This is a genomic window from Proteus columbae, from assembly GCF_009914335.1.
Lineage (GTDB): Bacteria > Pseudomonadota > Gammaproteobacteria > Enterobacterales > Enterobacteriaceae > Proteus.
On record NZ_CP043925.1, the window covers coordinates 2184345 to 2242015 of the forward strand.

A 57671-nucleotide genomic window follows, 5' to 3' on the forward strand; every position below is an offset into this window, starting at 1 on the left:
GAGAATTAAAAATCGAATAGCTTTAATTCCACCACACGTCGAACCAACACAACCACCAAAAAAACTAGAAAATAGTAAGAGAACAATAATATGTTGTGGCCATTGAGCATAATCTGCTGTTGCAAGCCCGTTGTCAGTGATCATCGAACTGGTTAGAAAAAAAGAATGAATAAAAGCATCCGGGAATGAATACATATTACTGCGCCATGTTTCAAATGTGATCAAACCGATAACTAGCAATGCCACTGTAATAAAAAAACGAAACTCTGGATTGGTTAATAATGGTCGTAAACTAAATTTAGCTAAGGATGCAAAATAGAGGGTAAAATTGACTGCTGAAAGGAGTGAAAATAGTCCTGCAACAAATTCAATTTTTACGCTATTAAAATAGCCAATGCTTTCGCTATATGTTGAAAATCCGCCTAAAGACACAGTCGATAAACCATGACAAAGCGCATCAAAAAAAGACATTCCTGCTATTTTAAACGCGATAATACATAAACTACCTAGCAGAATATAAGTAAACCATAAATTACGAGCTGTACTTGCTAAGCGAGGCGTTAACTTTTCTTCTTTAAATGGCCCAGGCATTTCAGATTGATATAATTTCATGCCCCCAATGCCTAATAAGGGAAGAACGGCAACAGCCAGTACAATAACACCTAATCCTCCAACAAAATTTAACTGTGCGCGATAGTAAAGAATAGATTTAGGTAAATCAGTCACATTGTGAAAAACAGAAGCGCCTGTGGTTGTTATCCCTGACACTCCTTCAAAAAGCGCATCAACAAAGCGCATATTAAGTTGCTCATTCAGCCATAAAGGTAATGTGCTAATTAAAGAAAATAACAACCAAAACAAGGCAATAATAATAAATCCATCTCGTGTTTTCAGCTGAATATCTTTTATTTTTGTTTTCAGCCAAATAAATAAACCTCCACAAAAAAAGATAAAAAAACACAATGCAAAAGAAAATAGACTTTGCTCTTTTTCATATAGTGCAACCAACATAGGCGGTATCATTGTTAAGCTATAAAGAACAATGAGAAAGCTACAAAGATGCACAATGATTTTAAAATGATTAGATACACGCATAAATGATGATGCCCAGTCCGCTACATTAAATGTTCAAAATTGACATAATTCAGTATGGCTTATCATTATCAATAATTTTTCTTTTTATTTTAAATTGATAACTGACAAGTTTACTCCCTACTCATTCTTTTTTTCAATGACAGAACTTTTCCCCCAACCCAAAAAGTGAATTTATAATCACAAATACAACATAATTATTTACTTCTATCTTTTTTTTAGTAATCTATAAGAACTAATAAAACATAGAATAATTTACTTGGGAAACATAACATGAATCGTCGGTCATTTTTAACTTCATCCAGCTTAGTGATTGGTGGTCTTTCATTAAGTTCATTTGTTAGCTCTGCTTATGCCAATGAAACACTAAAAAATAAATTGGTATTTAATGCAGAAAATCCGTTACTGCTAAATTTTAATGAAAATTCACTTGGTATGTCGCAAAAAGCGAAACAGGCTATTATTGATGCTTTACCTAATGCCTTTAGATATCCAGACGATGCGCGTAGCGCATTAATTAGCGAATTAGGGAAAGAATTTAAACTTTCAGATAAGCACATCACCTTGGGAAATGGCTCATCTGAGACAATTCAAGCAGCCGTACAATTTGTGGCAAATAAAGCACAAAAAGAAGGTAAAGCGGTTCAACTTATTGTTCCTGATCCAACATTTAACTATGCCGAACTTTATGCAGAACCTTTAGGCGTAAAAATCGTTAAAGTACCCGTTGATAAAACACTGGCGTTTGATTTAGCAACCATGCAGAAAAAAGCGCAAGAGTTTGATGGTATTAGCATGGTGTATTTATGCAATCCGAATAACCCAACAGCGATGTTAACGCCAACGGCTGCATTGACGAATTGGGTAAAATCAGCCAAAGAAAATGTCTTTTTTATTATTGATGAAGCTTATGCGGAATTTGCTTCAACGCCTGAATTTACCAGTGCGATTGCATTAGTTGAAGCGGGTTATAAAAACCTAATTGTTGCACGTACTTTCTCAAAAATTTACGCATTAGCAGGGCTTCGTGTGGGTTATGGTGTTGCTGTACCTGAGGTTATTGCCGATGTTGATGTGTTTGTTTCCATTGATAATACCAACACCGCGGGTGCTGTTGCTGCATTAGCCTCATTAAAAGATAAAGCTTATGTGGAATATAGCCGTAAATCGATTGATGTTTCTCGTCAAATGGTTGTTGATGTCTTAAAAGAGCTGGATATTGAATATGCACCTTCTTATGCGAACTTTATATTCCATAAAGTGAAAGGCGATGTAAAAACCTATCAAAACAGAATGAAAGAAGCGAATATTATGGTTGGTCGTGAGTTTCCACCTGCTTTGGGTTGGAGCCGTTTAACTTTAGGCACACCAGAAGAGATGAGCTATTTTGTTTCTACATTAAAAGCCTTTAGAACTAAAGGTTGGATTTAATCTGATTTGGTGATCTTTCGATCCATTAATAAATAGAATGCCCTTGAAAATAAAACTTCAAGGGCATTTTTTCTACTTTACTTAATCATTCAATCGCCTTAAAGCGGATCGACTTTTAAGCAAGAGACTGCATGGCGGAAGCTCCCTTCTAATAAAGGGCGTGTTTTGGCACATTCTTCATCTGCCATAGGGCAACGTGTACGGAATATACAACCTGATGGTGGATTAATCGGAGAAGGCAATTCCCCTTCCAATAAATCGATATGCTTATTGCGCTCTTTATCAGGATCAGGAATAGGCACCGCTGACATCAACGCTTTGGTATAAGGGTGTAATGGATGATGATAAACTTCATCATACGTTCCTAACTCCACTGCATGCCCTAAATACATCACCAATACACGATCTGAAATATGTTTTACCACCGCTAGATCATGGGCAATAAAGATTAAAGATAATCCCATCTCTTTTTGAATATCTTTCAGCAAGTTAACCACTTGAGCCTGAATTGATACGTCTAATGCTGAAACGGGTTCGTCACAAATCACTAATTTAGGTTCTAAAATTAACGCGCGAGCAATACCGATACGTTGGCATTGTCCACCTGAGAATTCATGTGGGTAACGGTTGATTAAGTTTGGCAATAATCCGACTCGCATCATCATTGCTTTCACTTTTTCAACAACTTCAGCCTGTTTCATTTTAGGGTGATAGGTTTTAAGCGGCTCCGCAATAATATCACCAATGGTCATTCTTGGGTTTAAGGAAGCCAGCGGATCTTGGAAAATCATCTGGATATCTTGGCGAATATCGCGCCATTGTTTATTTCCCATTCCCAATAAATTATTGCCTAACCAAGAGACTGTACCACCAGAGGCTTTAACTAAACCAATAATGGCGCGAGCAAAAGTCGATTTACCACAACCAGATTCACCAACAACCCCTAATGTTTCACCTTCATATAAGCGTAGTGTGACACCATCAACGGCTTTTAGGCTTTTTTTCGCTTTCCAAAACCACTGTTTATTATCTTGAACATCGAAATAAACTTTTAAGTCATTCACTTCAAGAATAACTTTTCTATCTTGTAACATGGCTTGAGTCATACCAATTCCTCCACCGCTTTAAAACAGGCACGTAGTCGGCCTTGTGCGAATTGCTCTAATTGAGGTTCACTCGTTAAGCATTGCTCTGTTGCATACTGGCAACGAGGTTGGAATGGGCAGCCTTTTGGTAAACGTAATAAATTAGGCGGATTTCCCGGAATGGTTGCTAGTCGTTCATCTTCACCGTCTAAGCGAGGAACAGCCTGTAACAATCCGATAGAATATGGATGTGATGGTTGATAGAAGATATCACGCGCTTTACCGTACTCCATGGTACGTCCTGCATACATCACCAATACTTTATCGCAGATACCCGCAACAACCCCCAAGTCATGAGTGATCATAATAATCGCGGTGTTTAAATCATTCTTAAGCTCATTGAGTAAGGTCATGATTTGCGCTTGAACCGTCACATCAAGTGCGGTTGTCGGTTCATCAGCAATTAAAAGTTTAGGCTTACACAGCAATGCCATTGCAATCATGACTCGTTGGCGCATACCGCCTGAAAACTCATGAGGATACATACTCATTCGTTTATGAGCTTCTGGCATTTTTACTGCATCTAACATGCGTACTGATTCCGCATAAGCATCATTTTTGCTCATGCCTTTATGCAACATTAATACTTCAATAAGCTGCGCACCGACTTTCATATACGGATTTAATGAAGTCATTGGATCTTGAAATATCATAGATATTTCTTCAGCGCGCATTTTATTTAATTCACTTTGGCGAAGGTTTAAGATCTCACGACCATTAAAGTTTGCGCTACCCGCTGTGCGACCATTTTTCGCTAATAATCCCATTAATGCGAATGCCGTTTGGGATTTACCTGAGCCAGATTCACCAACGATCCCGAGGGTTTCACCTGCGGATAATTCAAAGTTGAGCTTATTAACTGCGGTAACATCACCATCCGGTGTACCAAAAGTCACACAGAGATCTTTAACACTTAATAACGACTTGTTTGTTGTATTTGTCATTTTGTTCTCCTTAACGATCTTTCGGGTCTAATGCGTCACGTAAGCCATCACCGATAAAGTTAAAGCAAAACAGTGTGACAACTAAGAACGAAGCCGGGAAAAGTAACAACCAAGGAGAAACTTCCATTGAGTTTGCACCATCACTTAATAGTGCTCCCCAACTACTTAATGGTTCTTGTGTTCCTAAACCTAAGAAGCTTAAGAAGGATTCAAATAAAATCATACTAGGTACTAATAAAGAGGCATAAACCACGACCACACCCAGTACGTTAGGTACGATATGTCTTAACACAATATTGCGTGATGACACACCACAAACTAATGCGGCTTCAATAAACTCTTTACGTTTTAGACTTAAGGTTTGTCCTCTTACGATACGCGCCATATCAAGCCAAGATACCATCCCGATAGCAACGAAAATCAGTAAGATATTTTGACCAAAGAATGTCACCAATAAGATAACAAAGAACATAAATGGGAATGAGTTTAAGATTTCCAGTAAACGCATCATCACAGAGTCAACACGTCCACCTATATAGCCTGCCATTGCACCATATAGCGTACCGACAATAACGGCAACAAAAGCGGCTGCAATACCGACCATTAATGAAATACGTCCACCAATCGCAACACGGACTAATAAGTCACGCCCAGATGAATCAGTACCAAAATAGTGAGAAGAGGCAAAATCAGGTGCCATTGACATCATCTCCCAATCGGTATCGTCATAGACAAAAGGCGATAACATTGGGGCAAAAATGACAAATAATAAAATAAAGAAAAGTAATATAAGGCTCGTGATCGCCGCTTTATTGTGCATAAAACGACGACGAGCGTCTTGCCATAAACTACGGCCTTCAATATCTAGCTGCTCCGAGAAATTCCCCAGAGCTTCGCTGTTTTCCTTCAGTGATAACATAACGCGCTCCAGTATCTATTAGTAACGAATTTTCGGATCAATAACGGCATATAAAATATCGACAATCGCATTAAAGAAAATTGTTAATGCACCTACGATAATGGTTAAGCTTAATACCAATGAGTAATCTCGGTTTAAAGCACCATTAACGAATAATTGTCCGATACCCGGCAATCCAAAGATGGTTTCAATAACCATTGAGCCCGTAATAATACCGACGAATGCAGGCCCCATATAAGAGATAACAGGTAGCAACGCAGGTTTTAAAGCATGACGCAGCACAATTCTTTTCATCGGCAAGCCTTTCGCTTTTGCCGTTCTGATAAAGTTTGAGTGTAATACTTCAATCATTGAACTACGGGTAATACGCGAGATACTGGCAATATAAGAAAGCGACAGTGCAATCATTGGTAGCAACATATATTGCACCGCACCGCCATTCCAGCCACCAGCTGGTAGCCACCTTAAGGTAATGGCAAAAATAAGTACAAGCAGTGGTGCAACAACGAAACTCGGTATTACAACCCCCGTCATGGCAAAAGTCATGACGGTATAATCCCATTTGGTGTTTTGATTCAGTGCGGCTATCACGCCTGCCCCCACACCTAAAATCACGGCAAAAATAAATGCCGACAGCCCTAATTTAGCTGAAACAGGGAATGCTTTACCGACTAAGGTGTTTACACTGTAGTCTTTATATTTAAAAGAAGGCCCTAAATCCCCTTTCGACAATTGAATTAAATAATCGAAGTATTGTTTATAAATGGGATCATTTAAGTGATATTTCGCTTCAATATTTGCCATGACCTCTGGTGGAAGTTTCCTTTCCCCTGTAAAAGGGCTACCAGGTGCTAAGCGCATCATAAAAAACGAAATTGTTATTAGAATAAATAGAGTCGGTATCGCTTCTAAAAAGCGACGAAAAATAAATTTGAGCATTGCCCGTTCCTATAACACAAACCTATTCAGGCGTGACGATAAAAAGACCTTGCCTTAAAAAAGACAAGGTCTCGCCCGATTACTTAGCAATAATGTACAAATCTTTAGTATGTAAATTATCTAATGGATCTTTACCTGAATAACCACCCACATAAGGTTTAACTAAACGGGTGTTTACATAGTAGTAAAGTGGAACAATGGCCGAATCTTTATCTAATACGCCTTCAGCTTTTTGATAAATAGCGGCACGTTCGTCATCAGATTTCACACGTAAAGATTCTTTGATCAATGCGTCAAACTCTGTGTTTTTATAGTGAACAGTATTATTACTGCTGTAAGACAGCATCATGTTCAGGAATGAAGAAGGTTCGTTATAATCTGCACACCAGCCCGCACGCGCAACATCATAAGTTCCTTGGTGACGTGTATCTAAGAACGTTTTCCACTCTTGGTTTTCAAGAGACACATCTGCACCTAAGTTTTTCTTCCAAATTGAAGACGCAGCAATTGCCACTTTTTTATGAAGATCTGAAGTATTGTACAGAAGTTTAAATTTCAGTGGGTTCGCTTTGTTATAGCCCGCCTCTTCTAACAATTGACGTGCTTTCTCATTGCGCTGTTCTTGTGTCCAAGTTGCAAACCATTCTGGTTTACTCTCTTTAATTCCGTCTGTAAATGGCGGAGTAAAGCCGTAAGCAGGGATATCACCTTGGTTTTTCACTTTATAAGTAATGATATCTCTGTCCATTGACAGTTTCAGCGCTTCACGAACACGAGGATCATTAAACGGTGCTTTCTCATTATTAATTTCATAATAATAAGTACATAAATATGGGCTTATACGCAATTCATCTGGGATCTCTTTTTTCAGTTTTTGGAAAAGTTCGATCGGTAAATTGCTATATGTCATGTCGATTTCACCCGCACGATAACGGTTTACGTCAGTGACTTCTGATGAGATAGGTAAGAACGTAACTTTATCAATAACAGTATTTTTGTTATCCCAATAAGTTGGGCTACGTTCTAAAACAATACGTTCGTTGACGGTCCAGTCTTTTAAATTATAAGCGCCGTTACCGACGAAGTTAGCAGGTTGTGTCCATTTTTCACCAAATTTTTCAATCACTTTTTGGTTAACTGGCGACATGGAGGAGTGAGCTAATAATTTTGGTAAATAAGGCACTGCTTCAGATAAAGTGATTTCTAATGTGTTGTTATCTAATGCCTTAACACCTAATTCTGTGGCTTTTTTCTTACCTGCAATAATATCGTCAATATTCACGATATGCGCATATTGCAGATAGCTTTCATAAGGAGATGCAGTATTAGGATCTGCTAAACGTTGCCAGCTATAAACGAAATCTTGTGCTGTAACAGGTTCACCATTTGACCATTTAGCACCTTCACGAATTTTGAATGTCCAAACAGTAAAATCTTTATTTTCCCAGCTGGTTGCAGAGCCAGGTAAAATTTCCCCATTTGGACCAACAATAGTAACGCCTTCGAAAAGATCACGCGCTAATGCAGACTCAGGTACACCTTCGATTTTATGAGGATCAAGTGATTGTGGTTCAGAGCCGTTATTACGTACGAGTACTTGTTTTTCAGCTAATTTTACCCCGTCTGGAACAACAGCGGCATTAGCCGTTAGCGCTGACAATCCAAAGATTGCGCTTATTGCAATCGCCAACGCACTCTTTTTAGTTAAATTACTCATCTTATAAAATACTCCCAGTTAGTGAGCTGGTTGTTAGACAACCATTCTGTGATGTTCAGTTGTGTTTTAGAACGGTTTACACAACTTATTGTTTTTACAAAAAATAAATCAATCTTGCTTATTTGCTATCAGTGCTTAATTGCCTGATAGCATTATAATTTTTTTATGCCGCTATCTTTTTTGTGTAGCTTTTTATTAGTTAACTACTTTTTAAGTCACTTTTAATAATTCAAATCACACATAACTATAGAATATCGATAATTTACCAGTTTTAGTTATCTGCCTTTATAAAATAGCGCTTTAAGTCCGTATAATCAAAGGGGTCTTTGCCTGTAAATCCACCTACTTTTGGACTAACTAATCTAACACTGACACGATAATAGACAGGCACTATCGCCGAGTCCTTGTCTAGCAAGGCTTCAGCGCGCTGATAGAGTTGATGGCGAGCCCCTTTATCAACAGCAATTGAGGCATTATTTAATGTATCATCGTAATCATTATTTTCATAAAAGACGGTATTCAGACTACTGGTGGAAAGAAACGAGTTTAAAAACGAGGTAGGTTCATTGTAATCTGCACACCATGTTGCTCTCGCGACTTGGTAATTTCCTTGGTTACGGTTTTCTAATGCCGTTTTCCACTCTTGGTTTTGCAACGTCACATTGGCACCAATACTTTTTTTCCACATTGATGCTGCCGCTATTGCCTGCTGTTTATTTTGATCTGACGTATTGTAGAGCAAGGTAAAAGTCAGAGGATTTTGACCATCAAACCCCGCTTCTTTTAATAATTCACGCGCTCTTTCATTACGTTGCTGTTGTGTCCAATAAGCCCATTTAGGCGGTTTAAAATTACCATTGCCGATAAAAGAGGGAGTAAAAGAATAAGCTGGTATTTGTCCTTGTCCCATTATTTTTTCAGCAATGACTTCTCTATCAAGAGTCAATTTCACGGCTTCTCGAACACGAGGATCATCAAAAGGGGCTTTTTTATTATTTAATTCATAATAGAAAGTACATAAATATGGTGTGACATGTAAATTCTCTGGCTGCTCTTGCTTCATTTTTCTATAAAGAACAGGAGGAATAGCGCTATTAGTGATATCTATTTCACCGCTACGGTAGCGATTTATATCACTGGTTTCTGAACTAATTGGTAAAAATGTGGCTTGCTCAATAATGGTGTTTTTATTATCCCAATAAAGTGGATTTCGTTTTAAAGTCACCTTTTCATTCACCACCCAATTTTCAATAACATAAGCACCATTACCGACAAAATTTTCAGGACGAGTCCAATTCACGCCATATTTTTCAACAATCTCTTTTTTAACTGGCTTTAACGGAGTATGGCTGACCATATCGACTAAATAAGGGATTGGCTTGGTTAAATTGACTTGCAAAGTGTGAGCGTCTATCGCTTTCACACCTAATGTTTCAGGGGATTTTTTGCCACTAAGAATATCTGCAACATTTTCAACATAAGCATATTCGAGATAACTGGCATAAGGCGAGCCTGTTTTAGGATCTACCACTCGACGCCAGCTATAAACAAAGTCTTCAGCTGTAACTGGTGTGCCATCACTCCACTTTGCGTCTTCTCGCAAATAGAATGTCCACACCTTGTTATCATCAGTTTCCCAGCGTTGTGCAACACCAGGCATACTTTCACCATTAGGTCCAACGTAGGTCAGCCCCTCTAATAAATTTAAAATAATATTAGTTTCTGGTGCGCCTTCTACTTTGTGCGGATCAAGTGATGAAACTTCAGTACCGTTATTAATCACAATATTCTGTTGTTTTGCCAGAATAGTACCTTCAGGAAGAGTGACCGCATGAGAAAAAAAGGAGGTTAATACAAGTGACATAATACTGAGTGGAAACACTGTTTTTAACGTAACTTTATTTTTCATGGGTACCTCTCCTAATAAACAATAATTTATAGCGGGGTCGCTCAATTAACGATATGTATCGTTGTTAAATTTTGATTGTAATATTTGTGGCTCTCAAACGTTTAAAGATATTAATAAGATAAAAATGATACCAACACTCTTCTTTTTTACACTTATCGTAAATTTTGTCAATTAATGCGGTATTCTTATCACTTAACTTTATTGAGCCCTCTAGAGTTCTATCCTGAGAAAATAAAAAATATATATCGAGAGAAGCAAAACAACAAATAAACATTAAATTAACATCATGCAAGTTTTATAGATAGAAAACCTACTTAGCTCACAAAATTAATATAATTAGGATGGGTTTTATCCGACTTGCAGAACTTTATGATGCTTTATTTGTAAAGAGTTTCTCTTTGAAATTAATTAAAAATAACAATAAATTCATCTTTAGACTGAATAACGATTCTAGTCTAAAAATATTTATAGATTATTAAATATTCAATTTTATTATTTGTTTTTAAATTTTAATCTAAATGTTTAATTGAAATGTAATTAAACAATTTTTCATTTATATTTCTATGTGTTAGATAAAAAAACCTCTTTAATATACATATCGAATATTAAAAAGGTTTTTAATTTAAAAATGATATCATCAATTCTTTTCAGCTATTTAGCCGATTTGGATTGAAACCATTGTAGCTTCTCATTCAGAGTGACAACCTCTCCCACAATAATCAGTGCAGGGCTTTCCATTGTTTCTGCCATCTCTGCCAGTTGGCGTAATTGACCAACAATCACTTTTTGTGTGGTTAAAGTGCCCTTTTCAATAATCGCAATCGGCATGGTTGTACGCATATTTTGGCTAAGTAGCATTTGCTGAATATAACGGGCTTTACTTAATCCCATATAAAAGACTAACGTTTGGTTTTCTTGTGCAATACATTGCCATTCAGCCTCGTTTAATCCTTTGCCATGCCCAGTAATAAAGCGGACACTTTGTGCATAATCTCGATGCGTTAAAGGAATACCCGCATATGTTGTGCAGCCTGAAGCAGCGGTAATACCGGGGATCACTGAAAAGGGAATATGATGTTCAATCAAGGCTTCTAGCTCTTCGCTACCTCGACCAAAAATAAAGGGATCGCCCCCTTTTAATCTCACCACCCGTTTTCCTGCTGCGGCTTCTTTGATTAAAATTTGATTGATTTCATCTTGAGGAACACAATGAAAACCCGCTTGCTTACCAACATAAATACGCTGTGCATCTCTGCGGACTAATGCCATTACCTCATCAGATACTAATCTATCGTAAACCACCACATCAGCTTGCTGGCACTGCTGTAACCCTTTAATAGTCATTAGCCCAGCATCACCCGTCCCTGCTCCGACTAAAACAACACTGCCTTGAGATTGCTGATTTTCAGATAATAGCGCGCTAATACGTTGCTCAATACCACCGTCTCTTTGTGCTTCTATTTCAGCTTGTAATGATTTATCTGCAAAAAATTGCTCCCAGAAATAACGTCTTGCACTTATGGATGAAAAACGTTGTTTTACTTCTTCTCTTAATTTTCCAGCAAGTTTCGCTAATGTACCGAGATAATTTGGGAGTAGTTGCTCAATTTTTTCTCGCAAAATACGTGCTAGCACAGGGGCTTTTCCGCCCGATGAAATAGCCACCACAATAGGAGAACGATCGATAACAGAAGGCATAATAAAGCTGGCTTGTTCTGGTGAATCTACCACATTACAAAATATCTGTTTCTCTGTCGCGGATTGAAAAACCTGTTGATTCACTTGCTCACTATCTGTTGCCGCAATAACAAGCCACTTACTTGATAGATGATCCTCAGTAAATACACCAGTGATGCAGTTTAGTTTTTGCTCAGAATGCCACTGCATAAACTGCTCTGTAAACGAAGGTGCGATAACAGAAATAATAGCACCCGCCTCCATAAGCAATCGGGCTTTACGTTCAGCAATCTCACCCCCTCCCACTAATAAACAAGGTTTATCTTTGAGCTGACAGAATATTGGAAAGTAATCCATATTCATTCCCCTGTTTATTGAGATGATTCATTACGGCCGCGTACGCTGACAGTATTGCCTTCAACCTTGACGTCAAAATGGGTGATCGAGAAACGCTCATCTTCAAGGCAAAAACCATCCGTTAAACGAAAATGCTGTTTTTTCAGCGGACTGACGATATACAACTCATTTTCATGTTCAGCGATCAGCCCTCGAGATAAAACACTCGAATGTGCAAAGGGATCTATATTGCTTAACGCATATAAACGTGCATCAGAATAAGGACGAAATATGGCAACGTGATCTTGTTCCACCAGCGCACAAACACCTGTTCCTGGCGTAATGTCATCTAATTGGCAAACAGCTATCCATTGGCTCATGATTGCGCCTCCTCAGTGACCATTTTGATATCAATACGTTCATGTAAACGTGCGGGACGGTGTTGAAAACGTTCTTTTACCGTTTGCACAGTCGGATCAGGCATTGGATTATTAATAAAGTGGGCAAAACGTTTTAATGCTTTTGGAGAATCAACTGTTTCTTTCCATTCACAAGCGACACGTTCTTGTAAGGCTTTCAGTTCTTTTTCTAACTGTGCATTTAAGCCTAATTTGTCGTTAATAATGACATCACGTAAATATTCAATACCGCCTTCTAAATTATCTAACCACACTGAAGTGCGTTGCAGTTTATCGGCGGTACGAATATAAAACATCATAAAGCGGTCGATATAATGTACTAAAGTTTCTTCATCGAGATCAGATGCAAAGAGATCACCATGACGTGGCTTCATACCGCCATTTCCACCAAAATAGAGGTTCCAACCTTTATCTGTGGCGATAATACCAACGTCTTTTCCTTGCGCTTCAGAACATTCACGGGTGCAACCTGAGACACCAAATTTCATCTTATGAGGTGTTCTAATACCTTTATAACGATGTTCTAACGCGACACCCAAACCGACACTATCACCAACGCCAAAACGACACCAACTGCTGCCCACACACGTTTTTACCATGCGCAGTGCTTTCGCATAGGCATGACCTGTTTCAAAACCCGCAGCAATCAGTTTTTCCCAAATAGCGGGTAAATCCTGTTTATGCGCACCGAACATCGCCATGCGTTGCGAGCCAGTAATTTTGGTATATAGATTATATTCTTGAGCAATTTGCCCAATAGCAATAATGCCTGCGGGTGTAATTTCACCACCTGGAGAGCGAGGAATAATGGAATAAGTCCCATCTTTTTGCATATTCGCGAGGAAGTTATCATTAGTATCTTGCAGAGAAACTAAATCATCACGCAAGATATAATCATTCCAACATGAAGCAAGTAATGAACCCACTGTAGGTTTACATATTTCACAGCCATAACCTTGACCATGTTTTTTCAATAGTTCATCAAAACTTTTCAGGCCTTCTACGCGAATAAGATGATAAAGCTCTTGGCGAGAATAGTGAAAATGCTCACAAAGATGGTGATTAACTTCGATACCTTGTTTTGCTAATTCTGCATTTAAAACTTGAGTCACCAATGGAATACAACCGCCACATCCCGTACCCGCTTTGGTTTCTGCCTTAATAGCAGCGACTGTATGACATCCTCGTTCAATTGCTTGAATAATGTCGCCTTTTGTCACATCAAAACAAGAGCAGATTTGTGCAGTTTCAGGCAAGGAATCTACACCTATTGCAGGCTTACTTCCTGCATGTGCAGGTAAAATTAAGGAGTCTGGATGCTCGGGTAATTCAATGGTGTTCAGTGATAGTTGTAAAAGATTGCCATAATCTTCGGTATCGCCTACTAATACTGCGCCTAGTAGGTATTTGTTATCTTCACTGACAATCAGGCGTTTATAAATTTCTTTGCCTTCATCGAGATAAATATAACTACGACACCCTTCTTGACGACCGTGAGCATCACCGATACCGCCCACATCAACACCAAGAAGTTTTAATTTTGCGCTTAAATCGGCGCCTTGGAATACAGAGTGATGACCTAATAAATTATCAACCGCTACTTGCGCCATTTTGTAGCCCGGTGCAACTAAGCCGAACGTTTTATTTTGCCAAGATGCACATTCACCAATAGCGTAAATATCAGGATCGGTTGTTTGGCAATAATCATTAATAACAATGCCGCCTCTTGGCGCGATATCTAAATCACATTGGCGAGCTAATTTATCTTTTGGGCGAATACCTGTGGAGAACACAATAAAGTCAACTTCAAGAGAAGTACCATCTGCAAATTGCAGTGTCTTACGTGCGCTTTCTCCCGTCGATAATATTTCTTGTGTATTTTTAGACGTATGCACTTTTACACCCATACGCTCTATTTTTCGCTTAAGCTGCTCTCCTCCTAATGAATCAAGCTGTTCTGCCATTAATGTTGGTGCAAACTCGATAACGTGAGTTTCAATACCCAAACTTTTTAGCGCACCAGCGGCTTCTAAACCTAAAAGCCCTCCACCAATCACCGCCCCTTTACGACTAATACGTGCACAAGATTCGATTGCATTTAAATCTTCAATAGTCCGATAGACAAAGCAATCTGATGAGTTATTTCCCTTAATTGGAGGAACCCATGGATAAGAGCCCGTTGCCATCACTAACTTATCGTAACTAACACAACGCCCTGTATTAGTGTGAACCACTTTTTCATCACGATTAATGGTAATAACACGCTCACCAATTAATACTTCTATTTGGTGTTTTTCGTAATAGCTTTGTTTAACTAAAGAGAGTTCTTCTGCGGTGTGATGGGAGAAATAAGAGGAGAGATGGACTCTATCATATGCAACGCGAGGTTCTTCACAAAAGACGACAATATTAAATTCTTCATTGCCACCTTTATCAATCAACTCTTCGATATAACGGTGCCCCACCATACCATTACCGATGATTGCGAGTGTTTTCTTGCTCATTTTTGCCTCAGATTTAAAGATTTCTAAGGCTAAAATACGAAACTACTCATAAGGGATATTGATGAATATCAAATACAGCTTAATCAATTCAGCTACTACAACTTAATAGTCAATGGGTTACTACTAAAGGAGTATTTCATCATCCTATTCTTGCGGTTAATTATTCTTCTACCATAATTAATTTTAGCCACTTATAACGAAGAGTTATATGTAAGCGTAATTAAAACTTTGCGCATTGGTCACGTTTTGCCTAAGTTAATTTCACAAAGTAATAACTAATAAGTTATTGACATAACGACTTTAGCTACACCGTTTCAGGGAGCGTCTCATGAAAGCAAAATTATTATCATTATTCGTTGTGGGTGCCCTTTCCGTACCGGCATTTGCAGCAACACCTGCTAATACCTTAATTGTGGTACAAGGGCTTGATGATATTGTCAGCCTTGATCCTGCTGAAAGTAATGAGTTATCGAGTATTCAGACTGTACCGAGTTTATACCAACGTATTGTTCAACCTAATCGTGATAATCCAGAAATTAATGAACCCATTTTAGTTGAAAGTTGGCAAGCAAATCCTGAACAAAAAACAATCGTATTTAAAATTAAACCCAACGCAAAATTTGCATCGGGCAACGCTGTGCGTCCTGAAGATATTATCTTCTCTTATCAGCGTGCGATCACCATGAATAAATCACCTGCCTTTATTCTAAATGTCTTGGGTTGGAAAACAGATAACATCAATTCGTTACTAAAAAAAATCAGTGATAACGAATTGGAAGTACGTTGGACTGCCGATGTCAGCCCTGATGTTGTACTAAATATCCTTTCAACCCCGATTGCTTCTATTGTTGATGAAAAGCTGGTTTCTGCTCATGTTAAAAATAATGACTTTGGTAATAGCTGGCTAAAAATGAATTCAGCAGGAAGTGGTGCTTACAAAATGCGCGCTTATCAACCGCGTCAAGCCATTGTGTTAGAAGCTAACCCACTTTCACCAACTGGCGCGCCTAAAATGGCAAATATTATTATTAAAAACGTGCCTGATCCCACATCTCGTCGCTTACTAATTGAAAAAGGCGATGCAGATATTGCACGCGAATTAGGCACAGACCAGACTGCTGCATTAGCAGGAAAAGCAGGGATCAAAATTTTAGATATCCCTTCTGCTGAACAAGTGTATATGGCGTTTAATACTGCCAGTGGAAATCCTGCACTGAGTAACCCTGCTTTTTGGGAAGCTTCGCGCTATTTAATTGACTACAAAGGTATTACTGAAGACTTAATGCGTGGTCAGTATTTTATTCACCAAAGTTTTTTACCTGTGGGTTTACCGGGCGCATTAAAAGATAATCCATTTACGTTTGATCCAGAAAAAGCCAAAGCAATTTTAGCTAAGGCAGGCATCACCAATGCACGCTTTACGTTAGATGTAGAAAATAAAGTCCCTTACATTACTGTGGCACAATCCATTCAAGCCAGTTTTGCTCAAGCAGGTGTACAAGTTGATTTATTACCTGCTGCGGGTAGCCAAGTGTATAGTCGTGTGCGCGCTAAACAACACCAAGCAGCGATCCGCTTTTGGATCCCTGATTATTTTGATGCTCACTCAAATGCCAGTGCCTTTGCTTATAATGACGGGCAATCCAACACTGTTGCTTGGTTAAATGGCTGGAAAATTCCTGAATTAAGTCAGCAAACATTGGCAGCACTTAATGAAGCGGATAAAACAAAACGTCAATCGCTCTATACTGAAATGCAAAAAGAGTTACAACGTAGCTCACCTTATGTGTTTATCGATCAAGGTAAAAACCAAATCGTCATGCGCGATAACGTCAAAGGTTATGCGCAAGGTCTAAACGCAGATATGGTCTATTATGACAAAGTAACTAAGTAATATTTTTTCTGAAACCATCCACAGTCATGTTACTGTGGATGGTCTATTTTTTGTCATTTCACTAGGCTATTGCTGTATGAATACTGCTATGACGTTACCTTTTCGTCTAAAAGGTCAGTTAATTACCTTTGCTCAAGGAATATTGACACTGGTGCTGACTCTTTTAGGGCTTCTTGTCATCACTTTTACGCTTTCTGCACTTTCCCCCGTCGATCCTGTTTTACAAATTGTTGGTGATCACGCAAGCCTCGAAACCTACAACCAAGTAAAACATGAGTTAGGGCTGGATTTACCTATCTACATGCAGTTTTTTCACTATGTGGAAGCACTGCTGCAAGGACATTTAGGTACCGCGACATCAACAGGCCAGCCTGTTCTTGATGATTTGTTAGCGACGTTCCCCGCGACATTGGAATTAGCAACTGTTGCATTACTGATTGGCGCCAGTCTCGGTATTTTATTCGGCGTTTTATGTGCGCGATTTGTGGGAACTCCCCTCGATTTTATTTTACGAATTCTGACGTTATTAGGTAGTTCAGTCCCTATTTTCTGGCTAGGTTTGATTTTGTTATTGATCTTCTATGCCACATTACAATGGACTGCTGGCCCCGGGCGACTAGACGATATCTATCAATTCACCATTGAAGCCATAACGGGTTTTGCATTAATTGATACATTATTAGCTGGCGATAAAGATGCTTTTTTTAATGCGTTATCACACCTGATTTTACCCGTTTCTCTATTAGCGTATTTTGCCCTTGCTTCTATCACTCGCTTAACTCGCTCAGCCTGCTTAAACGAGATGAATAAAGAGTATGTCACGTTAGCAAGAGCAAAAGGCATTGGCGAGTTGCGTATTCTTTTTTATCACGTACTGCCTAATATTCGTGGTGTTTTAATGACTATTATCGCCCTGTCTTACACTGGCATGTTAGAAGGTGCCGTATTGACAGAAACGGTCTTTTCTTGGCCAGGAATTGGGCGATATCTCACAACAGCGCTTTTCGCGGGTGATACCACAGCCATTATGGGCGGTACTTTAATTATCGGTTTATGCTTTGTCTTTATTAATAATGTGACCGATATCGTTATTCGTTTGACTGATCCGAGGCTCCGCTAATGTCATCCTCATTTTTAAGAAAAATAGCGCGTTCGCCTTCCGCATTTATCGGTTTATCGTTGCTTATTTTACTGTTAATTATTGCTATTTTTGCACCTTGGTTAGCCCCTTATGATCCAAATTGGCAACATGCAGCCCAACGTTTATTAGCGCCCAATGCTGAACATTGGCTAGGCACAGATAATTATGGGCGCGATATTCTTTCTCGCCTTATCTATGGTACTCGCCCCATGCTAGGTTTAGTGGGGCTGGTGGCACTAATTACGTTACCTTTAGGATTATTGATTGGGATTTTATCTGGATATTACGGTGGTTGGACTGAACGTATTTTAATGCGCTTCACCGATATTGTGATGTCAATGCCTTCTCTTATTCTCGCTTTCGCTTTTGTCGCAATATTAGGCCCTGGCCTACTCAATGGTGCATTAGCACTGGCTTTAACTGCATGGCCAGCTTATGCGCGACAATCGCGCAGTGAAATTCAACATTTACGCAATAGTGATTATCTTGCTGCGGCTGAAATGATGGGAATTAAGGGTATCCGACTGTTATGGGGACATATTTTACCCCTGTGTTTACCTTCAGCCATTGTTCGTTTAGCGCTGAATTTAGCGGTGATTATCCTCGCGGCAGCAGGATTGGGTTTTCTGGGATTAGGCGCTCGCCCACCGATGGCGGAATGGGGGGCAATGATCGCAGAAGGCATGCCTGTTATTTTTGATCAATGGTGGGTTGCCGCTATTCCGGGTACAGCAATTTTAATCAGTAGTCTGGCATTTAATTTATTGGGTGATGGATTACGCGATGTATTGGGAGATACCCATGAATAAAACACCATTAATTGAAGTAAATAACCTCTGTATTGATTTCCCAAAGGCAAGAGTGGTCAATAATGTCTCTTTCACTTTAGGGCAAGAGCGTTTGGCAGTTGTTGGCGAATCAGGCTCAGGCAAGTCAATGACCGCTCGTGCATTAATGGGATTAGTTCGTCAGCCGGGAAAAGTCAGCGCAGATAAACTAAGCTTGCAAGGAAATAATCTATTGGATTTCTCGTCTCGCCAATGGAATAACATTCGAGGTAATACAATTTCAATGGTACTACAAGATCCTCGTTACGCCTTAAATCCTGTAAAAACCATTTATCAACAAGTAGAAGAAACCGTAAAACAGCATCAAAAACTTTCGCGCCAAGATAGACGCCAACTTATCATCGATACACTGCTGTCTGTTGGTTTACCTGAACAGAATATTTATCGCTATCCCGGTGAATTATCAGGTGGTATGGGGCAACGAGCAATGATAGCTATTGCGCTAATTAATAACCCTACTATTTTAATTGCCGATGAACCGACATCGGCACTTGATGCTCAGCTTCGTCATCAAATCCTTGAACTAATCACCACACAGTGTGAACAACGTAATATGGGCTTATTGCTAATTAGCCATGATTTGCCCCTTGTTGCCGAATATTGCGAACGTGTCATGGTGATGTACCAAGGCGAACAAGTCGATGAACTTAATGCCAAAGACTTACCTACCGCCACGCATCCTTATACACGTACACTTTGGACATGTAGACCCAATGCAAGCACTTATGGCACTCAATTGCCTGTATTAGATAGAACGATTAATTTCAAGGGAATACATCATGCTAATTGATATTCATGATTTACATGTTCAATTTGAGCAAGGTAAACAAGCAAAGCACGTTGTAAAGGGAATTAATTTACATGTTCAACAAGGTGAAACCTTTAGCTTAATAGGTCGTTCTGGTTGTGGAAAGTCGACTGTTTTACGTGTGATTGCTGGATTATTGCCCCATTGGCAAGGTAATATATCGCTTTTAGAGCAAACTATTAAACCTCAACAACGTTTTCAAGGGACATTACGCCGTAATATACAAATGGTGTTTCAAGATCCCTACGCCTCTTTACACCCTCAACACCGTATTGAACGGGCGTTTTCTGAGCCTTTAAAAATCCATCACATTCCTTTTGACAAAAATACGATTGAGCAAGCATTAGCCCAAGTTGGTTTGCCTGCGGATGTAACAAGTCGTTATCCTCATCAACTTTCTGGTGGACAGCGCCAACGTGTCGCCATTGCGAGAGCCCTTTTATTACAACCTCAATTATTACTTTTAGACGAGCCAACTTCAGCACTAGATATGTCAGTACAAGCCGAGATCTTAAATCTGCTTAACACACTGAAAAAAGAGCATAATATGACATATTTATTAGTAAGCCATGATGCCGATGTGATTGCTCATATGTCTGATAGAGCCGCACTCATGGAAAATGGTGAGTTAACACAACATTATGATCGAGAAGCGTTATCAAAAGGGATACATCGTCTTGATTGAAATAAAAGAAAAACAGATGTGAAGAAAGGAGCAGAGCAGTATTTGAGTGATTCATACTGCTCTTTTAATAGCGCTGCGCTGTGTTTACACTAATAAGCCCGGGAAAATAGAACGTAATCCGGTCACAATAAATTCAATACCTAACGACATTAATAATAAGCCCATTATACGAGTAACCACGTTAATGCCTGTTTGCCCTAAATATTTCACTAATAATGTTGCACTACGGAAAAGTAACCAACAACAGAATGCAAAAAAGATACTGGTTGCGGCTAATCCTAAAAAGTTAGTAAAGCCTTCCCAGCGAGAGCTCCACACAATACAAGAACTGATTGCTCCAGGCCCTGCCATTAATGGTAATGCTAAAGGCACAACAGCAACACTATTACGTACTGCGGATTCGTTTCGTTCTTGATTGTTTTGTTTATCTTCCCCTAAACGCCCATTTATCATTGTCATTGCAATAGTAACAATCAGTATTCCCCCTGCTATACGAAACGAGTCGATAGAAATACCGAAAATACTCAGTATAGAATCACCGATTAACAGAGAAGAAACTAAAATAATTGCAACGGAGCCATTCGCAATTAAGTTTGTTTTGTTACGCCCTGCATCAGTTTGATAACTCGTCATACTGATAAAGACAGGCAAAATACCAATTGGGTTTACAATCGCAAAAAGACCGACAAAAAATTTAATATAACCGGATAAATCCAGCAGTGACCCCATGAAAAGCCCCTTCTTGGCTAATAAACATGCGAATTATTCTATAAAAGATAGAGTAACTCCAAAAAATGCGCGTTACTTTAAATCAATAAACCAGTTAATTCTATTAGTTAACAAGTTTTTACCTAAAATATTCTCTTGTAAACTGATCAAAACCTAGTGGTTTAATTTTATATCGAAATAGAGTATACGACAAAAAAATCGTTGAATATTTATTTCATATAAGAATCATTCTCATAAATAGCCTTGCTGAAAGGTGTCAGCTTGCTAGTTTTGTGATATACATCACGTTAATTAATTAGAAAGATGGTAAGCTGTTACCATTCGAAGAAAGAGGGTTACTTCGAAAATATATTTACCTTTATTATTGTTTTTTTAAGTTTTTTAAGCAAATTATGCCCTCTTATAATTATTACTGAAATAAGCACATTATCATCTATCTAAGCTATTCTTATTAGTTATGGCGATAACGGCTAATTTGCTTAAAAAATTTAACATTTTATCAGGAGTCTCTTTATGTCTGTAACTAACGTTACTGAACTCAATGATTTGGTTGCTCGTGTAAAAAAAGCTCAACGTGAATTTGCTAACTTCTCTCAAGAACAAGTTGATGCTATTTTCCGTGCTGCTGCATTAGCTGCCGCTGATGCCCGTATTCCTCTTGCAAAATTGGCTGTTAAAGAGTCTGGTATGGGTATCGTTGAAGATAAAGTGATTAAAAACCACTTTGCTTCTGAGTACATCTACAATGCGTATAAAGACGAAAAAACCTGCGGTATCTTATCTGAAGATCTGACTTACGGCACAATAACCATTGCTGAACCTATTGGGATCATCTGTGGTATCGTACCAACAACTAACCCAACTTCTACTGCGATTTTTAAAGCATTAATTAGCTTAAAAACACGTAATGGTATTATCTTCTCTCCACACCCTCGTGCAAAAGAAGCGACAAACCGTGCAGCTGAAATCGTCTTAAATGCAGCTATCGCTGCTGGTGCACCAAAAGATATTATTGGTTGGATTGATGAGCCTTCTGTTGCCCTATCTAACGCGTTAATGCACCATGATGATATTAACCTGATCTTAGCGACAGGTGGTCCAGGCATGGTTAAAGCAGCGTATAGTTCTGGTAAACCAGCTATCGGCGTTGGTGCAGGTAATACACCAGTGGTTATTGATGATTCTGCTGATATCAAACGTGCAGTGGCTTCAATCTTAATGTCTAAAACTTTCGATAACGGCGTAATTTGTGCATCAGAGCAATCTGTTATCGTTGTTGACAGCATTTACAAACAAGTTCGTGAGCGTTTCTCAACTCACGGCGGTTACATGCTGACAGGTAAAGAATTAAAAGCTGTTCAAGACATCATCTTAAAAGATGGTAACTTAAACGCAGCTATTGTGGGTCAACCTGCAACAAAAATTGCTGAAATGGCTGGCATTGAAGTACCTGTAAATACCAAAATTTTAATTGGTGAAGTCAAAGAAACAACAGAAGCAGAACCCTTTGCTCACGAGAAATTATCTCCACTATTAGCCATGTATCATGCTCAATCGTTTGAAGATGCGGTGCTAAAAGCTGAAAAATTAGTTGAGATGGGTGGTATCGGTCACACTTCTTGCTTATATACAGACCAAGATAACTGTCCTGAACATGTTGCCTACTTCGGCGACAAAATGAAAACATCTCGTATTTTAATCAATACTCCAGCATCTCAAGGTGGTATTGGTGACTTATACAACTTTAAGCTTGCTCCTTCTCTAACATTAGGTTGCGGTTCATGGGGTGGTAACTCCATTTCTGAAAACGTAGGGCCAAAACACCTTATCAACACTAAAACCGTGGCGAAAAGAGCAGAAAATATGTTGTGGCATAAACTTCCAAAATCTATTTACTTCCGCCGTGGTTGTTTACCTATCGCTCTAGAAGAGATTGCGACTGACGGTAAAAAACGTGCCTTTATCGTGACCGACAGTTTCTTATTCAACAATGGTTATGTTGATGAAGTCACTCGCGTACTGAAAAAATTTGGCGTTGAAACAGAAGTATTCTTTGAAGTTGAAGCCGATCCTACATTAAGTATTGTGCGTAAAGGCGCAGAACAAATGAACAGCTTTAAACCTGATGTGATCATCGCATTAGGTGGTGGTTCACCAATGGATGCGGCGAAAATCATGTGGGTTATGTATGAACACCCTGAAACTCATTTCGAAGAATTAGCATTACGCTTTATGGATATCCGTAAACGTATTTACAAATTCCCGAAAATGGGTGTGAAAGCACAAATGGTTGCTATCACAACAACATCAGGTACTGGCTCTGAAGTAACGCCATTTGCGGTAGTAACTGATGACGAAACAGGCCAAAAATATCCATTAGCAGACTATGCATTAACCCCAGATATGGCTATCGTTGATGCAAACCTTGTTATGAATATGCCTAAATCTCTGTGTGCATTTGGTGGTTTAGACGCTGTAACTCACGCATTAGAAGCCTATGTTTCTGTATTAGCGAACGAATATTCTGATGGGCAAGCACTGCAAGCATTAAAATTACTGAAAGAATATCTGCCTGCAAGTTATCATGAAGGCGCAAAAAACCCTGTTGCTCGTGAGCGTGTTCATAATGCGGCAACTATTGCAGGTATTGCTTTTGCTAACGCATTCTTGGGTGTTTGTCACTCAATGGCGCATAAATTAGGCTCTGAGTTCCATATTCCTCACGGTTTAGCTAATGCGTTATTAATTTCAAACGTTATTCGTTATAACGCTAATGACAACCCAACAAAACAAACTGCATTTAGCCAATACGACCGTCCTCAAGCACGTCGTCGTTATGCAGAAATTGCTGATCACTTAGAACTTTCAGCACCGGGTGACCGTACTGCTGCTAAAATTGAAAAATTGTTAGCTTGGTTAGAAGAAATGAAATCTTCATTAGGCATTCCATCTTCTATTCGTGAAGCTGGCGTCCAAGAGAGTGATTTCTTAGCAAGAGTTGATAAATTATCTGAAGATGCGTTTGATGATCAATGTACTGGTGCTAACCCACGTTACCCACTGATCTCTGAACTGAAACAACTGTTATTAGATTCTTATTACGGTCGTGAATTTAATGAGCATCCAGTTGTTGAAGTAAAAGAAGAAGCAAAACCAGCTAAAAAAAGCAGTAAAAAATAATCGAAACACACTGTGTTAATGTGATCCTCGATATTTCGGTTATTTGTTCTTAAATAGAAACCCAGTCCTATGGCTGGGTTTTTTTATGGCTGATCATTTGTTTATATGCATTTTGCTACTGATTTCTGAGATTGAGGAATAAGGCGGGAGAAGTCACTATTCAGTCATAAATTATAGGTATTTACACCTAGTTAAAAAGTTTGGTTTTTACTATAAAAATAGTGTCTTCCTTTACACGTTCATAATTAGCTCTAAAAAAGACGCTGAACAACTTATCATTCAAGTCATACCATCGCATTACCATATTATAAAAAATGCCTTATAGATGATTACAAGACGCATCAAACTCTTTTCCTCTTTCATTAGTTGGTATAATTATTTCATTCTTACCTTATTTTCTTCATAAAATGACTATAACGATATGTGAAACTATTGTGTTCGCTTTACGATTTACAATCGTGCTTTTCTTCTTATCCGATAAAAATAAATAGACTTCATCATTTTGATTATTAATTAGTGATCAAAATATAGAAATATAGATATTTTATATCCATAGCCACATTGGATTTATAAAAAACATAATTTCAATAAAATATTATCGAAATGAGGCTTGCTAGCTTGCGAACGTAATAAAGGTCGCTATTTGTGCTTTCCATATAGAAATTACTCCTTTAGGAGTATAAAAGGAGCCTGTTTATCCGTATTGACAGGCATAAAGTGAAGTGCTTTATTTATTCAATAACAAATTAAGCATCCTATAATCAGCATCTATAAGACCCGATATAAATGTTTCATTATACAAGCCATAGATAAAAGAAATATTTTTTCAGTATTTCATGACTATCTTTATTCAATTTTATTAAACTATGAATAATATAAATGCATCAAATGTCTATCTCTCTTATCATTTGTAAAAAACAATATCGACATCACAAAACAAACACCTTACGTATATTTGATTATGTCTTTTTTGATTAATGATAATGAAATTGATGAAATAAATAAATTTTCCCATCAAAAAATAACATCTCGTCACAGACGAAAATCAAACTCTCCGCAATTTGATATAAAAAAAGCCAATAAATTGGCTAAAAATTAAAAATATATAAGTATTTTTTAGTATTACGTAATATAACACTTTATTTTAATTCTTATTTCATCTCCCTCTTTCACTCTGACAAATTAGTAAAAGAGGGAAATTGAAAAGGTTACTCTTGTTCAATACACCCTTTTAGCGTTGCCTGCGTATAATGCTTACGGCAGACTGAAACATATTTTTCATTTCCACCTATTTCAACTTGAGCACCATCACTCAGTACATTTCCTTTATCATCTAAACGTAATACTTTATTTGCCTTTCTGCCGCAGTAACATACTGTTTTAAGTTCTACCAGTTTATCAGCCCATGCTAATAAATAAGCACTACCTGTAAATAACTCACCTCTAAAATCCGTTCTTAATCCATAAGTGAGAACGGGAATATCATAGATATCCGTTATTTCGCAAAGTTGTTCGACATGTGCCTTACTTAAAAATTGGCATTCATCAATCAATACACAGTGAATCGGTTGTTTGTTATGCTCAGCAACAATAACGTCGCGAATATTCATATCATCACTAAAGAGTAATGCATCCGCACTTAATCCTATTCTTGAGCTAATCTTCCCCTTTGCAAAGCGTGTATCAATAGCCGCAGTGAAAATCAATGTACGCATTCCTCGTTCATTATAGTTATAAGAGGATTGCAATAAAGATGTTGATTTTCCAGCATTCATGGCTGAATAATAAAAATAAAGTTGAGCCATCAGCTCACTCCTTAAATAGTGTTTATTTTCACGAGCGACAGTCTAACATAAACATTCTACAAGTTATCCATAACAAGTATTTATTACCTTTATTTCTATTCTAGATATACTACCGAAAGATGAACTTCGTTGTTAATGCTAATTTTTGCTTAAAAAATAAATAGCTTTAATAAGTACTTAACATATTAAAACACACCTTGATATACCTTTATTAAAGTATGAAAGTTAGTCCGATTCCATTTTTAGAAAAAAGTCCGTTATTATAAAAAAATGAACAAAGCTTTCTATTCTTTAGCATTAGCGCTATCATCAGTTAAAAGATGCATTTCCTTACTAATATTTCCTTTATTGACTAAAGATGCCTCAACTTTTATTATTTTTTTCGTTGAGATATTAGTTTAAAAAAAAGAAATTTTACGTAAGGTTTGTATTTAGGTATTGCAGAAATTTAAATAGCAATCTATTATTAGTATTACATCAGCCAACAACATTTATTTGAGACCAGGAAAATGAGCGAATCTTTAAAAATATTAAATAACATCCGTACTCTCCGTGCACAAGCAAGAGAAACTTCTTTAGAAACTTTAGAAGAAATGCTGGAGAAACTCGAAGTTGTCGTTAATGAGCGTCGTGAAGAATTCTCATTAGAAAAAGCAGCTGAAGAAGAACGTGTTCAAAAATTACAAAAATACCGTGAAATGTTAGAAGAAGCCGGTATTGATCCAACAGACTTACTTGAAGCAAGTGCTGTTAATAAAACAGGCCGTGCTAAACGTGCAGCTCGCCCTGCTAAATACTCTTACGTTGATGAAAATGGTGAAACTAAAACTTGGACAGGCCAAGGTCGTACACCAGCAGTAATCAAACGTGCTATTGATGAAGAAGGCAAATCATTAGACGATTTCCTGCTGTAATTTAAGTCAATACTCTATTTGAAATACCCTTTTAAATAATTAAAAGGGTATTTCCTTGTTTACCCCATTTAATTAAACAAGCGTTTAATTTTAATATGTGCTGATGTTGTTTGTATTAAATGTAGGTAAGCGAAAATAAAAAATGTAATAACTGCGTTATTTATTTTTATTTATAATGAAAAAGGAGCTTTTATAGCTCCTTTTTTCTTTGATCCAATTAAACTAATATTATTAATTTTTATAATAACTTAAATACCAATCAACAAACTGTTTTACGCCATATTCTACTTCGGTATTCGGCGAGAAACCTATTGTCTCAAACAAGTCTTGGCAATCAGCACAAGTAGAAAGCACATCACCATCTTGCATTGGCATTAAATTCAATTTAGCTTTAATATTTAATGACTTTTCTATCGCTTCAATGAATGCCATCAATTTGGTTGGTTGCCCATTACCCACATTATAGATTTTATAAGGTGCAGAACTTGAAGACGTTTCACCTTTCTCTACTGTCCAGTTTTCATCTGCCTCTGGTACAACATTAACTAATCGAACAACAGATCCCACGATATCATCGACATAAGTGAAATCACGCGTCATATTTCCACTGTTATAAACATCAATAGGTTCACCAGCTAGCATTGCCTTGGTGAATTTAAATAATGCCATATCAGGACGTCCCCAAGGACCATATACCGTAAAGAAACGCAATCCTGTTGTTGGTAATTGATATAAATGTGAATAGCTATGAGACATTAACTCATTGGCTTTCTTTGTCGCCGCATATAATGAAACAGGGTGATCAACACTATCTTCTGTTGAGAAAGGCTGTTTCTGATTTAAACCATAAACAGAGCTTGAAGAGGAATAGATAAGATGTCCGACTTTATTATGGCGGCATCCTTCTAATATATTAATATGCCCAACAATATTCGCATCAATATATGCCATTGGGTTTTCAATTGAATAGCGAACACCTGGTTGAGCAGCTAAATGAATAACTCGGTCAAATTGGTGTGATGCAAATAATTGAGCCACTTTTGCTGAGTCAACTATATCAAGTTTCTCAAAATGGAATTTTTCTAGCTGTTGTAATTTAGCTAATCGAGCTTCTTTTAAACGCACATCATAATAATCATTCAGGTTATCTATTCCGACAACATGATAACCCATCTCGATTAAACGCTGGCTCATATGATAGCCAATAAAACCCGCAGCACCTGTTACCAATATTTTCATATTATTACTCAATAACCCAATAATTTATTTTTCATGTCAACGCTATCATGCTTAATATCACCTAGATTAAACATCATAACGCTTAACATCGTCATACATTACAGAAATCAACATGGCTCAATACTAAATGCATTGAGCCATACCTTAATCTCTTACAATCACTTTATCTAGCATTTCCCATAAAGTATCAGCTTATTATGCATCATTCATTTATAGGAATTATACAATGAGATTAACCATATAAATGATTATTAATGGGCTTTATTTCACTATATCTTTAATGATTTTAGCCATTGTGCAAAGTCTTCACCGAACTCTTCGTGCTGTATTCCGTACTCTACGAAGGCTTTCATATATCCTAATTTATTACCACAATCGTGGCTTTTCCCTTGTAGGTGATAAGCTTCAACAGCTTCTTTTTCAATCAGCATTGCAATCGCATCCGTTAACTGAATTTCATCTCCAGCACCAGGTGCTGTTTTCGCTAATAGTGGCCAAATACTTTCAGATAACACATAACGCCCTACGATAGATAAATTCGAAGGTGCTTCTTCTTTCTTAGGTTTTTCAACAACACGAGTAATTGGTTTGCTATCACCTGGACATAAGTTTTCACCCATGCAATCAACAATACCATAATTAGAGACTTCATCTTCAGGAACAGGCTCAACAAGGATTTGACTTGCGCCAGAACGCTCAAAGTGAGAAAGCATCTCTTTTAAGTTAACTTTCGTTAAATCAGCACTGTATCTATCTAAAATAACATCAGGCAGGATAACAGCGAAAGGTTCATCACCAATTAATGGCTTAGCACATAAAATGGCATGACCTAATCCCTTCGCTATTCCCTGACGAGTTTGCATAATAGTGACATGGCTTGGGCAAATGCCTTGTACTTCTTCTAATAACTGGCGTTTTACTCGTTTTTCTAAAATTGCTTCTAATTCGAAACTTGTATCAAAATGGTTTTCAATTGAATTTTTAGATGAATGTGTAACAAGTACAATTTCATTAATACCTGCGGCAATACATTCATTCACCACATATTGAATAAGAGGCTTATCAACCACTGGCAACATCTCTTTTGGAATTGCCTTGGTTGCAGGTAGCATTCGTGTTCCTAATCCAGCAACAGGGATCACCGCTTTTCTAACTTTACGCACTGCTGATGACATTATACTTCTCCTGCAATTCGTACCGTTCTACTTTCAGATGTGAATGGGTACAATTAAAAATAATCGCCAGAGTATACCAGCTAATATCTAAGGATAAACAGAGTCCTACCCGTTAATTGAGATAGTTCTTCATTTATGTTTAATATATGCACGATATTCTGTTTTTATTTAATCTAAATTTAACTTTTATAGATAGGGGAAAACATTAATTTAATCTGGTTTGTGTTATCCCAAATTTTACATTGCCAATTTGTTCCCTCGCATTTTACTTGATTAATATATAAAAGTTGCAATGTACCTAAGGGAACACCGCTATTTAATTCAAATTTTTTACTTTCTGTTTTTATTTCAGCTTTTAAACCCGCCGAGGCTAATAATATATTTTTTTTCTGCGTATGATAATATCCTAGCGTTATAGGGAATTGCCCTTTCACCCCAATCTCATTAAGCATTTTATTTAGTTTATTCAACATATTATACATACTTGGTAAAGATCGTATTTTTTCTGATGACTTTAATACATCATTAAAAACAACCCGTAAGAGTAAAGCGACCAAAAGCCCATTTTCATCATCTCTCGATATATCGACACAATAGAAGATAATTTGATCTTCGGATAAAGCCGCAATATCAAATAATAAACCCATTTTAGCAATATCATTTAATTGACGATAATTAACACAATATCCCGCAACAATCTGCTTAACCTGTGGTTGCATCTGTTTTATGAACGATTGAATATAATGGGTATCTTTTCGTAAGCTATTCCAAAGTGGTTCTAAATGTATACCTTCTATTAATACTGATTCAAAAAAACCAGGGCATAATACTTCAATGACTTTTTGTTTTAATTTCTCAAGATGTGCTATTGGCTTAAGAAAAATCTCTTGTGCCCCTAAACGCAACATATCATCTACTTCAGCCATATTATCTGTGCATGAAATAGCAATAACAGGAATAGCCAATTTACGTTGTTCAAGATGACATAAAAAAGTGGGGCCATTCATTACTGGCATACGGATATCACATAAAATAAGATCAGGAAGCAATCCCCCTTCTAATAAAGATAATGCTTGGCTACCGTTATCTGTTGTATAAACGCAAGCCTTCTCATGTGAGAAATATTCCGTCAACATGGTGCGAAAAACGACCTCATCATCAATTATTAAGATTTTTTTACCCACTAAGGCTTTGTTCATTGGTGACTCCGATAACTATCGTTTCACATGCTGATTAATTAGCGCTACATTATTAGTTTAGTTCAACATTGACGTTAATTATTCCCAATCATTACTTTTTTCAATCTATGGGAAATCGTCATACTGATAACGTGAGTTAGGACATTATTTTGTCAAGTTTATGCCCCTGCAATAGCCAATTATTCTACTCGAATTGCTGTGAGCCTTACCATTTAGGTCAAAAAAACGCCCCAACAGCAGAAGCATTGATGCGTTCGCGTTATAGTGCGTTCGTTAAACATAATGCTGATTACTTAATAAAGACGTGGCATCCCTCTTGCCGTGTTGTCTCCTTGCATGATGAATTAGTTTCTGGCTTTCCAAATACACAATGGCTTGGACTCAATGTTATCTCATCGCAAGCAAGCACAAATAAAAATGAGGCATATGTTGAATTCTCGGCTTGCTTTATTGAAAGAAATGCCGATGATAAACAGTACTTACATGAACGCTCTCGTTTTCTAAAAATAGATGACTGTTGGTTTTATATTGACGGTGTGAAACCGAAAGTGGGACGAAACGATCCCTGCCCCTGTGGTTCAGGACGTAAATACAAAAAATGTTGTGAAAATAACATCAAATAACTGCAAACACAGAAGTAAAAGAAAGGATTTATCCATACATGCAACACCAAAATACTCAAAAAAAAATACTGCGTACTATTTGCCCTGATGCAAAAGGACTTATCGCTAAAATCACGAATATTTGCTACAAACATCAATTAAATATTGTTCAAAATAGTGAGTTTGTTGATCATCGTACAGGTCGCTTTTTTATGCGTACCGAGCTTGAAGGTATCTTTAATGATGAAACCTTTCTTGCCGATTTAGATGATGCCTTACCACAAGGCTCAAAACGTGAATTAAATACCGCAGGCCGTCGTCGCATTGTCATTATGGTGACAAAAGAAGCACACTGCTTGGGTGACTTATTAATGAAAAGTGCATTTGGTGATTTGGATGTAGAAATTGCCGCCGTCATTGGTAATCACGATACGTTAAAACATTTAGTAGAACAATTTGGTATTCCTTTCCATCTTGTTAGCCATGAAGGCTTAACCCGTGATCAACATGATGAAAAGTTAATTGCACAAATTAATCAATACAAACCTGATTATGTTGTACTCGCAAAATACATGCGTGTATTAACACCTGCATTTGTACAAAACTTCCCAAATCAAATTATCAATATTCACCACTCTTTCTTACCTGCCTTTATTGGTGCACGCCCTTACCATCAGGCTTATGAGCGCGGTGTGAAAATCATTGGTGCAACAGCACACTACGTAAATGATAATTTAGATGAAGGCCCAATCATCACTCAAAATGTGATTAATGTTGACCATACGTTTTCTGCTGAAGATATGATGAGAGCGGGTCGAGATGTTGAAAAGAATGTTCTTAGCCATGCTTTATATTGGGTACTTTCACAACGTGTCTTCGTTTACGGTAACAGAACAATCATTTTATAAGTTTTCTGTCACTAATAACGCAAACAGTGTGACTATCTGAAGGTAAACCGCGATATATTGCATATCGCGGTTTATTTTTTATCTCTTATTAATAGAGATGATATTGCTTAAAATCAATACGATAGCGCATAAAGCTTGAACGATGCGCACAATTTTACAGCAGTCAGTCTATTTTTAGTAAAATAGCGCTTTACAGATCTCAGGTATTTGGTATTATTGCGCCCGCTGTCACGGACAGCAAAACAATTTAATGTTGGTGGGATACCCAAGCGGCCAAAGGGAGCAGACTGTAAATCTGCCGTCACAGACTTCGAAGGTTCGAATCCTTCTCCCACCACCATCTCCTCTTAGCTTTACCCAAAAAAATTCTTTTTATTCCATTTTATCAATTAAATCCAAAAATCGATTCAATACACTTGAATGATACTTAGATTTATAGATATAACAGCTATACTGAATTTCAGGCTGAGTTAATGGTATAAAGCATAAATCTGCTTCATACTCACTTTTCAATGGGTTTTCATCTGTTAATAAAAGAGAATGATGCGTTTGAATAAAACGTAAACAGCAATTAAGATCATCCATTATTCTGACACACACTGCCTTTCCTCTATTCCCAATTTCACTCTCTAGTTTTTTTATCTTAGCTGTTTTGTATAATGCCGGATCACATAACCAAATATTTTCACTTAAAAGCCTATCAATATTATTATTCACATTATTCACGAGTGTTTTTTGACAACAAATACCCAAGTGTTTATTTTCTATTTTATGAAGAAGACTAAATTTTTCACTAATAATTTTATCAGAACTTAATATTAATGTATTACCATCATAGTCGGGTATTTCTTCAAAGTTTTCTCTTGAAAATCGCATTATATTTATATGGGAATAATTTTTATTTGCTGCTTGATAAAACTGAGTTAAATACTGACTTTTTCCCCAATCATAATAAACATGAATGCTATTATTTATAATCCCCGAGATATGTTTTTTAGTTATCTCTTTTTCCTGAAGATAGAGCGATTTCAAATCATTATAAAGCTCAAGCCCCTCTTGGGTTAAACTCATGCCAAACTTCTCTCGCTTAAATAAACGCTTTCCTAACACGGCTTCAAAGTCTTTGATAGATTTAGCGACGGGAGGTGTCGTGCGATTCATCACCCGCGCCGCTTTACTTAACGAGCCATTTTCGACTACGGCCATAAAGGCTTCTAACTTACGAGAAAAAAACATAATTCACCATTCCTTTGCTGTGTAGAATAAAATAATTTCATTGATTCATTTAATGTAAATAAAATAGTGATTAATTAATTTAAAAATTAATTTTATATAAAAGTAGTCTTATATAAATATTCTTTTACCTCCTTTTAATGAATACAATTTATAACTACAATATTATTTTTATTATGTCATCATTCTTCACATATAAAGAATAATAATACTTATATTCTTCTATCAAAGATTAGTTTATGTTTCTAGTTTGTTTAATTAATATTTTTTGTTATGCAATTAATTATTTTTATTAAATTAGCGCGCTTTATTTAATGGCCTTTATTTTTTATCTCATTTTATCTTTCTCTTGATAAGCTGTGCCATCATTTCAGTGATTTGCTTACATTCATTTTATGATCCTGCTAGTATAAGACATCCTATTATTCAATATATAAATGGTTACAGTCACATGAAATTTGTCTCTTTCAATATTAATGGTTTACGCGCTCGTCCTCACCAACTTGAAGCTATCATAGAAAAACATCAGCCAGATGTTATTGGGCTTCAAGAAACGAAAGTTCATGATGATATGTTTCCATTAGATACGGTGGGTGCCTTGGGTTATCATGTTTTCTATCATGGTCAAAAAGGGCATTATGGAGTTGCCTTACTCACAAAAGAAAAACCTGTCGCAGTACGTAAAGGCTTTCCTGGCGATGACGATGATGCTCAACGTCGAATGATCATGGCAGATATCGAAACACCAGCGGGTTTATTAACAGTTATGAACGGTTATTTCCCTCAAGGCGAAAGCCGTGATCATGAAACTAAATTTCCAGCAAAAGAAAAATTCTATGCTGACCTGCAAAATTACCTAGCCACCAGCTTAAAACCAACCTCTCCAGTACTTATTATGGGTGATTTAAATATTAGCCCAACAGATAAAGATATTGGCATTGGCGAAAATAATATGAAACGTTGGTTAAAAACAGGTAAATGTTCTTTCCTACCAGAAGAGCGTGAATGGTTGGCAACCTTAATGGGTTGGGGATTAACAGATACATTCCGCCAACAACATCCTGAAACTGATGATAAATTCTCGTGGTTTGACTATCGTTCTAAAGGGTTTGATGATAACCGAGGCTTACGCATTGACTTACTTCTAGCAAGTCGCTGCTTAGCGGATAATTGTATTTCAACAGGAATTGATTACGAGATCCGTCGAATGGAAAAACCCTCTGATCACGCACCAGTTTGGGCTGAATTTAAAATCTAATCAGATAAAATCTTAATTCAGTAAAAGCACTTCCCTAAATAATAAAGGAAGTGCTTTTTTATTTGTACTTAATTATCAGTAGTTGTTTCTTTACTCTGCGCTTTATTTTTCGCGGGGCTTGCTTTGTTACTTCCTTTAGTTGCTGTCTTGCGCTTTTTATTATGCGCGGGTGCGGGAAGATTTCTGAAAGCTTGAATATTTGGACGACGTTTCGCTTGAGTAATCAACTCTATCAAGGTGTTATTTAATGGCATCATAAAATCTTGATATTTAAATTGCTTCTCACTAATTTGCGTGAGTATCGATTCCCAATGTGCAGTCATATCCGGTAAAGTTGCCATATCTGGCAATACATGAATTAATGCTCTACCCGCTGGGGTTGAATTAATGGCTCGCCCTTTCTTTTGCAAAAAACCACGCTTAAATAACAGCTCAATAATTCCCGCTCTTGTCGCCTCAGTGCCTAATCCATCCGTTGCTCTTAGGATTTTCTTAAGTTCTTTATCTTGAACAAAGCGCGCAATTCCAGTCATAGCTGAAAGTAATGTTGCATCAGTAAAAGGTCTTGGAGGCTGCGTTTGCTTTTCAACAATCTCTCCCTTTTCACACAGCAGTTCATCACCCTTAGCCACTATTGGTAATGCAGAGCCGTCATTTTCAGCATCTTGCTCTTTCGCACCTAATAAAACTCGCCATCCTGCTTGCGCTAAAAAACGCGCTTTAGCGATAAACTTGCCATTCTCAATATCAAGTTCAATAACGCATTTACGATAAACAGCATCAGGCATAAATTGCATTAGATATTGGCGAGCCACGAGATAATAAATATTTTTCTCATTTTCACTTAATGAGATATTGCCCGTTTTTGCTGTTGGGATAATCGCATGGTGAGCATCCACTTTTTTATCATCCCAACAACGATTCTTTTTATCAATATCTAGAGTATCTTGCGGTAATAAGCTTGCGTCATGTGTGCTGATCGCATTAATAACAGCATGGCGGCCAGCAAAATGTTCATCAGGAAGATAACGGCTATCAGAACGCGGATAAGTAATTAATTTATGCGTTTCATACAGACGCTGGCATGTATCTAAGACTTGTTGCGCGCTTAAACCAAAGCGTTTTGCCGCTTCAATTTGTAACGCTGAAAGCGAAAAGGGTAATGGGGCAATTTCAGACTCTTGTTTATCTTGGTAATCCGTAACATTCGCTGGCTTGCCTTGAATTCTATCAACAACATGCTCTGCAAGTTTACGATTTAATAATCGCCCTTCTTCATCTTGCCAAGGTTCACAATGTTCACTTGGTTGCCAAATCGCGGTAAAGCGTTCATCGGCAGGTGTTACAACATGTGCTTTAACTTCAAAAAAATCTTTAGGAACGAAGTTTTCAATTTCTTCATCACGCCGAACCACTAAGCCTAATACTGGCGTTTGTACTCGCCCTACTGACAATACACCTTGATAACCATTACGCTGACCTAATAGCGTATACGCTCGAGTCATGTTAATACCATAAAGCCAATCTGCTCTTGCTCGCGCTAAAGCAGATACGCACAATGGTACAAACTCATGGTTATAACGTAGCTTATCAATAGCTCGCGTCACTGCCGCTGGGTTTAAGTCATTAATTAAGCAACGACGCGCCTGTTTTCGTTGCTCTTCACTGATGTTTAAATAGTTAAGTACTTCATCTACTAAGAGCTGACCTTCACGATCGGGGTCACCCGCGTGGATCACTTCTTTTGCCTGCTTAAGTAGTGTTTTGATGGTTTCTAACTGTTTTTTAACATCAGCTCGGGGCTTAAGTTGCCATTTTTCAGGAATAATGGGCAAATCATCTAACGACCAGCGGGCGTACCGCGGGTCGTATGCATCCGGCTCAGCTTGTTCAAGTAAGTGACCAACACACCACGTCACATACTGGTTATCACCACAAAGAATAAAGCCATCGCCCCGTTTATGGGGCTTTGGCAATACATCAGCAATAGCGCGAGCAAGGCTGGGTTTTTCTGCAATAAATAATCTCATTACGTTAGTTAGTCACTTCAATCAACGCTTTTCCTGCCACTGGCTCAGTTAACTCACCGATAGAGGTTAGTTCAATATCAAAACGAGCAGCGACCTCTTTAACCTGTTCCACAGCTTCAGGTAATACAGCTAATAATAAGCCACCTGATGTTTGCGGATCACAGAGTAATTTACGTTGCATTTCAGTGATCTCACCAATTAAATGACCATAACTTTCAAAGTTACGGCCTGTACCACCAGGAACACAGCCTTGTTCAATATAAGACTCTACTTCTGGCAATCTTGGTACTTGTGAAAAGTGAATGGTGGCTTGTACACCAGAACCATCACAAATTTCACTTAAATGCCCTAACAAACCGAATCCTGTCACGTCGGTCATTGCAGTAACACCTTCGATATCAGAAAAATCTGCACCTGCTTTGTTCATACAGCACATAATTTCTGTCGCTAAACCTTGGTGCTCTGGTTTTAACAAACCTTTTTTCTCAGCCGTTGTTAATACACCAATACCCAAAGGTTTAGTTAAAAAGAGCTGACATCCTGCTTTAGCTTCACTGTTTTTCTTCACTTTGCTCACAGGCACGACACCTGTTACGGCAAGGCCAAAAATAGGTTCTGGCGCATCAATTGAGTGACCACCAGCCAGTGAAATGCCTGCTTCTTGGCAAGCGGCTCGACCACCCTCAATCACTTCACGTGCAATTTCAGGTGCCAGTTTACTAATAGGCCAGCCTAAAATAGCGATTGCCATAATAGGTTTTCCGCCCATTGCAAAAATATCACTGATTGCATTCGTTGCAGCGATACGCCCAAAATCATAAGGATTATCAACGATTGGCATAAAGAAATCAGTAGTACTGATAATACCTGTACCATTTCCTAAATCATAAACAGCAGCATCATCTTTGGTTTCATTACCTACAAGTAAGTGAGGATCATGAAACTTAGCTTGTTCGCTATGTAAAATGGTTTCTAAAACTTTTGGCGAGATCTTACAACCACAACCTGCACCATGACTGTATTGTGTTAAACGAATTGCTTCAGACATAACATGTCATCCTTTTTAAAAATAAGTCACAAAATCAGTTAAGTCAGCAGGAGAAACCGTCATTGGCGCTTTCAGGGCTGGCGTACCTAAATAAAGGAAACCAATAATCTGGTCGTGTTCACCACAGCCAAGTCCTTCTCTTACAACTGCATCATGAGTCCAAGAGCCTGAACGCCAAATCCCCCCAAATCCTTGAGCAACAGCGGCCATTTGCATTGCTTGTACGCTACAACCGGCTGCAACAACTTGCTCCCATTCAGGAACTTTAGGATGATCTTTCACTTTCGCAATGACCGTGATGATCAATGGGGCACGAAAAGGTGCATTTTTTGCTTTTTCTTCAACTTCTGGCCCTAAATTACCCACAACCGCGGCTTTATGTAGTAATTGGCTAAAACGTTCAATGCCTTCATTTTGCATCACAACGAAATGCCACGGCTTAAGTGCACCATGATCAGGCGCGCGCATACCGGCTTGTAAAATAGTATTGAGGGCTTCATTATCGGGGGCTGGAGTAGTCAGTCGGGAAGCTGAACGGCGGTTCAAAAGCAGTGTTAATGCATCCATTTTTATTCTCCTGTCAGCATTTTATTTTAGCAAGATCCCATTCTTATGGGGATGGACAGTTCTTATCAATTCGCAGTATAACAAACTGTTATATTACCACCATCCGCAGATTTAGGCGGGAATTTTTCTAAAAATCAGGTGTGTGGTCATTTAATCGTAATTTATTGTTCATAAAATGATTAATCTTAGCTTACTAAGTTAATTTAAGCTGATTTTGATCCTATTTTTCTTTTTAATTTGACGATTTTCTATATTACTTTGATGCCTTTTTGTGTGAATTTATTTAACTATTTTTACGTAAGATAAATGTCTGCTTAATAACATCTTAAGCAAAAAGTTATCATTAGTGGTTTCCTAAAAATCAATGACAGACATTCAATAAGAGCTATATTAGAATATTCCTTTATTGTTATTACTATTCTCTCTATTGATAACAACATTTTTTGTTTTAATAGTATGAGATTATGTAGATGTAGCCTGCTTACCAATAATTCTAGCATGACTGTTTAGGATTAAATTTTAGCTTTACATGATGTGGAGATAATATGAATAAAATTATGGAGTTAATCGGCGCAATATTAAAATTCAGTTGGCAAGCCATTAACTTTATCAGAAAATTAATCTTAAACGTTATTTTCTTTTTCCTTCTCTTTGTAGTCATTGGTATTTTCTTAATTAGCAAAGAAGCACAAAAACCAATGGATTATGAAGGCGCACTTCTTGTTGATCTTAAAGGTGTGATTGTTGACCAAACTGCAACTCAAAATCCTTTAGGGGAAGTTGGGCGTGAGCTTTTAGGCGTTTCGGGTAGCCAGCTCCAAGAAAATTCATTATTTGAAGTCGTCGATACGCTACGCCTAGCCTCTCAAGATCCGAAAATTAAAGGTATGGTGCTTAAACTTGATGAATTTGCCGGCGCAGATCAGCCTTCGCTAAATTATATTGGTAAGGCACTTACTGAATTTAAAAAAACAGGCAAACCGATTTTTGCAGTGAGTGGCTATTACAGTCAGCCGCAATATTATCTCGCTTCTTATGCAGATAAAATTTATCTCACACCTCAAGGTGCAGTGGGTGTTTATGGTTTTGGCTTTCAAAATCTCTATTACAAAACACTGTTAGAAAATTTAAAAGTAAGTACTCATATTTTCCGCGTAGGAACGTATAAATCTGCGGTTGAACCGTTAATGCGCAATGGTATGTCTGCGGAATCTCGAGAAGCTTCATTACGTTTAGTTAATGCGCTGTGGTCTACTTATTTAACCCAAGTGGCAGAAAACCGTAGCATTACCACAGAAGATGTTTTCCCAGGTGCAAAAGAGATGATTGCACAGCTACGCAATGCAGATGGGGATAACGCAACTTATGCGCTAAATCGTAAATTAGTGGATTCTGTCAGCTCATACTCTCAATTTGAAGCTGATATGACAGAAACCTTTCAGTGGGATAAAGAGAACAAGCAATTTAACAATATCAGTATTTATGATTATGCCGATACATTAACTTCATCATTACCTGCAAATGATGAAGGTAATATTGCCGTAGTCGTTGTTCAAGGTGCCATTATTGATGGTGAAAGCATTCCGGGCTCCGCAGGCGGTTCCACCATTGCAAATCAAATTCGCCAAGCCCGTTTAGATCCTAATATTCGAGCACTTGTATTACGTGTAAATAGCCCAGGTGGTAGCGTTTCAGCATCAGAACAAATTCGCAGTGAAGTTGAAGCCTTTAAACAACAGAAAAAACATGTGGTTGTTTCAATGGGAGGATTAGCAGCATCAGGAGGATATTGGATCTCCACACCTGCAAATAAGATTATTGCTAGTCCTTCAACATTAACGGGCTCTATTGGTATTTTCGGTGTTATTAATACCTTTGAAAACAGCCTAGAGTCTATTGGTGTTTATACCGATGGTGTCACCACATCACCTTTAGCAGGATTATCTGTCACCAATAAGTTGCCTGAAGAATTTGCCGAGTTGTTACAACTGAATATCGAAAGTGGTTATAAAACATTTCTTAATTTAGTGGCTGAATCTCGTAAAAAAACGCCAGCTCAAATTGATCGTATTGCTCAAGGTCGAGTGTGGGTAGGAATAGATGCAAAAAATGTGGGTTTAGTCGATGAGTTTGGTGATTTTGATGATGCCATTGATGCCGTTGCTAAAATGGCAAAAATTAAAGAGCCTGTTATTGATTGGATGAAGCCAGAATTAAGTCTCTCTGAACAAATAATCATGAGCTTATCAAATAATGCAAAAGCTATTATCCCTGATCCATTACAAGCTTATTTACCAGCCCCTGTTTTAAGAGAAGTAAAATCACAAACAGAGTTTTATCGCAATATGAATGATCCGCTTAACCGTTATGCGTATTGCTTATCTTGTGGTGAGATTCAATAGCCGTTTTTGTCTCAACACCTGCTCTTTCAGAGCAGGTGTTTTTCTCTTTTTTTCTGGCTTTATTTGGCATAATGTACTGACGAATATTTTTTGCCCGTTTTTATCAATAGTATTTTTAACACAATGATTTAAAGCAGATATTCATTAATCTCTATTTTCTTTTTTTAGCATCCTTTCCTTTTTTTATTCTGTAAACTCCCTATAATCAGGTATTTCTCACAGCCTAATAAGAGTGTTTTGTCTGATGCAAAAGAAATCGATCTACGTTGTATACACGGGTGGTACTATTGGTATGCAACATTCTGAACACGGCTATATTCCTGTATCAGGGTATTTGCAACGTCAATTAGCCAAAATGCCAGAGTTCCATCGCGAAGAAATGCCTGATTTCACAATCAAAGAGCACCTTCCACTGATCGACTCTTCAAACATTACCCCTGAAGATTGGCAATCCATCGCTGATGATATTAGTGAAAATTATCACAACTATGATGGATTCGTTATTCTTCATGGTACTGATACCATGGCATTTACTGCTTCTGCACTCTCTTTTATGTTTGAGAATCTTAGCAAGCCTATTATTGTTACTGGCTCTCAAATTCCTTTAGAAGCCTTACGGTCTGATGGACAAACAAACCTATTAAATGCACTTTATCTCGCTGCTCATCATCCAATTAATGAAGTAGCTCTATTTTTTAATAACACCCTGTATCGCGGAAACCGCACCGTAAAAGCACATGCCGACGGCTTTAATGCCTTTGCGTCGCCGAATAGCGCACCACTGTTAGAAGCGGGCATTAATATTAAACAATTTAAAATTAATTCCTTTCCTAAAGGAAATGGTGAATTTACTGCACATAATATTACGCCTCAACCTATCGGTGTTGTCACAATTTATCCGGGCCTTTCCGATGAAGTTGTTAAAAACATCCTGATGCAACCTGTGAAAGCCTTAATATTGCGCTCTTATGGTGTCGGTAATGCACCCTCACACCCTGCTTTACTTTCTACCCTACGTGAAGCAACAGAGCGTGGTATTGTTGTTATCAACCTTACACAATGTATTTCTGGTCGAGTGAATATGGAAGGCTATGCAACAGGTCAAGCATTAGCGGAAGTTGGAGTGATCAGTGGCTTTGATATGACATTTGAAGCAACATTAACTAAACTGCATTATCTCCTTAGCCAACAATATAATTACACTGAAATCTGCCGACTAATGCAGCAAAACCTACGCGGTGAAATGACATTAGACGATAACGACTAAGTTTAATCTAAAGGTAAAAGTGGTGAAAAATTCTGCACTGTTATTGGTTGATATACAAAATGATTTTTGTACAGGTGGTGCATTAGCTGTTAATGAAAGCGACATAGTTATACAAACAGCCAATCAACTTATTCATAGTTTCAAGCAATCTAAAAATCCTATTATCGCCAGTTTAGACTGGCATCCAGCCGATCATCTTAGCTTTGCTGAAAATTCAGGCACAGTTGTGGGAGAGGTCGGTACTCTTAATGGATTACCACAAGTTTGGTGGCCAGTACATTGTGTACAAAATTCTTATGGCGCTGCATTTCATCCTGAATTAAACCAAGCACTGATTAATCATATTATTTACAAAGGGCAAAATCACCTTATTGATAGTTATAGTGCTTTTTTTGATAACGACCATGAATACCAAACAGGTTTGCATACACTTTTGCAGACATTAAATATAAAACATCTTTATATTTTAGGAATTGCTACGGATTACTGTGTCAAATTCACAGTGCTAGATGCATTATTATTAGGATATCAGGTTTCAGTCATTACAGACGGTTGTCGCGGTGTCAATATTCAAGATGACGATAGCGAAAAAGCATTAGAAGAAATGAGAGCAAAAGGCGCAGCGTTAATTGATTCAGCACATTGGCTTAATCGTAACAATCAATAGGTTCGTTATTTTCCTTATCTTTATAAAATGAAAAAGAGGCTATTTTAACCTGTTCGGTTAATAAATAGCCCCTTTTTATATTTATTCTATCCATTCAACACAGGTTTTAATCATCATCCATTGGCGTTAACGTCGCTAAACGTTCAGATTGAAACTGAGCTTTTAATTCTTGTTTGCTCTTCATGGTAATTTGTCCATTAGTGCCTACTGTCATATGCTCAGGTGTGTGGTTATTTTTCGCCTGCCATAATAAAACAATCTGCATGCAATGTTCTTTTTGCTCATCGGTCAATGCAACACCATCAGGCCATTTACCTAGTTCAACTGCGGTTGAAATACGCTGATAAATTTCAGGGGTTACCATCGAAATAAGTTCATTAACTTCCATTGATTGCTCCATAAGCTAAATAATCACTTGAAATGGCTGAATCGTTTTTTCAGTTGTTATTATTTTGTTAATTTAACAAGATTAACCGGCTTGTTTTTCGCCTGTTTCACTATTTGTAAATGAAAGAGATGCTGAATTAACACAATAACGCTCCCCTGTTGGGGCTGGGCCATCATTAAAAACATGCCCTAAATGTGCATCACATTGCTGGCAACGTATTTCAGTTCTTTTCATATTATGAGAAAAATCATCAATATAGCGAATCGCATTATCACTAACAGGTTGATAAAAGCTTGGCCAACCACATCCTGCATCAAATTTTGTATCTGAATAAAACAAAGGAGCAGAACAACATAAACAGTGATAAATCCCTGTTTGACGGTTGTGTAATAATTTACCACTAAATGGCGGTTCTGTGCCTTGCTGTTGCGTCACATAACGTTGCATTTCGTTGAGTGTTGATAAATCAAGGTGATTGTTATTACTTGAAATATTCACTTTCTTTTCATTATCTGCCATATCGACCTCTTGCCCAGAAAAATGCTTTTTAAAACAACAGTGAATAATAACAAAGATTTAACAACAAATCTGGAAAATATGGTCTAAAATCATCAAGAGTAATCTTTAGTTTTTGAAATGTGATGAATTTCACATAACGGAGCAAAGGTAACTTCATTTATCGGCGTTGATCCCGATAATACACAGCGTAACATTTAGCTAAAACGACCAATCTTTAAGCGAAAAGTGTTTTTTTAATTGATTTTTTGCAATTATTGACACGATTCCGCTTGACGATTGGCGCGGTTTTGGTAACTTTAGAAGCAACTTTTTAATTCACTAAATTAAAGCTGGTGGAATACATATGACTATCAAAGTAGGTATTAATGGTTTTGGTCGTATCGGCCGCATCGTTTTCCGTGCTGCTCAAGAACGTTCAGATATCGAAATCGTAGGTATTAACGATCTGTTAGACGCAGACTACATGGCATACATGCTGAAATACGATTCAACTCATGGCCGTTTCAACGGTACTGTTGAAGTAAAAGATGGCCACCTCGTTGTTAATGGTAAAACCATCCGCGTAACTTCAGAAAGAGATCCAGCAAATCTGAAATGGAACGAAGTCGGTGCTGACGTTGTTGCAGAAGCAACTGGTCTGTTCTTAACTGATGAAACCGCTCGTAAACACATCCAAGCTGGTGCGAAAAAAGTTGTTCTGACTGGTCCTTCAAAAGACAACACACCAATGTTCGTAATGGGCGTAAACCATAAATCATACGCAGGCCAAGATATCGTTTCTAACGCATCTTGTACGACTAACTGCTTAGCGCCTTTAGCTAAAGTTATCAATGATAACTTCGGTATCGTTGAAGGTCTGATGACTACTGTTCACGCAACAACTGCAACTCAACGTACTGTTGATGGTCCATCTGCAAAAGACTGGCGTGGTGGTCGTGGTGCTTCTCAAAACATCATCCCATCATCAACTGGTGCTGCTAAAGCTGTAGGTAAAGTTATTCCTGAACTGAACGGCAAACTGACTGGTATGTCTTTCCGTGTTCCTACTCCTAACGTTTCTGTTGTTGACCTGACTGCACGTCTGGAAAAACCAGCAACTTACGCTCAAATTTGTGACGCTATCAAAGCAGCAGCTGAAGGCGAACTGAAAGGCGTTCTGGGCTACACTGAAGATGCAGTTGTTTCAACTGACTTCAACGGTGAAGTTCTGACTTCAGTATTTGATGCTAAAGCAGGTATCGCACTGAACGACAACTTTGTTAAATTAGTTGCTTGGTACGATAACGAAGTTGGTTATTCAAACAAAGTTCTGGATCTGATTTCTCATATCTCTAAATAATTAGAGTTTAGAAAGTCACGATTTCTTTTAGAGCCACCTTTTCGGTGGCTCTTTTATTTTCTAGCCAGTCAGTTTATTGTATTGAAATAGTCAGTGACATAAGGTCATAAAATAATGAATGAGAAAATTTTTTCTTTGCCGATTATTGAACAAATATCACCTTACTTAAGTCGTCGGCAATTAGGCGAACTTCCTATCCTTGTTATTTCACATCCTAAAGTACGCGCAGCTATCAGTCTTCAAGGCGCACATTTAATTGCTTGGCAACCCGCACAAGAGCATCCTGTATTTTGGGTAAGCGAAGCTTCTCTCTTCACTTCCGGTGTTGCGATTCGTGGTGGTATTCCTATTTGCTGGCCTTGGTTTGCTTCAGCGGGTACACCAAGCCATGGATTTGCACGAATTCTTCCTTGGGAATTTAGTGCTCACACAGAGCAAGAGGATGGCGTACTCATTACCATGACACTAAAAGAGAGCCAGCAGACGCAAAAATATTGGCCTCATGAGTTTACGGTTATTGCTCGCTTTAAATTAGGCGCAACCTGTGAGGTTGAATTAGAATCTTACGGTGATTATGAAGCGACAGCCGCCCTTCACTCTTATTTTAATGTGAGTGACATTGATAATGTCTCTGTAACTGGCTTAGGAGGCCACTACATTGACACCGTAGCAGATAAAGAGGTTTACACTGAGGAAACCTCATTACGCTTCAATGGACGCACTGACAGGCTTTATACAGAGCCTGACGATTTTAATCTTATTCATGATGATGGTTGGGATCGCACAATTGAGGTTCATCATTACCATCATAGTGATGTGGTATGTTGGAACCCCGGTGCAGAACTCGCAAGTTCAATGAAAGATATGAGCACAGGTGGCTATCGTAAAATGGCTTGCGTAGAAACCGCTCGTATCCACCAACCATTAAAACCAGATAACGTTCATCCTGGTCGCTTATCTCTGGTAGTTCGTGTTCGTAAAAATATTGCCGAAAAATAAAGTATTACTGATATCTTGCCTGACTAGTCCTGATATAGGTTGACAACTTTTCAGGCATAAAACGCTCGATGTACTTCATCGGGCGTTTTATAGTTTAACGATAAGTGTGGCCGTTTTTCATTATAGAGTTGGATTGATTCTTCTACTAATTTTCTTGCTTGTTCCAGATTACTCGGTTTTATCAGTAGATACTCCATTTTTAATATTCCATTAATTCGTTCTGCTAAGGCATTTTGATAACAATCATACCCATCAGTCATAGAACATTGAATATTATGCTCTTTATGTATCTCCTGATATTCCGAAGAACAATACTGTATCCCTCGATCTGAATGATGGATTAACGAAGTTGTCGAAGTCCGTTTTTTTAACGCCTGAACCAACGATTTCTTCACTGAACTTGTTTTCATATTGTTATCTAAATGATATCCCACGATTTTTCGTGAATACGCATCCGTAATTAAACTTAAATAAGTATCACCTTCATGCGTCGATAAATAGGTAATATCTGCTACCCAAAGCTGTTCTGGTTGTGTGGGGATAAACCCTGACTTAATTAAATTTGGATGCCGATAAAAACGATGATGGCTTAAGGTTGTTCGATGATAAGCCCGTTTATTAGGCACCAGTAACTGATGTTCCTTCAATAAAGAAAATAGCCGATCACGACCAATAACCATCTGTTTTTGCTTTAAAATAAAATGTAATTTACGCCCACCCAGTCGAGGTTGTAAGACTCGTTCAGATTTAACAGCATCAATGATGGCCGAATCGGCTTTCTTTCGTTCCTCAGTTCTATCCAGTCTCTTGTAATAAGCCTGTCGGCTGATCTGCATAAAACGGCAAGCAATTGTTACGGTGAGGTTTTTAACCGTTTTTTCTTTAATAACTCGGCTTTGCGCTTTTTTGACAAACGAACTCCAAAGTCTCTATCCATGACTTTAACCACTGCTTCGAAGAAATCGGATTTAAGCCGAGCCTCTTCAAGTTCCTTTTCAAGGATCTTAATGCGTTGTTCCGGCGTTTGTTGTTCAGAAGATTGGGTCATAGCTGAACCTCTATAAAAAGTATCAGGGGTACCGTTTGACCAATCTAACCTACCATGCTTACGAAGCCAAACTAAAACAGTAGAGCATCCTTGTATACCATAGCGATCTTGGGCTTGTTTATAGGTTATTTCGCCTTTTTCAACTTGGTCAACAAGCTGTAATTTAAAAGCGAGAGAATAATCGCGTTGAGTTCGTTTAGTGATTGGTTTCATTACACTCTCCAATTTCAGATTGGAAAAGTGTCAACCTTATTCAGGACGGGTCAGCCATAATAAAAAAAGCTTCGAATTTGAATCGAAGCTTTTTTATTATGGCTAATCTTACTAAATTCTAGTTAGATTTTCGCTAATTAGAATGCGTAAGTCACACCTGTCCACACAATCGCTGTAACAGATTTATTCACCATTGGGCTGTCTTTCACTTCACTTGGCAAATGGTCAACACGTCCCATCGCAAAGAAATTCCAGTTTTCAGCAAACTTATAGTTCGCCGATAGCTCTACATACGGTCTCCAACTATCATTTGGCGTATATTCTGCTAAACCACTACGTTGAGATTCTGCGTGAGTAATACCATAAGCGTAACGGTTTTGCTTTTTGTTTTCCCAAACAACACCCGCACCTGGTTGTAAAGACCAGTTACCAAATTCGAAAGGATATAAATAAGCAGCGTCAGCAATAATACCGTTACTTTTACCTAGCATATCAGCAGAAACGATCGCTCTTAAGCTACCCCATGATTCGTGGTGTTTATAAGTAAAGCCACCCATCATAGTGTCACGGCGACGATTCAGTTTTTTCATTTGCTCATCGTCACTATCGCTTGGTTTAAAGGCTTGAGGATAGTAGTGTAAATCAACAGAAAGTTGATCTTTCGGTGTATTCCATAGGTAATATCCCGCCGCTAACGTTGCGAAATAGAAATTCTCTGATTGGTAATTAACTTGCGGTACTGGTAATAAATAATCTTTTGATTTAGCCCCTTTATAAGGAGTGACTTGTGCTAAAACTGAACCACCAATTGACCATTCTCCAGCAAATGCTGCTGGCATGCTTAATCCTGCAATAACGGCCAAAGAAACGATAATCTTCTTATTACTCACGATGATTTTCCATATTGTCATTAATCATTAATAAAGTAGCAACCAAAAACCTATTTCAGTCACAACTAACTAAAACTGGCATTATTTTACCTATAATTATTTTATTTTTGCATTAAATGTGTAGCAATCAATGCTTGCCCTAATGCAATACCGCCATCACCAGCAGGTAACATCATAGGTGTTAATACTTTTTTATTGTTTAATTTTTTCTTAAACAGGTGTTTGAGTAGCATGTTATTTAACACACCTCCCGTAAGTACAATGGTATCAATCTGATGTTCATCCGCACATTGCAATGCAATTTCGCTTAAACTTTCAGCTAATAAATAATGAAATAACCACGCTTTTTCACTGACATTAAGATCAACATCTTCCCATTGTTTCCAAAAAACAGATAGATCAAGCAAGTTGTTTTTTACAGGCATCAAATGCCCATATTGCTTAATAATTTCTGTTTGTTTGTCTTGATGACACTGTAATGCCGCCGTTTGTAAGTAACATGCAGCTTCACCTTCCCAACTTATTTCTTTAGGCGCTAATCCTAATGATGCTGAAACTGCATCAAAAAACCGACCACAAGAAGAGGCTTTAGGCGAATTTAAACCACGTTCTACTGCCTTACTTAATATTTGCAAATCATTACTAGGTATCATTTTGGCGATAACACTACCTTGCCAATCTTTAGAAAAAGTAGCTAAATGTGCGAACCAGTTTCGCCAAGGTTGAACGGAGGCAAGATTGCCTCCTGGCATAGCAACCGCAGGAAGCCCACCAATCCGTTCTGATTTTTGATAATCCACCAGCAAACATTCTCCACCCCATAAAGTCCCGTCTTGTCCAAAACCTAATCCATCAAGAGCAATACCAATAACAGCACCTTGTTGATGTGTATGACCATATTCAGCAAGACAAGATACAATATGTGCATGATGATGTGAGACTTCAATAACAGGAATATTTTGCTCTTGAGCAAACTGCTTACCCAACTGATGACTGATGTAGTTAGGATGCGCATCTATTGCAATTGCTTTAGGGGTGAAGCGATAAATTTGTTGGAAGAGAGCCAACGATTTTACCAACTGTTGTCGCACGCTTAAATCATCAAGATCCCCTAAATGAGGCCCCATAATGGCTTGATGCTGACGTAATAAGCAAAATACATTTTTGAGATCGCCCCCCATTGCAAGCACTGACGGTTGCGCCTCAAAATCTTCAGGTAATGAAATCGCATCAGGTACATATCCGCGAGAACGTCGGATCATGACGCTCTGTTTACCCTCAATACGAACTAATGAATCATCCGCCCTTTGTATAATTTCTCTATTATGCATTAAGAATAAATCTGCAATATCTTTCAATTGCATTAAGGCATCTTCATTACTTAATGCTGGTGTATGGCCTGATGCATTTCCTGATGTCATAACAAGAGGAATGTTCGTACCACGCGCTAATAGATGTTGCAGTGGATTGGCTGGCAACATAACACCGATTTCAGTTAATCCTGGCGCAATAAGCTCTGCAAGTTTAGATGTAACGGTTTTAGGGACTAATACAATTGAGGCTGCGGTGCTTTGCAATGTTTGGATAGCTGTTGGAAGAAAATCGAGATCTTGCTTATCTGCTTTAATTTGATCAATTCCTGTGATCATCACAGCTAATGGCTTTGCGGGTCGGTACTTGCGTTCGCGTAATAATGCAACGCTCTCATTATTACGTGCATCACACACTAAATGAAAACCACCAATACCTTTAACTGCAACAATTTTTCCAGCAAGTAATGCTTCACAAGCTTGGGTTAATGCAAGCTCTTTCGTTGCTAACTCTTTACCCTGATTATCTGCAAGCCAGATATGGGGCCCACATACAGGGCATGCATTAGGCTGAGCATGAAACCGTCTATCTGCGGGATCTTCATATTCATGTTTACATTCAGGGCAGAATGGAAATTCAGACATAGAAGTAAAAGGCCTGTCATAAGGCATTTTTTTTATAATAGTAAAACGAGGGCCACAATGTGTGCAGTTAATAAAAGGATAATGATAACGACGATTTTGTGGATCAAACAATTCATCAATGCAAGCTTGGCAAGTTGTTGCATCAGGAACAACTTGTGTATCCATTTCGCCACCACCACTTTTTACAATAATAAAATCAGTAGGTAGCTGTTCCCATTGATAAGGTGATTCTTCTATACGTTCAATACGTGCTAATGGTGGGCATTCTGCTTTTAATGCCTCTATAAAGAGTGCATTTTTAGGTGAAGGTGTTAAATGTACCAATACCCCCAAACTATCATTGCTCACTTGCCCTAATAAACCAAAACGATGAGCTAATTGCCAAACAAATGGGCGAAATCCAACGCCTTGAACCTTTCCTTTCACACGCAATGCAATGCCGTTACTCATAGGATCACCAAATCAAAATAAATTTAATCTTATTCTAGTTTAGTGATTATCAACAACTTTCATTTAGATCAGAAAAAGTGGAATTAGGTAAATTTATCATCACTTCAACAGTCACTCTTGGTGCTATTGCACACAGTAATTCGTAACCAATAGTGCCACATGCCATTGCAACATCATCAACAGGAAGTTCTTTCCCCCATAATTCAACTGGACTACCGTAATTGACATCAGGAAAATCCGTAACATCAATGGTTAGCATATCCATAGAGATGCGTCCTACCAATTGTGTTTTATGTCCATTAACAATAACAGGTGTACCGTCTGGTGCGTGTCTTGGATAACCATCAGCATAACCACAGGCAACAACACCGATACGCATATCACGCTCAGCGGTATATCGGCTACCATAACCTATCTGCTCACCTTTTTTGACTTGTTGAATGGCTAATATTTCACTATTAAATGTCATTACGGGTTGTAAATCGAAATTAGCAATATCTTGCCAAACACCCGAAGGCGAAACACCATATAAAATAATACCTGGGCGTACCCAATCTTGATAAGTTTCAGGATCAAATAACGTTGCAGCTGAATTTGCCAAACACCGAGGTAATTCATTTACCATTGCCTGATTAATGGCGGCCTTTTGTGCATTCATGTTCAATCCAGTATCTGCATTAGCAAAATGCGACATTTGGATAATTGAACCAATATTTTTGATACTTTTCGCACGATCAATCGCTTGTTGATAAGCATCAGGACGATAACCTAAACGATTCATTCCACTATTAAGCTTAAGATAAATATTGATAGGTCTTTCTAATTGTGCTTTTTCTATGGCATCAAATTGCCAATCTGAATGCACTGCGGTGGTAAGTGAGTAGCGCTCGAGTAAATAGACATCTTCTGGTTTAAAAAAACCTTCGAGTAAAAGGATGGGGCCAACCCATCCTTGCTCTCTTAACATGATAGCTTTGTCTAACTCAATTAATGCAAAACCGTCAGTATGACTTAATGCTGGCCAAACACAGGATAATCCATGTCCATAAGCATCTGCTTTTACAACAGACCACACTTTGCTGCCCTTAACTCTTTCTTTAATAACAGATAGATTATGGCTTAATGCATCGAGGTTAATGGTTACTTTTGTGGGTCTGGACATGTTTTTTCCTCAATTAATAAGCCGCATCAAGTTTTTGCCCTGGTAAGAGCAATTTAGTATTAAAGCCATCGATATACCGAAACACAGATAAATCATCCGCGGCAATAGCAGGTTTATTCCCTGAAATTAAATCAGCCAATAATTGTCCAGAGCCACATGCCATTGTCCAACCTAATGTGCCGTGCCCTGTATTTAATGATAAATTGCGATAAGCCGTAGGTCCTACAATTGGTGTACCATCAGGTGTCATAGGTCTTAAACCTGTCCAAAAAGTGGCTTTCTCAATATCACCACCTCCTTGATAGAGATCTTGTACAACCATTTTTAATGTTTCACAGCGCGATTTTAAAATATCCAGATTAAAACCAACGACTTCTGCCATTCCGCCAACACGAATTCGCTCATCAAAACGAGTTACCGCGATTTTATAAGTTTCATCTAAAATAGTGGATGTTGGTGCTCTTGAAGCATCAATAATCGGCATCGTAAGTGAATAACCTTTAAGAGGGTAAACTGGAATGGCGACTTTATTTTTCAAAAACTCTGTTGAATAAGAGCCCATGGCAACAACATAGTGATCGGCTGTTAATAATCCATCATGACATTGAACGCCCGCTACTTTATCACCATCAAATAACAAATGTTTGATTTCTTTGTTAAACAAGAACGTAACACCTGCATCTTCTGCCATTTTAGCGAGTCTTTTCGTGAAAGTTTGGCAATCACCCGTTTCATCATTTGGTAAACGTAAACCACCTGTCAATTTGTGACTAACATGCTCAAGTGCAGGTTCGGCTAATTTTAGTTGATCCGCAGTTAACAATTCATAAGCAACGCCCTCTTGCTTTAATACAGCAATATCATTGGCTGCATTATCAAATTGCTTTTGATCACGGAAAAGTTGCAGAGTGCCGCCTTGGCGACCTTCATATTCAATGCCAGTGTCTTGGCGTAACTGACGAATGCAATCACGGCTATATTCGGCAATACGCACCATGCGGCTTTTATTCATAGTGTAATGTGACGCATCACAATTACGTAACATTTGCCACATCCAACGTAATTGGAAAAGTGAGCCATCGGGTTTAATCGCTAATGGTGCGTGCTTTTGAAACATCCATTTAACTGCTTTTAATGGAATACCTGGCGCGCCCCAAGGCGTTGCATATCCTGGAGATATTTGGCCTGCATTACCTGCACTCGTCTCTTCAGCTGCACTATTTTGTCTATCAACAACAATGACTTCATGGCCTTGTTGCACAAGATACCACGCACTCGTTACACCAATAACGCCGCCACCTAAGATGATCACTTTCATGGCAAGACTCCAATAATTTACATTGATATAACATAAGAATAATATTCCATACACAAAAAGCCAATATAGAATAATCATCTAAGCCAATAAAAAGATAGATTTTAGAGTTAAGTCACATTTGATTGTTATTCGACAGATAATTTTCAAAAAAAACCATTTAATTAACCAGTAAAATCAATGACATATTATTTTTACTGTAAATTATAAAAATATTGATTAGTAAATCATTTTAAATTGAAGAGAGTTTAAGGTGTAGGAAAAGAAAATCGGAGCTTTATTAAAATCTAAAAATTAGATTATTTTAAGATGATAACGCCTAAATTAACTCACTTTGGTTACTCTTTTTACTAAAAATAACCTATTTAAAGCATTGCCTAAAAAATGACACATTGGGCTTTTTAAAAAGCATAAAAAAACCAGTATCACAAATTACATGCATACTGGTTTTTCTATTGTGATAAAGCAGCAAACGTAATTAGCGTTTTACTTCTTCTAGGTCACTTGGTAATGGTGACTGTAAACTTTGCCAGATAACACCACTATCTTTACCATATTGACGGACACATTCCATGACATGCTCGACATCTTTTTGCTCACATAATGCAGCCAGTTTTTTATAGAATGCTAATGCCAGTTCTTTCGCTTGAATATTTGAGAAATAATAACGACCTACACGCGTATAAAGCCCTTTTAAGCCGTTTAAGATAAGACCATAAATTGGGTTACCTGATGCAAATGCCAATCCACGGAAAATGTTGTAATCCAGTTCACTAAACTCATCAGCGCTATTTTCAGTAGTAAGCTCATGGTTTAAAATTTCAATGCATTTTTCAGGGCTATTTCTAAATGCTGTACGTATAAAAATAGCTGAGATGTTGGTTCTGACGGCCAATAAGTTATCTATTAACTGTGGTACTCGATCATGATCGAGACGAGCGACTGTTTCAAGGATATTAAGGCCTGATGTTTCCCAGAAATTGTTTACCTTCGTTGGCTTTCCGTGTTGAATTGTTAACCAACCATCACGAGCAAGGCGTTGTAACACTTCTCTTAATGTGGTTCTTGTAACACCGATTAATTCAGAGAGCTCACGTTCCGCTGGAAGAATAGATCCAGGAGGAAAACGATTATTCCAGATGCTTTCAACAATATACTCTTCCGCAAAACCTGCGGGGCTTTGAGCCTTAATAACCATATTTTTATTTCTTCCGAAGCGATTTTTCTGCTAATAATGGAAAAGATAATATCAGAATGCGTAATTTTGATATAGCTCAACCATCATTAATTAGTGAATGGCATCATAAAACTTGATGTAGCTTTATCAATTTATTATTACTGAGGCGCTTAATTTCACAGCGATTAGCGCGTACTATGGTTAAATTGCGCATCATTGCGCTTAAAATCTCTATTTGGAGGATGAGAAACCTAATGGATATGAGTATAAGACAAGCACTACTAAAGAACTTTATGGGGAATTCCCCAGATTGGTATAAGCTTGCTATTCTTACTTTTTTAATTATCAACCCACTGATTTTTTTCTTTGTTGACCCTTTTGTCGCTGGTTGGCTATTAGTTGTAGAATTTATTTTTACACTGGCTATGGCGCTAAAGTGTTACCCGTTACAACCCGGAGGATTACTTGCTATTGAGGCCGTCATCATTGGTATGACTAGCCCCAAACAGATTGGTCATGAAATTGCCAACAACCTTGAAGTGATTTTGCTTCTTGTCTTTATGGTTGCGGGTATCTATTTTATGAAGCAATTATTACTGTTTGCTTTTACTAAACTGCTGTTATCCATTCGCTCTAAACGAATGTTGTCTATTGCCTTTTGCTTCGCAAGTGCATTTTTATCTGCCTTTTTAGATGCTTTAACCGTTATCGCGGTTGTAATCAGTGTCTCTCTCGGTTTCTATTCTATTTATCATAATTTCGCTTCTAACCAATCAGGTGCAGAATTAAATAATGATGGATTTATTGATACCGCAGAAAAAAAACAAACTTTAGAACAATTCCGTGCTTTTTTACGTAGCTTAATGATGCATGCGGGTGTTGGTACTGCATTAGGTGGCGTAATGACCATGGTTGGTGAACCACAAAACCTTATTATTGCAAAACATTTAGAGTGGGATTTTGTGACCTTCTTTATCAGAATGTCACCTGTCACTATTCCTGTTTTCTTTGCTGGCCTTGCAGTGTGCTACCTTGTAGAACGCTTTAAGCTCTTTGGTTATGGTGCTGAATTACCTGATTTAGTTCGTAAAGTTCTCACTGAATACGACAAGAAAAACAGTGAAAAACGCACTTCTCAAGAAAAAGCACAACTGATGATCCAAGCATTAATTGGTATTTGGTTGATTGTTGCTTTAGCGCTCCATTTAGCAGAAGTCGGTATTATCGGTTTATCTGTTATTATTCTTGCCACTGCATTTTGTGGGATCACAGAAGAACACGCTCTTGGTAAAGCATTTGAAGAAGCCTTACCTTTTACTGCGTTATTGACTGTTTTCTTCTCTATTGTTGCTGTTATTATTGATCAACAATTATTTGGCCCTATTATTCAGTTTGTTCTTCAAGCTTCAGAATCCTCGCAACTGTCTCTTTTTTACCTCTTTAATGGTCTACTATCTGCTATTTCAGATAACGTGTTTGTGGGTACGGTTTATATCAGTGAAGCTTTAACAGCATTGCAAAATGGATTAATTAGCCAATCACAATATGAGCATATTGGTGTTGCTATTAATACAGGTACAAACTTACCTTCTGTTGCGACGCCAAATGGTCAAGCCGCATTCCTGTTCTTATTAACATCAGCGTTATCACCACTTATCCGTTTATCATATGGCCGTATGGTGATAATGGCACTGCCATATACAATTGTAATGACATTGCTTGGTTTACTGGCTGTTGAATTTTGGCTTGTTCCTGCAACACACTGGTTTTATGAAATTGGTTTAGTTGCTATTCCATAACAATAGATCCACAGTTACACCACATAAATAGGACTTTTATTTGATAAAAGTCCTATTTTTTTCATCAAAATAAGCTTGAATGTAAATATTTGTGAAATAACAGGTTTTAACTTTTTTTGCGCTTGATTTTTGGGCAGAATAGGCACTTATTTTATTTAATATTTAAATGGATATTATTATGCTGACTTCTCTTCGTCACTGGTCACAAAGCCGTTTTTCATGGCTGTTGCTCGCATTAACAGCAATAGGTCTTGAAGGTGCTGCATTGTATTTTCAGTACGGAATGGAATTAATGCCTTGCGTAATGTGCGTCTATCAACGTATCGCGGTGTTAGGGATCTTAGTTGCTGCATTGATTGGGGCATCTGCACCTAAAATGGCTCTTATGCGTATGGCAGGTAGTTTCTTATGGATTTATTCTGCATACCGAGGAATTGAACTAGCTTGGGAACATACACAACTTATTCTGAATCCATCACCTTTTGCAACCTGTGATTTCTTTGTCACTTTACCTTCTTGGTTTGCCCTGCAAGATTGGTTCCCTTCTGTATTCCAAGCAACCGGTGATTGCTCTGTCAGCCAATGGCAATTCTTAACTTTAGAAATGCCACAATGGATGCTTATTATTTTCTCTGCTTATTTTGTTGTAGGTTTATTAGTATTAATGAGCCAAATAACAAGTTCTTTTAAGACAAAAGAATAAAAAAAGAAAATAGCCTTTAGTAATAAACTAAAGGCTATTTTTATAATAGATAAATGGTGATTCAGCATTCAACCCCAAATAAGCTTTAACCTGGAATGCAAGCCCCTTCAATTAAAGCTTGTTCACTACAACGCTTACCATTAGCAAATTGACACACTGGCGTCTGACCACCATGCAATTCATAGTTTAAAGAAGGCACACCACCTGAAAAGACACAGGTTGCCTTGGCTGATTCTTCTAAGGGAATATCAAGGCTGGTTGTCGGTATCGTTCGACTTTTACTAACCATTTGTGTAGGTGAATATTGTGTCTGCGCTGAATTACTGCATCCTGCAATAAAAGCAAAGCCAGTCAACATAATAAGATAACAAGCTGTTTTAAATTTCTTTTGCATCAAAGACACCCTAATTTATTCCAGTTATTCCTATTAGTGTGAAGCACTTTTTGAAAGTAGATTTATAACTAAAACACCAGCAATAATTAAAGTCATACCAACAATGGCAGGTAAATCGAGTTTTTGTTGATAAAGAAATACTGCTGCAACAGAGACTAAAACTATCCCTAATCCACTCCATATTGCATAAGCAATACCTAATGGCATAACTTTTACCACTTGAGAAAGTGCCCAAAAAGAAAGACAGTAACCAATGACGACTACAATAGATGGATATAATCGGCTAAAACCATCAGAAGCTTTCAGCATTGTTGTCGCAATGACTTCAGATATAATTGCCAACATTAAGTAAGTTAATCCATTCATTTTTTCGCCTTAATCCTATACAAAGTCAATTTTGTGAATTCTATCACAAGCGAGATTACGGATATTCATCTACAACAAATAAAAAAGGCACTCTTCCTATTGAATAAGTGCCTTTATATCGTAGAAATACTTATTTAGTGTTGATGAAGTTGATTCTTTTGGCGGGGTTCCCCGCCCATAGCAACACGATAACGATTAAAGATAAAACCACACCAAACCGCTGCAATAATACTTAATATTGTTCCTGCATAGCCAATGTTTGTCATACCAGCATGTAAAATAACCTGATTACCAATCAATGCTCCAGCACCAATACCGATATT

The 57671-nt window shown here is 37.8% G+C and carries 48 protein-coding genes and 1 tRNA gene (2 of these 49 cut by a window edge); 19 read left to right on the forward strand and 30 right to left on the reverse strand.

The window, feature by feature from the left end; genetic code table 11:
- On the reverse strand, positions 1-1095 hold the 5' portion of the coding sequence (locus F1325_RS10480; RefSeq protein WP_109372145.1) for a TrkH family potassium uptake protein. It extends 366 nt beyond the left edge of the window; 1095 of the gene's 1461 nt are visible here — the first part of the coding sequence; its start codon is at positions 1093-1095; the stop codon falls past the left edge of the window.
- A gap of 270 nt (positions 1096-1365) precedes the next feature.
- On the opposite strand from F1325_RS10480, the gene F1325_RS10485 reads away from it, so the two are divergent.
- Complete coding sequence (locus tag F1325_RS10485) at positions 1366-2523, forward strand: pyridoxal phosphate-dependent aminotransferase (RefSeq protein WP_109372143.1); 1158 nt, start codon at positions 1366-1368, stop codon at positions 2521-2523.
- 98 nt (positions 2524-2621) lie between these two features.
- Here F1325_RS10485 and oppF read toward each other — a convergent pair whose 3' ends face one another.
- From oppF to nirB, 9 genes are all read right to left on the reverse strand, one after another.
- Positions 2622-3629 (reverse strand): murein tripeptide/oligopeptide ABC transporter ATP binding protein OppF, encoded by a 1008-nt coding sequence (oppF, locus tag F1325_RS10490; RefSeq protein ID WP_109372141.1) that lies wholly within the window; start codon positions 3627-3629, stop codon positions 2622-2624.
- On the reverse strand, positions 3626-4612 hold the full coding sequence (locus F1325_RS10495; RefSeq protein ID WP_109372139.1) for an ABC transporter ATP-binding protein: 987 nt from the start codon (positions 4610-4612) through the stop codon (positions 3626-3628). Before F1325_RS10495 ends, oppF begins: the two co-directional genes overlap by 4 nt.
- A gap of 10 nt (positions 4613-4622) precedes the next feature.
- Positions 4623-5531: an oligopeptide ABC transporter permease OppC gene (oppC, locus tag F1325_RS10500; protein WP_100160272.1), complete on the reverse strand. Its 909-nt coding sequence runs from the start codon at positions 5529-5531 to the stop codon at positions 4623-4625.
- 18 nt (positions 5532-5549) lie between these two features.
- Positions 5550-6470 carry an oligopeptide ABC transporter permease OppB gene (gene oppB / locus F1325_RS10505; RefSeq protein ID WP_023581988.1) on the reverse strand — a complete coding sequence of 307 codons (921 nt, stop codon included), beginning with the start codon at positions 6468-6470 and terminating at the stop codon, positions 5550-5552.
- Between the two features lie 79 nt (positions 6471-6549).
- Positions 6550-8187 (reverse strand): oligopeptide ABC transporter substrate-binding protein OppA, encoded by a 1638-nt coding sequence (oppA, locus tag F1325_RS10510; protein ID WP_109372137.1) that lies wholly within the window; start codon positions 8185-8187, stop codon positions 6550-6552.
- Between the two features lie 271 nt (positions 8188-8458).
- Entirely contained in the window at positions 8459-10096 is a 1638-nt protein-coding gene (locus tag F1325_RS10515; protein ID WP_109372135.1) for an ABC transporter substrate-binding protein, read from the reverse strand.
- A gap of 651 nt (positions 10097-10747) precedes the next feature.
- Positions 10748-12130 carry a siroheme synthase CysG gene (cysG, locus tag F1325_RS10520; RefSeq protein WP_160230413.1) on the reverse strand — a complete coding sequence of 461 codons (1383 nt, stop codon included), beginning with the start codon at positions 12128-12130 and terminating at the stop codon, positions 10748-10750.
- 14 nt (positions 12131-12144) lie between these two features.
- A complete protein-coding gene (gene nirD, locus F1325_RS10525; RefSeq protein ID WP_109372130.1) occupies positions 12145-12489 on the reverse strand; it encodes a nitrite reductase small subunit NirD in 345 nt (114 codons plus the stop codon).
- Positions 12486-15032, reverse strand: coding sequence for a nitrite reductase large subunit NirB (gene nirB, locus F1325_RS10530; RefSeq protein ID WP_160230414.1), 2547 nt, complete (start codon positions 15030-15032; stop codon positions 12486-12488). Before nirB ends, nirD begins: the two co-directional genes overlap by 4 nt.
- A 328-nt stretch (positions 15033-15360) precedes the next feature.
- On the opposite strand from nirB, the gene F1325_RS10535 reads away from it, so the two are divergent.
- The 5 genes from F1325_RS10535 (at position 15361) to F1325_RS10555 (ending at position 20408) form a co-directional block, all read left to right on the forward strand.
- Positions 15361-16926, forward strand: coding sequence for an ABC transporter substrate-binding protein (locus F1325_RS10535; RefSeq protein ID WP_160230415.1), 1566 nt, complete (start codon positions 15361-15363; stop codon positions 16924-16926).
- 76 nt (positions 16927-17002) lie between these two features.
- Positions 17003-18046 carry an ABC transporter permease gene (locus tag F1325_RS10540; protein WP_160230416.1) on the forward strand — a complete coding sequence of 348 codons (1044 nt, stop codon included), beginning with the start codon at positions 17003-17005 and terminating at the stop codon, positions 18044-18046.
- A complete protein-coding gene (locus tag F1325_RS10545; RefSeq protein WP_160230417.1) occupies positions 18046-18876 on the forward strand; it encodes an ABC transporter permease in 831 nt (276 codons plus the stop codon). The genes F1325_RS10540 and F1325_RS10545 overlap by 1 nt, the downstream gene beginning before the upstream one ends.
- Positions 18869-19705: an ABC transporter ATP-binding protein gene (locus F1325_RS10550; RefSeq protein ID WP_109372122.1), complete on the forward strand. Its 837-nt coding sequence runs from the start codon at positions 18869-18871 to the stop codon at positions 19703-19705. The genes F1325_RS10545 and F1325_RS10550 overlap by 8 nt, the downstream gene beginning before the upstream one ends.
- A complete protein-coding gene (locus F1325_RS10555; RefSeq protein ID WP_109372120.1) occupies positions 19695-20408 on the forward strand; it encodes an ABC transporter ATP-binding protein in 714 nt (237 codons plus the stop codon). Before F1325_RS10550 ends, F1325_RS10555 begins: the two co-directional genes overlap by 11 nt.
- Before the next feature lie 84 nt (positions 20409-20492).
- Here the strand turns inward: F1325_RS10555 and F1325_RS10560 are convergent, their stop codons facing one another.
- Positions 20493-21137 (reverse strand): YchE family NAAT transporter, encoded by a 645-nt coding sequence (locus F1325_RS10560; RefSeq protein WP_109372118.1) that lies wholly within the window; start codon positions 21135-21137, stop codon positions 20493-20495.
- A gap of 513 nt (positions 21138-21650) precedes the next feature.
- Here F1325_RS10560 and adhE point away from each other — a divergent pair.
- Positions 21651-24317 carry a bifunctional acetaldehyde-CoA/alcohol dehydrogenase gene (adhE, locus tag F1325_RS10565; protein ID WP_109372116.1) on the forward strand — a complete coding sequence of 889 codons (2667 nt, stop codon included), beginning with the start codon at positions 21651-21653 and terminating at the stop codon, positions 24315-24317.
- Positions 24318-25525: 1208 nt separating this feature from the next.
- Here adhE and F1325_RS10570 read toward each other — a convergent pair.
- Positions 25526-26122 (reverse strand): thymidine kinase, encoded by a 597-nt coding sequence (locus tag F1325_RS10570; protein ID WP_109372114.1) that lies wholly within the window; start codon positions 26120-26122, stop codon positions 25526-25528.
- 509 nt (positions 26123-26631) lie between these two features.
- Between F1325_RS10570 and hns the strand changes: the two genes are divergently transcribed.
- Positions 26632-27036: a histone-like nucleoid-structuring protein H-NS gene (hns, locus tag F1325_RS10575; RefSeq protein WP_088495367.1), complete on the forward strand. Its 405-nt coding sequence runs from the start codon at positions 26632-26634 to the stop codon at positions 27034-27036.
- Between the two features lie 231 nt (positions 27037-27267).
- On the opposite strand, the gene F1325_RS10580 is transcribed toward hns, so the two are convergent.
- The 3 genes from F1325_RS10580 to rssB all read right to left on the reverse strand — a co-directional run bounded on the left by F1325_RS10580 (position 27268) and on the right by rssB (position 30649).
- A complete protein-coding gene (locus tag F1325_RS10580) occupies positions 27268-28275 on the reverse strand; it encodes an NAD-dependent epimerase (RefSeq protein ID WP_109372112.1) in 1008 nt (335 codons plus the stop codon).
- A 269-nt stretch (positions 28276-28544) separates the two neighbouring features.
- The gene (gene galU, locus F1325_RS10585; RefSeq protein WP_109372110.1) at positions 28545-29450 is read right to left on the reverse strand and encodes a UTP--glucose-1-phosphate uridylyltransferase GalU; all 906 of its coding nucleotides are present in this window, start codon (positions 29448-29450) and stop codon (positions 28545-28547) included.
- Between the two features lie 179 nt (positions 29451-29629).
- Complete coding sequence (rssB, locus tag F1325_RS10590) at positions 29630-30649, reverse strand: two-component system response regulator RssB (protein ID WP_160230418.1); 1020 nt, start codon at positions 30647-30649, stop codon at positions 29630-29632.
- A 149-nt stretch (positions 30650-30798) separates the two neighbouring features.
- Here rssB and F1325_RS10595 point away from each other — a divergent pair, with 149 nt between their 5' ends.
- From F1325_RS10595 to F1325_RS10605, 3 genes are all read left to right on the forward strand, one after another.
- Positions 30799-31272, forward strand: a complete 474-nt coding sequence (locus F1325_RS10595; RefSeq protein ID WP_109372106.1) for a YchJ family protein — start codon at positions 30799-30801, stop codon at positions 31270-31272.
- A 38-nt stretch (positions 31273-31310) separates the two neighbouring features.
- The gene (purU, locus tag F1325_RS10600; RefSeq protein ID WP_069368973.1) at positions 31311-32159 is read left to right on the forward strand and encodes a formyltetrahydrofolate deformylase; all 849 of its coding nucleotides are present in this window, start codon (positions 31311-31313) and stop codon (positions 32157-32159) included.
- Positions 32160-32414: 255 nt separating this feature from the next.
- A tRNA-Tyr gene (locus F1325_RS10605) sits at positions 32415-32499 on the forward strand.
- Between the two features lie 32 nt (positions 32500-32531).
- Here F1325_RS10605 and F1325_RS10610 read toward each other — a convergent pair.
- Positions 32532-33395 (reverse strand): helix-turn-helix domain-containing protein, encoded by an 864-nt coding sequence (locus F1325_RS10610; protein WP_109372104.1) that lies wholly within the window; start codon positions 33393-33395, stop codon positions 32532-32534.
- A gap of 448 nt (positions 33396-33843) precedes the next feature.
- Between F1325_RS10610 and xthA the strand changes: the two genes are divergently transcribed.
- Positions 33844-34650 carry an exodeoxyribonuclease III gene (gene xthA, locus F1325_RS10615; protein WP_160230419.1) on the forward strand — a complete coding sequence of 269 codons (807 nt, stop codon included), beginning with the start codon at positions 33844-33846 and terminating at the stop codon, positions 34648-34650.
- A 68-nt stretch (positions 34651-34718) separates the two neighbouring features.
- Here the strand turns inward: xthA and F1325_RS10620 are convergent, their stop codons facing one another.
- The 3 genes from F1325_RS10620 to F1325_RS10630 are packed head-to-tail and all read right to left on the reverse strand — an operon-like array spanning position 34719 to position 38295.
- The gene (locus F1325_RS10620) at positions 34719-36680 is read right to left on the reverse strand and encodes a DNA topoisomerase III (protein ID WP_160230420.1); all 1962 of its coding nucleotides are present in this window, start codon (positions 36678-36680) and stop codon (positions 34719-34721) included.
- A 4-nt stretch (positions 36681-36684) separates the two neighbouring features.
- Positions 36685-37728 carry a selenide, water dikinase SelD gene (selD, locus tag F1325_RS10625; RefSeq protein ID WP_160230421.1) on the reverse strand — a complete coding sequence of 348 codons (1044 nt, stop codon included), beginning with the start codon at positions 37726-37728 and terminating at the stop codon, positions 36685-36687.
- 15 nt (positions 37729-37743) lie between these two features.
- Positions 37744-38295: an NAD(P)H nitroreductase gene (locus F1325_RS10630; protein WP_088495359.1), complete on the reverse strand. Its 552-nt coding sequence runs from the start codon at positions 38293-38295 to the stop codon at positions 37744-37746.
- 545 nt (positions 38296-38840) lie between these two features.
- Between F1325_RS10630 and sppA the strand changes: the two genes are divergently transcribed.
- The 3 genes from sppA to pncA all read left to right on the forward strand — a co-directional run bounded on the left by sppA (position 38841) and on the right by pncA (position 42631).
- Complete coding sequence (gene sppA / locus F1325_RS10635; protein WP_109372096.1) at positions 38841-40697, forward strand: signal peptide peptidase SppA; 1857 nt, start codon at positions 38841-38843, stop codon at positions 40695-40697.
- A 244-nt stretch (positions 40698-40941) separates the two neighbouring features.
- A complete protein-coding gene (gene ansA, locus F1325_RS10640; protein WP_160230422.1) occupies positions 40942-41964 on the forward strand; it encodes an asparaginase in 1023 nt (340 codons plus the stop codon).
- A gap of 22 nt (positions 41965-41986) precedes the next feature.
- Entirely contained in the window at positions 41987-42631 is a 645-nt protein-coding gene (pncA, locus tag F1325_RS10645) for a bifunctional nicotinamidase/pyrazinamidase (RefSeq protein WP_109372092.1), read from the forward strand.
- Positions 42632-42737: 106 nt separating this feature from the next.
- On the opposite strand, the gene F1325_RS10650 is transcribed toward pncA, so the two are convergent.
- Positions 42738-43019, reverse strand: coding sequence for a YeaC family protein (locus F1325_RS10650; protein WP_036912841.1), 282 nt, complete (start codon positions 43017-43019; stop codon positions 42738-42740).
- Between the two features lie 81 nt (positions 43020-43100).
- The gene (gene msrB, locus F1325_RS10655) at positions 43101-43538 is read right to left on the reverse strand and encodes a peptide-methionine (R)-S-oxide reductase MsrB (protein ID WP_109372090.1); all 438 of its coding nucleotides are present in this window, start codon (positions 43536-43538) and stop codon (positions 43101-43103) included.
- 343 nt (positions 43539-43881) lie between these two features.
- On the opposite strand from msrB, the gene gapA reads away from it, so the two are divergent.
- Both gapA and F1325_RS10665 read left to right on the forward strand, forming a co-directional pair.
- Positions 43882-44877: a glyceraldehyde-3-phosphate dehydrogenase gene (gapA, locus tag F1325_RS10660; RefSeq protein WP_109372088.1), complete on the forward strand. Its 996-nt coding sequence runs from the start codon at positions 43882-43884 to the stop codon at positions 44875-44877.
- A gap of 114 nt (positions 44878-44991) precedes the next feature.
- Positions 44992-45876 (forward strand): D-hexose-6-phosphate mutarotase, encoded by an 885-nt coding sequence (locus F1325_RS10665; protein ID WP_109372086.1) that lies wholly within the window; start codon positions 44992-44994, stop codon positions 45874-45876.
- Positions 45877-45926: 50 nt separating this feature from the next.
- Here the strand turns inward: F1325_RS10665 and F1325_RS10670 are convergent.
- The 6 genes from F1325_RS10670 to fadR form a co-directional block, all read right to left on the reverse strand.
- A protein-coding gene (locus F1325_RS10670) for an IS3 family transposase (protein ID WP_160229872.1) occupies positions 45927-47137 on the reverse strand; the annotation gives its coding sequence in 2 pieces (ribosomal slippage) (positions 45927-46795 and positions 46795-47137; 1212 coding nt in all).
- Positions 47138-47274: 137 nt separating this feature from the next.
- A complete protein-coding gene (locus F1325_RS10675; protein WP_109373568.1) occupies positions 47275-48027 on the reverse strand; it encodes a MipA/OmpV family protein in 753 nt (250 codons plus the stop codon).
- A 101-nt stretch (positions 48028-48128) separates the two neighbouring features.
- Positions 48129-50432, reverse strand: coding sequence for a carbamoyltransferase HypF (gene hypF, locus F1325_RS10680; protein ID WP_160230423.1), 2304 nt, complete (start codon positions 50430-50432; stop codon positions 48129-48131).
- Between the two features lie 49 nt (positions 50433-50481).
- Positions 50482-51594 carry an alanine racemase gene (alr, locus tag F1325_RS10685; protein ID WP_109373570.1) on the reverse strand — a complete coding sequence of 371 codons (1113 nt, stop codon included), beginning with the start codon at positions 51592-51594 and terminating at the stop codon, positions 50482-50484.
- A gap of 13 nt (positions 51595-51607) precedes the next feature.
- A complete protein-coding gene (locus F1325_RS10690; protein ID WP_109373571.1) occupies positions 51608-52912 on the reverse strand; it encodes a D-amino acid dehydrogenase in 1305 nt (434 codons plus the stop codon).
- 475 nt (positions 52913-53387) lie between these two features.
- Complete coding sequence (fadR, locus tag F1325_RS10695) at positions 53388-54107, reverse strand: fatty acid metabolism transcriptional regulator FadR (protein WP_109373572.1); 720 nt, start codon at positions 54105-54107, stop codon at positions 53388-53390.
- Positions 54108-54340: 233 nt separating this feature from the next.
- Here fadR and nhaB point away from each other — a divergent pair, with 233 nt between their 5' ends.
- A complete protein-coding gene (nhaB, locus tag F1325_RS10700) occupies positions 54341-55885 on the forward strand; it encodes a sodium/proton antiporter NhaB (RefSeq protein WP_109373573.1) in 1545 nt (514 codons plus the stop codon).
- Positions 55886-56063: 178 nt separating this feature from the next.
- Positions 56064-56588 carry a disulfide bond formation protein DsbB gene (dsbB, locus tag F1325_RS10705; RefSeq protein ID WP_109373574.1) on the forward strand — a complete coding sequence of 175 codons (525 nt, stop codon included), beginning with the start codon at positions 56064-56066 and terminating at the stop codon, positions 56586-56588.
- A gap of 85 nt (positions 56589-56673) precedes the next feature.
- Here the strand turns inward: dsbB and F1325_RS10710 are convergent, their stop codons facing one another.
- The 3 genes from F1325_RS10710 to F1325_RS10720 all read right to left on the reverse strand — a co-directional run.
- Positions 56674-56982: a putative hemolysin gene (locus tag F1325_RS10710; RefSeq protein ID WP_109373575.1), complete on the reverse strand. Its 309-nt coding sequence runs from the start codon at positions 56980-56982 to the stop codon at positions 56674-56676.
- 33 nt (positions 56983-57015) lie between these two features.
- Entirely contained in the window at positions 57016-57348 is a 333-nt protein-coding gene (locus F1325_RS10715) for an SMR family transporter (protein WP_109373576.1), read from the reverse strand.
- 134 nt (positions 57349-57482) lie between these two features.
- Positions 57483-57671 carry the end of a sugar transporter gene (locus tag F1325_RS10720; RefSeq protein WP_109373577.1) on the reverse strand. Its footprint extends 1041 nt past the window's final position, so the window shows 189 of its 1230 coding nt (coding positions 1042-1230); its start codon lies beyond the right edge, outside the window; its stop codon occupies positions 57483-57485.

Coding starts and splice junctions, on each gene's coding strand:
- nhaB (WP_109373573.1), top strand. CDS start 54,341: ATGGATATGAGTATAAGACAAGCACTACTAAAGAACTTTATGGGGAAT.
- rssB (WP_160230418.1), bottom strand. CDS start 30,649: ATGAACAAAGCCTTAGTGGGTAAAAAAATCTTAATAATTGATGATGAG.
- F1325_RS10650 (WP_036912841.1), bottom strand. CDS start 43,019: ATGGAAGTTAATGAACTTATTTCGATGGTAACCCCTGAAATTTATCAG.
- oppF (WP_109372141.1), bottom strand. CDS start 3,629: ATGACTCAAGCCATGTTACAAGATAGAAAAGTTATTCTTGAAGTGAAT.
- gapA (WP_109372088.1), top strand. CDS start 43,882: ATGACTATCAAAGTAGGTATTAATGGTTTTGGTCGTATCGGCCGCATC.
- F1325_RS10710 (WP_109373575.1), bottom strand. CDS start 56,982: ATGCAAAAGAAATTTAAAACAGCTTGTTATCTTATTATGTTGACTGGC.
- hypF (WP_160230423.1), bottom strand. CDS start 50,432: ATGAGTAACGGCATTGCATTGCGTGTGAAAGGAAAGGTTCAAGGCGTT.
- F1325_RS10690 (WP_109373571.1), bottom strand. CDS start 52,912: ATGAAAGTGATCATCTTAGGTGGCGGCGTTATTGGTGTAACGAGTGCG.
- F1325_RS10610 (WP_109372104.1), bottom strand. CDS start 33,395: ATGTTTTTTTCTCGTAAGTTAGAAGCCTTTATGGCCGTAGTCGAAAAT.
- oppC (WP_100160272.1), bottom strand. CDS start 5,531: ATGTTATCACTGAAGGAAAACAGCGAAGCTCTGGGGAATTTCTCGGAG.
- F1325_RS10555 (WP_109372120.1), top strand. CDS start 19,695: ATGCTAATTGATATTCATGATTTACATGTTCAATTTGAGCAAGGTAAA.
- F1325_RS10620 (WP_160230420.1), bottom strand. CDS start 36,680: ATGAGATTATTTATTGCAGAAAAACCCAGCCTTGCTCGCGCTATTGCT.
- F1325_RS10560 (WP_109372118.1), bottom strand. CDS start 21,137: ATGGGGTCACTGCTGGATTTATCCGGTTATATTAAATTTTTTGTCGGT.
- F1325_RS10540 (WP_160230416.1), top strand. CDS start 17,003: ATGAATACTGCTATGACGTTACCTTTTCGTCTAAAAGGTCAGTTAATT.
- ansA (WP_160230422.1), top strand. CDS start 40,942: ATGCAAAAGAAATCGATCTACGTTGTATACACGGGTGGTACTATTGGT.
- alr (WP_109373570.1), bottom strand. CDS start 51,594: ATGTCCAGACCCACAAAAGTAACCATTAACCTCGATGCATTAAGCCAT.
- F1325_RS10515 (WP_109372135.1), bottom strand. CDS start 10,096: ATGAAAAATAAAGTTACGTTAAAAACAGTGTTTCCACTCAGTATTATG.
- F1325_RS10715 (WP_109373576.1), bottom strand. CDS start 57,348: ATGAATGGATTAACTTACTTAATGTTGGCAATTATATCTGAAGTCATT.
- F1325_RS10570 (WP_109372114.1), bottom strand. CDS start 26,122: ATGGCTCAACTTTATTTTTATTATTCAGCCATGAATGCTGGAAAATCA.
- F1325_RS10495 (WP_109372139.1), bottom strand. CDS start 4,612: ATGACAAATACAACAAACAAGTCGTTATTAAGTGTTAAAGATCTCTGT.
- F1325_RS10535 (WP_160230415.1), top strand. CDS start 15,361: ATGAAAGCAAAATTATTATCATTATTCGTTGTGGGTGCCCTTTCCGTA.
- oppB (WP_023581988.1), bottom strand. CDS start 6,470: ATGCTCAAATTTATTTTTCGTCGCTTTTTAGAAGCGATACCGACTCTA.
- nirB (WP_160230414.1), bottom strand. CDS start 15,032: ATGAGCAAGAAAACACTCGCAATCATCGGTAATGGTATGGTGGGGCAC.
- xthA (WP_160230419.1), top strand. CDS start 33,844: ATGAAATTTGTCTCTTTCAATATTAATGGTTTACGCGCTCGTCCTCAC.
- adhE (WP_109372116.1), top strand. CDS start 21,651: ATGTCTGTAACTAACGTTACTGAACTCAATGATTTGGTTGCTCGTGTA.
- F1325_RS10545 (WP_160230417.1), top strand. CDS start 18,046: ATGTCATCCTCATTTTTAAGAAAAATAGCGCGTTCGCCTTCCGCATTT.
- dsbB (WP_109373574.1), top strand. CDS start 56,064: ATGCTGACTTCTCTTCGTCACTGGTCACAAAGCCGTTTTTCATGGCTG.
- selD (WP_160230421.1), bottom strand. CDS start 37,728: ATGTCTGAAGCAATTCGTTTAACACAATACAGTCATGGTGCAGGTTGT.
- hns (WP_088495367.1), top strand. CDS start 26,632: ATGAGCGAATCTTTAAAAATATTAAATAACATCCGTACTCTCCGTGCA.
- cysG (WP_160230413.1), bottom strand. CDS start 12,130: ATGGATTACTTTCCAATATTCTGTCAGCTCAAAGATAAACCTTGTTTA.
- F1325_RS10485 (WP_109372143.1), top strand. CDS start 1,366: ATGAATCGTCGGTCATTTTTAACTTCATCCAGCTTAGTGATTGGTGGT.
- sppA (WP_109372096.1), top strand. CDS start 38,841: ATGAATAAAATTATGGAGTTAATCGGCGCAATATTAAAATTCAGTTGG.
- F1325_RS10665 (WP_109372086.1), top strand. CDS start 44,992: ATGAATGAGAAAATTTTTTCTTTGCCGATTATTGAACAAATATCACCT.
- F1325_RS10580 (WP_109372112.1), bottom strand. CDS start 28,275: ATGAAAATATTGGTAACAGGTGCTGCGGGTTTTATTGGCTATCATATG.
- F1325_RS10550 (WP_109372122.1), top strand. CDS start 18,869: ATGAATAAAACACCATTAATTGAAGTAAATAACCTCTGTATTGATTTC.
- F1325_RS10630 (WP_088495359.1), bottom strand. CDS start 38,295: ATGGATGCATTAACACTGCTTTTGAACCGCCGTTCAGCTTCCCGACTG.
- oppA (WP_109372137.1), bottom strand. CDS start 8,187: ATGAGTAATTTAACTAAAAAGAGTGCGTTGGCGATTGCAATAAGCGCA.
- purU (WP_069368973.1), top strand. CDS start 31,311: ATGCAACACCAAAATACTCAAAAAAAAATACTGCGTACTATTTGCCCT.
- fadR (WP_109373572.1), bottom strand. CDS start 54,107: ATGGTTATTAAGGCTCAAAGCCCCGCAGGTTTTGCGGAAGAGTATATT.
- galU (WP_109372110.1), bottom strand. CDS start 29,450: ATGTCATCAGCAGTGCGTAAAGTTAGAAAAGCGGTGATCCCTGTTGCT.
- nirD (WP_109372130.1), bottom strand. CDS start 12,489: ATGAGCCAATGGATAGCTGTTTGCCAATTAGATGACATTACGCCAGGA.
- msrB (WP_109372090.1), bottom strand. CDS start 43,538: ATGGCAGATAATGAAAAGAAAGTGAATATTTCAAGTAATAACAATCAC.